The organism is Vibrio sp. 1069, from assembly GCF_033340555.1.
In genome coordinates, this window is the sequence record NZ_JAWOWP010000006.1 from 1 (window position 1) to 50,290 (window position 50,290).

The following is a 50,290-nucleotide window of genomic DNA, read 5'->3' on the forward strand; positions in this document are numbered from 1 at the left end:
TGGTGATTTCTCCAATTGATTTTCCGGTGTAGCGGTTTCCGACGTCTCGGAAAACCAAGTAGTTCTCTCAAAGTTACCTCTATTAACGACACCAAATTCAGAAGCTTTAGAAAAAAGTTTAAAAAAATAACATTGCGAGATTTAGCTAATAAAATTGAAGAAAAGTAAGAAAAAGTGCTCAAGTTTCCACAAATCGAGCCGAGAGGGCTAAACTGTATAGAAAACCAGTAAAAGGAAACAATTAAAGGTAAGTTCGCAGACGATAGACGTGAAGATTAGAAAAGAAAAAGCCCCTTTTCCTTTGAGAGAACTGGGGCTAGGTTGGTCGCCAGAGCCTATGTGGAGATCAAGAGAAATGAACACATTTCCGGCATACCGAGTGCAACTTTACATTGAAAATGATTGGCAGGTGAGAGATGAGAGAGCCGCTCATTCTATTGTAAAGCTGCTTGCCAAAAGCCTGCATTCCCATCCACGTCTGAATGTATTGAGTACAGGCTAAGTAAACTACTGCAATAGTGACATTGCAGAGTTTGGCAACTGTTTCGCTTGAGCAAGAATCGATGTACCTGCTTGTTGCAAAATTTGTGCTTTGGTCATTTGCGTGGTTTCTTTCGCAAAATCTGTATCTTTAATTCGGCTGTTCGATGCGTCAACGTTTTCTTGGATGTTTGCCAAGTTGTTGATGCTGTGACTCAGACGGTTTTGCTTCGCACCTAAGTCTGCACGTTGCGAGTCTACGTATTTCAGTGCCGAATCCAGCACAGAAATCGCGTTTTGAGAACCTTGTACCGTGGTCATATCAATATCTTGTACTGACGTTCTGATAGGTTCATCACTCAGGCCAAGCTCAGATGCTAATCCACCAGAAATAGAAATCTCACCCTGAACGTTTGGATGCGCGACAAAAACTTGCAACTTGCCATCTTCACTTACAGACGCATTAATCATATCAGACTGACCATTAATGTAAGTGGCAAGCTCTTCGATGTCGTCGCCCGCTTTAGCATTAATGTTGATTTCTAGATCATCAACATTGCCGTCTTCGTCTTCACCCATACCTGGTAGCGTAATCTTCAAGTCAGATTTAGCTGGGTCAACGCTCCAGTTTTTATCTTTACCGTTCTCAGATAAGAAGGTCACACCGCCCATGCGAGTATCGTCCGCACGAATGCTGGTGAGTCCCATGATCATGGCTTCACCTGAGCTCGCACCAATCTGGAATGCTGCTTCACCGAATGAGCCGTTCAATAGACGACGACCACCAAATGAAGTGGTTTCTGCAATACGGTTTAGCTCGTCAATCAATGCCATTGACTCTTCGTTGATCGCCTGACGCTCAGCCGGAGAGTTAGTACCGTTCGATGATTGAATCGCAAGGTCACGCATTCGTTGCATGACAGAGGTTGCCTCATTCATCGCACCTTCAGCGGTTTGTGCAATCGAGATACCATCGTTCGCGTTACGCATTGCGACATCTAGGCCACGAGACTGTGCAGTTAAGCGGTTAGAGATCTGTAGACCTGCCGCATCATCTTTTGCACTGTTAATCTTATGTCCTGAAGATAAGCGCTCCATCGACGTGTTTAATTCATCAGTCGCTTTGTTTAGGTAACGCTGCGCGGTCATCGCGGAGACGTTAGTACTAACTGTTACAGCCATTTTGCTCTCCTGTTGAGTTCGCAAGCTTTTGCGAAGCGGCCAGCTTTACTCTCATTTGGATAAGCACTGACCGTAAAAGTTACTTGCTAAATCTGCCTTAAACGCAGGGTTTAGAATCTCTAAATCTGTTCTGATATTTTCAATACAATTTGTGTGCCAACTTGCGTGAATTATTTAACTACTTTTAAAAGAATCAAATAAACAATAAGTTAGCTTTATCATTAAGCTATTTCCGGTTTGTCAGCCTCATCTTAGCCCAAGGGTATTGAACGCTGCCCTGTTGCCGCCCGACTTGCCTCCCGCCTCATTGCCGCTTTGGGTAAAATCGTGCCGCATGACATCTCAGACTCTCAGGTTACGTCGACTTATCGCGCTTAAGGCTTTGCACATAAGGCATCAAAATCAGACAATGTGTATGAGTGTCATACTAGATGTAGTTAAACAACGTTAGATCTTTGGTCTTACCGAATGCTTGTTGCGATGCCTGTAACGCTCGCGAGTTTTCACTGAACTCGATCACGGCTTTAGAGTAATCCAAGTCCTCAAAGTTGCTCTTCGCTTTTGCCAGAGACAAATTAAAGTCTTCATGATTTTGCTCTTGGATATCCAGCGTACTCAATCGAGCACCGGCATCTGTACGCGCTTTATTCAAATGGATAAAAGCAGCGTGGAATTCTTCTGTCATTTGGTGCAATTTGGCGGTCGCTGACGTATCCGAAACCGATTTGTCTGACCATGCCATTGCATCCTTGAAGGTATCGAAAATGCTGAACTCTGCCCGCTTTTCGATCTCAATGCTGTCACCAGGCGTAATTTGGCCTTTTACGTGCACTTTCAGGCCTTTGTATTCAATCCCTTTCTCTGGAGAAAACTCATCGGCATCCACTACTTTGCCGTTACGCTCTAATTGGTAACCAAATTTGCCGTTATTCATATCGACAAATGTCACGCGATACGCCGCATCATCCTTAGCGTCAACGTTAGTAGCTTTGTTTAGCAACAGCTCAGAGCCGTTTTGTAGATCGTAATTCGGCTGATAATCGCCAAATGGGTTTGGTATCTCCATAAACAGCTTGCTGCCAGGATCGTTCATTGGCATCTCAAGCATGCTGGAGACTTTCATTTTGCGCTGATAATCGTCCCCAGCGTATTGAACACTACCGTCTTTATCGCGATAGAATGGTTGGCTTTTTGGCTTAGTACCCGCAAACACGTAGTTACCAGATTCATCTTGCGAGTTCACTAAGTTAAGGAAATTGTTCGCAATCTCTTCTAACTCACGCTTCTTTGCTTGTCGGTCTTCAGCAGAAAAGGCACCGTTAATCATCTCCATCGTTAAGCGCTTCGACTCGTCGGCAAAATTCTCCGCATTGGCGATATTAACTTCGTGGTTTTCTAGACGATTACGCACCAACACTATAGAGCTAAGATATTGTTGTAGCTGTTCTTGTTGCTGACTAATGTTTTGGATGTAATGCGCAGCGAGGGGGTCGTCACTAGGTTTCAGTAACTTTTTCCCTGAAGCAAGTTGCTCTTGGTTGTGGTGAACCTTATTCTCTTGACGACGCAGATCATTTTGTACGGACTGATAGTTATGGAAACTAGAAATTCGGGTTAGCACTTATCTCTTCTCCTTACCTCAGTTGTAAAATGGTATTGAAGGTATCATTCGCCGCTTGCATCACACGTGATGAAGCCATGTACGCTTGTTGAAACTTCATCATGTTGGCCGCTTCTTCATCGAGGTTAACACCAGAAATAGAAGCAACGCGCTCTTGCGCCGCTTCATGCTCTAAACGAGCGACGGAGGCTAAACGGTTTGCTGTAGAAGACTTCAGTCCAACTTCGGTATTGAGGTTATGATAAACATCGATCAAGGTACTGGATTTTCCATCCATCATCTTGTCTGTTTGGATCTTCTGCATTTTTCTCAAGTTGCCGTTACCACCTTCAGAAGGCACCAAGTTTGCGGTGAATTTATCATTCATCAGTGCGCCTTCGCTCAACTCAAACACGGTTGCATCGCCGTTTTTATGCAGCGGATGACTTTTCGGCACTGATATTTCAATCTTCGGGTTATCTTTATCTAACGGGTATGAGTATTTGTCCGATAGTAAATTACCCTTGTTATCCGTGATCTTTAACCACGGCTTATCATGCTTCTCGTCGGCTGGTTGTACGGTAACCTCAAACTCTTTAACATCCCCCGCCTCACGAATTTTAAACTTGGCGTTACCTTGGGCAAAAGTGGTTGAGGCTTCATAACTTTGTGCGGCAATAGCTTTTGCGTCATTGGTTTCCATCTTTATGATGGCTGCACCACTTCTCGTTGGGCGTAGCAATACGCGCTCACCGGCGGCAAGGCCTTCACCAATTTGCACTTTCATACCATCCAGAACAAACGACGAATCCGAACGGTCGATGTTCAACGACATTTGCTCACCTTTAGGTGTTGTCACGCTGTATTGGTCGCCATCATAACGCAGCGAATATTCACCACCTTTGATCGCGGAAATATCCTCGATGTAAACCGCAACATCAGCTTGTGAGTCAGGTGCAGCAAAAACTCGAGATTTTGCCACCAGCTCAGAGTTCACGTCGGTAAATACGTCTTTACCTATCTTGCCGTTGAGATCCAGACCTTGAGATTGCAGCTGATTAATTTTGTAGGAGAAACCCGTCGCTAAACGGCCCATTTCATCTTGCAGTTGTGGGATGTGTTTGTCGCGCATTTCAAGTAAAGCGCCGATTTTGCCATCCATATCATCAGACTTGATCGCTTTAATGCCATTCCCTTCCACCATTGCTAATCGTCTTTGATGAACATCCGGATAGCCATCGATCATTTTGAGCTGGCTTGCTTCCGTGCCAGAAACAAGAGTGTGTCCATTGCCGATATGAACATTAAACCCTTCCGCATTTTTGCGTGGGGTTACGGTAACTTTGGTGTATTCTGACAGCTCAGTAACCAGCTTTTCATGCTGATCCATCAGGTCATTATGTGGACCGGGAGTACGCATCATCAGTCGATGAATATCGCGAATTTCCAACGCAAGTTGATTAACGCGCTCAATGCCCATATCCAATTTTTTATTGGTGACATCAGATTGCAGTCGCACGGTTTCGTGGAAATCATTTAATGTATCAGAGAAGATTTTTGCCTTTTCCAATACCACTTTTCGTGCCCCTAAATCGTTCGGGGTATCTGCCATGGTTTTTACCGCATCGAACCACTCATTCAGGTTCTCGGGAATTTTCTTCGATGCCACAGAGCTCAACATGCTAGAAAGCATATCAAAATTATCTTGGGTATCCGTTTTGTTGGCATTGTTGGTCGACGACAGGTTCAGTTCATTCACGGCAAACTGATCCCACGAGCGGCGAACATTTTCCACATGCACACCCATGCCGTAGGTAGAACCACCGAACATGCGCGGATCATTCGTGCCTTGGATAACAGACTGACGGCTATAACCCTCTGTATTAACATTAGAAATGTTATGACCAGTGGTGTTTAATTGTCTCTGAGCAGTAAGCACACTTTGAGTACCTACATTCAGAAGATCTGACGCCATACATGCCCCCAAAAACGAAATATAAATCGGCAAAACCGATCACCTAGACACATTAAAAGCAAAAGATGTGCCAAGTGATAGAAAGGCGTAGATATTCAGATAAAGTGAAGGCTTGCACTATGGCAAGCCTTCGAGAACGTCATAAATTGGCGCAGAGACATTACATACTTTCGATTTTATCCTTCACCTGCAGGACTTTATCTGCGTAGTTCGGATCGGTCGCGTAACCCGCACTGTGGATACCGCGAATAAACGACTCTGAGTTCCCGCGTTGCTGCAATGCTGTCTCGTAACGTGGGTTGTCATTCAAAAATCGTACAAAGTCATTAAAGCTGTCTTCGTAACTTGAGTAGGAGCGAAACGCTGCCGTCTCTTTCACTGGCGTGTTATCGTGGAACTCTAGAGTTTGAGTCGTCACTTTGTCACCCTGCCAGCTTCGATCTGCTTTGATGTTAAATAAGTTGTTGCTGCTGCCACGCGCGTTCTTCACGACCTTTTGTCCCCACCCCGTTTCCAAAGCGGCTTGCGCAAGTAGCAAAGATGGCTCGACACCTAGGGCTTTCGCAGCTTTCTCCGCGTATGGCTTCATCGAGTTAACAAAGGATTCTGGTGAATCGAATCGAGTGGGTTCATTGCTTGGTCGAGATAGCTGACCAGACTCAATCAAGCGCTGTTCAATCTCGCGCGCTTTTTTCGGGTCAACACGACGATATTCCGCAGCATTGTTTGCCGCATCACGCATAGCCGTTTCTTTTTTGTCGTTCCCTTGCCCAGCCGTTAATTGCTTAACAATCATATCGGCCAGTCCCATTGAACCAGACGAACTCAATTCACTCGCCATCTGTTCATCCAACATTTGTCGGTAGAACTTCTCGTTTTGGCTGTTCATCATGTTGGACTCAAAGCCCTCATTGGCTTCACGCATGGATTTCAACATCATCGAGGTGAAGATCGATTCGAACTGACGAGCAGCCGCATGCAATGCTTCTTGCTCGCCATCTTTTCCCTCTTTCACTGCTTTTTGACGCAGAGTATCCAGAGAACTGATGTCATGGATAAAACCAATGTCGTTAGGATTGTTCATTATACCTACCTCCTAACCATTAAATGATGATCAACTGGCCTTCAATGGCACCAGCTTGTTTCAATGCTTGTAGAATTGCCATCAAGTCCGAAGGCGCAGCTCCGACTTGGTTCACGGCACGGACCAAATCATCCAACGTTAAGCCTGGTTCGAACTTAAACATTTTGCCTTGTTCTTCGCTGACTTCGATATCCGAGTCTGGTACGACAACGGTTTGCCCACCAGAAAAGCCGTTAGGTTGGCTAACATTCAGGTTTTCTTTGATCGCAACCGTCATGCCGCCATGCGTTACTGCTGCAGGTTTAAGACGCACATGCTTACCAACTACGATGGTGCCCGTTCGTGAGTTAACGATGATTTTGGCTGCACCATCTGCTGGGTCGAACTCTAGGTTTTCGATTGCCGATAAGAACGCAACACGCTGGCTGACGTCACGAGGAGCACGCACGCGCACTGATGTCGCGTCAACAGCGCTCGCCATTTGTGGGCCAAGGAAGTTGTTTACAGCATCCGCCATACGTTGAGCCGTTGTGAAGTCTGACTCAAGCAAGTTGAACGTGATGTAATCACCACGACCAAATGGGTTTGGAATTTCGCGCTCTACTGTCGCACCACTAGAGATAAGACCAACGGTTGGATTGTTACCTACGATTTTAGAACCGTCAGCGCCTTCAGCACTGAAGCCGCTCACTACTAAGTTACCTTGAGCAACCGCGTAAACTTGACCGTCGAGACCTTTGAGGAACGTTTGCAGCAAGGTGCCACCACGCAAACTTTTAGCACTTCCGATGGAAGAGACAGTCACGTCCACTTGCTGACCCGGTTTAGAGAAAGGCGGCAATTCGGCCGTAACCATGACTGCGGCAACGTTTTTAATTTTTGGCTTTGTGCCCGGCGGCATCTGAATGCCGAAGTTTTGCAGCATGGCGGCGAAACTTTGCTCTGTAAACGGGTTCGCTTCACCCGTACCAGGTAAGCCTGAAACCAAACCATAACCCACGAGTTGGTTGCTTCGTACACCTGCCACTTGCGCGACGTCTTTGATACGTGCGGCTTGGGCTACGGTAGAAAACAGAGCAACGCTCATCAGTACTAAAAGGAGTTTTTTCATGCTTACTTATCTCTTGCAGTCAAATTGCCGTCAGCACGGCGTGTTATAGCGCTACATTAAAGAATCGTGCCAAGAAGCCTGGCTCTTGCATATCTTGTTGCAAACCAGTGCCAGAGTACTGAATTCTTGCGTTAGAAACACGATTTGATGCAATGGTGTTGTCGAAATTAATATCATCCGGACGAATAGTGCCACTTAAACGTATGTACTCATCACCTGTATTTAGCGTCATCCACTTCTCACCGCGGATCACGAGGTTGCCGTTTGCCAGTACTTCAATCACCTCAACAGTGATGTAACCACTGATGCTGTTGCTCTGCTTTGCAGAAGAGTCACCTGCAAATGAGTTGGAGTTGTTTAAGTCATAAGAGAAATTATATTTTCCGCCAATTTGCAGCTCTTCTCCGCCAACTTGAAGCGGGTCCATTTGCGCTTCATTGGTTTTCGATAAATCGGCATTTGCGCTTTTCGTCGCACTGGTTGTCTCATCCAGTGTTACGGTAATAATGTCGCCAATACCACGTGGTTTAGAATCGTCGTAGAGATCGGTAATGTGCTCGGCGCTAAACAACGAACCTGTTGCAGCAGCATAATGCTCAGGTTTGTTTTTCGGATGAATTGGAGCCCAAGCAGGGTCGCCAGCAACCGGATCGCTTCTACCACGTAAAGTATCTACAATACCGCTGCTCTCTTCTTTCGATTTATCGCCTTCTACTGCGTCGACCACAGTGGTTGCTTGTGTCACTTCATCCGTTTCAATCGGTTCCAACATGGCACAGCCCGACATCGTAGCAATCAAAGCGAGTAGGCAAATACGTTTCATCGTGAGCTCCTCAAATCTTGCTCTTAATCGTTACAATTGCTGGTTAACGAAGCTCATCATTTTATCGACTGACGAGATCACTTTTGAGTTCATTTCGTAAACGCGCTGGGCTTCGATCATGTTGACCAACTCTTCCGTTACATTCACGTTGGACGCTTCCAACATGGATTGACGAATTTCGCCCAAACCGTCCAAACCAGGAACACCCTCTTGTGGATCGCCACTGGCACCCGTTGGTAAGTAAAGGTTCTGACCAATTGGCTCTAGGCCACCCGGGTTAACAAAGTCTGTAATGGTTAGCTGACCAACGACTTGGTTGTCTTGCTGACCTCGGACGCGAACCGACACTTCACCATCCGTACCGACAGTAATAGAAATCGCATCTTCTGGAATCACAATTTCAGGCTCTACAGGGTAGCCAGAACCCGACGTGACTAACGTGCCTTCACCATTTAGCGTGAACTGACCGTTACGGGTATAACCGATGTTGCCGTCCGGCAATGTCACTTGAAAAAAGCCGTCGCCTTCCACCATCATGTCCAGTGCGTTGGTCGTTGTCTGCGCATTGCCGTGCGTGTGCACTTTTTGCGTCGCAACCACTTTAGAACCCGCACCTAGCATCAAGCCACTTGGCAGTTCCGTGTTCTGAGATGACTGGCCGCCAGGCTGGTTGATGTTCTGATAGAACAGATCTTCGAATACTGCACGGCTCTTTTTGTAGCCGACAGTAGAGGCGTTCGCCAAGTTGTTCGAAATCGTGGCAATGTTGGTTTGTTGGGCGTCTAGACCTGTTTTACTTACCCATAGTGCTGGATGCATAGTGAACCTCTAACTCTGTTAACTCATACGAAGCAGTGAATCTGAAGATTTATCCATTTCTTCAGCTGTGCTCATCATCTTGACTTGCATTTCAAACTGACGTTGTAAGTCAATCAATGCGGTCATTTCACCTACGGCATTCACGTTACTGCCTTCTATCGCTCCCGTCTGGAGACTAACAGTCGCGTCTGCTTCGTAAGGTTGGTTTGGAGTTTTATGGCGAAATAAGCCATTGGTGTCTTTAAACAAGCTTTGATCATTAGGCTTAACGAGCTTAATGCGATCAACCGCTTGGAATTCTTCTGCCGGGGCACCTTGAGGAAGTACAGAGATGGTGCCATCCCGACCGATTTCAATTTTGGAGAGAGGGATAGGCAAAGTAATCGGCGCGTCGTTTTCACCCAGCACCAAATGACCACTTGCGTTGGTAAGCATGCCATTTTGATCGACTTTTAGGTTGCCGTTACGGGTCAACCCTTCTTTCCCTGTATGATCGAGTACCGATATCCAACCGCTGCCTTCAATCGTCACATCCAGATCACGCCCTGTTGTAATCACGCTACCTTGAGCAAAGTTATGCCCTGGACGCTCTGTCATGCTGAATACACGTGAAGGATGGCCTTCACCATAAGCCTGCATTGAGCGAGCCTGTGCTAAATCAGCCCGAAATCCGGTCGTGCTTACGTTAGCCAAGTTATTAGCGCGCAATTGTAGTGCCTGCATATTTTGCTTGGCGCCACTCATTGCGAGAAACAGTGCGCGATCCATAAATTACTCCAAAAAATCTCTCTGTACACGGAGTAAAAAGCAATAGTTATGCCAAAACAAAAATAGACTTATTAATCAATACTTTGAATTAAAAATCAACAATGAAAAGAGGTCAATAGAGGCAGAAAACTGTAACGAGAGGCAAGGTTTTGATCCATACGGCGGCAACAGCGGCAAATCGTAGTTCAAAGCATGCTTAGCCTGAGTGAGGTGTATTCAGGCTAAGCATCAGATGAATGTCATGATGAAAATGAACAAAGCGGCAATTACTAAGAAGCAATCACACGCCATTGCTTACTCAAGCAGAGTATCGAATGACCCAGCTAGTGCTCTAGCGGATCTGTAAGATATTCTGTTGTAGTTGGTTGTGTACTTCTAGCGAACGTGAGTTTGCTTGGAAGTTACGCTGAGCAGAGATCAGGTCCACCAACTCCTGCGTCATATCAATGTTTGACTGTTCCAGCATACCGTTATTGATGGTGCCGAAAGAGCCTTTATTTGATTCACCCCAGATCTTGTCACCAGAGAACTGCGTTGAATCCCATTGAGTGCCGCCTTTCTTATCCAGACCTTGCTCGTTTGGAACACGTACGAGAGCAACACGACCCAATGTAACGTTTTCACCGTTTGAGTAAGTTCCCAATACGCTGCCGTTTTCATCGAAGTCAACTTTGGTTAGGAAGCCCGTCGTTGCACCGTCTTCGTCAAACTTAGTCAGTTCGAACGGAGCCGCAAACTGTGTTGCTGAGCCTAAGCCGAAGTTAAGCGTCTGCGCAGGATCGGCACCATTCATATCGACTGGTGTCGTGTTCGTCGCCGGATCGCCCAGAGCCACAGAAGTGATTGGCTGACCATTGTTCAAGCTCGCCAACGTACCATCGTTGTTGAACTTCATGGTATGCCCCACATGACCTGTTGGCGTTTGCGCATCACCAGCCGCAACATTTAAAGGCTTTTCACCTTCTTTATCTGTCACGGTGTAGTAAGTGTTCCATGTATTTGGCTGAGTCTGATCTTTCAAGTAATACGTCGTTAGCTTGTAAGACTGACCCATCGAGTCATAAATTGTCGAAGAGGTTGAACGGTTGTATGTATCTGGGTCTGAAAAATCAAACTGCGTTGGATCTTTCAAATCGCCGTTCGCTGGCAAGTTCACACCCACTTCAATGTTTGCTGTTTGTTTTGGCTTACCAAATTCAGCAGGAATATTGATGGGTTGTGGCTCGTATGAAGAAACCTCACCAGAGCTTGGGTCCACTTGGTAACCTAATAAGAACTCATCGTTCGCGGTCACCATGTAGTTTTCTTTATTTAAGTGAAATGCACCATTACGTGTCAGTTCATTCTGTTGTGGAGTTAGACGCTCTTTCGCTACAGCGAAAAAACCTGTCCCCGAAACACGCAAATCCATTGGGTTGTTGGTGTAAATGCTAGAGCCTTCATGGAACTGCTGTGCCACTTGGCTTGCTTGCGCACCACCACCCGGTGTGGTTTTTGCGTTAGTAAATAAAGAGTTAGAGTAGACATCAGCAAACTCAGCACGGGACTCTTTAAAGCCGTAAGTGTTGGCGTTCGCAATGTTGTTACTGGTGGTGTTCAAATCCAGTTGGGCGGCGGACAAACCGCTTAAAGATACATATGACATTCCAAAATCTCCTAATCTAGCGAGCTATGACTACGCTTTGCCGACTTCCAATACTTCTGCAAGTCGAACTGGCGATTCAAAACCAGCCAGATTGAGTAATACGTTTCCGTCACCTTTGCCAAGCAATACGCTGTTTACGTTGGCGTATGTCGATATTGGGAACTCTTGCGACTCCCCTTCAACTAAGCCAGACGCTTTCACTTTGTATTTGCCAGCTGGCAGTGGATTTCCGCTTTCATCTTTACCGTCCCAAAGCACACGCGTGTCGCCGGCTGGTTTCGCCCCTACCTCAAAGGTACGAACCAGTTGGCCAGCTTCATCCTCTACACGAACAAACAGATTATCGATAGATTGTGAAAGCTTAACCATTGCCGCCATTGGTGCGTCGTCCTGCTTCACACCTGCTGCTCCTGGGACCAATACGTCACGCCCTACCAAAGAGGAAGCTTGTAACGCTTGATTTGATGTCATTGACGAATTCAAACTCTCAAACTGAGTGTTCATCTTGCCAATGCCATCAACGGTCGCAAATGAAGCCATTTGCGCAATCATCTGGTCATTACTTACCGGCTTAAAAGGGTCTTGCTGAGACAGTTGCTTCGTGAGCAATGATAAGAAGTCTTCCTGTTTTAGGTCCTGCTTACCCGTGCTCTCTTCCGCTTTCTTGTTACTCTCTTGTAGACTTTTAAGCTGGTCGATATAGGACAAGCCGCTTTGACCAACGTTGTTAATTCCGGCCATACGCTACCCCCTTATCCTTATTGACCCATCTGCAGCGTACGCAGCAGCATTTGTTTACTAGAATCAGCGACCTGTACATTAGTTTGGTATGCACGAGAAGCTGAAATCATGTTTGCCATTTCTTCCATTACATTGACGTTAGGCTTGTAAATGTAGCCTTCTTCGTTTGCAAGGGGATGGTCTGGGTTGTACTCCGCACTCAGCGGTTTATCACTTTCTACAATACCCATCACTTTCACTGGCACCGTATCACCGCCACGCATGGCGTTACTTAACTCTGCACCAAACACTGCATGACGCGCTTTGTAAGTGTCTTTCGCAGAGCTGCTGACACTGTCGGCGTTCGCCAAGTTGCTTGAGGTAGTATTCAGACGAACGGATTCAGCGCTCATTGCGGAACCTGTCACATTGAAAACGTTAAATAAGCTCATCTAAATTATTCCCCTTTGATTGCTTTGGTTAAGTTCTTGAATTTGCTGCCTAGAAAGTCGAGTGATGCTTGGTGTCTGATTTGGTTTTGCATAAACAAGTTACGCTCTAAATCCAAGTCTACCGTGTTGCCATCTCCCGTATCTGGTTGCGTAGGAAGACGATATAACTTGTCCCCAACCAACGTTGTAGTGGCAGGAATATGCCGACCATCTGTGCGACTAAGACCAATGCTTGCCCCAGATGTTGCCGCTTGCAATTCCTTCGCAAAGTCTAAACCTCTTGCTTTGTAACCAGGCGTGTTTGCTTGTGCGATGTTGGTGGAAATCACCTCTGCATTGCGCTCACGTACGCCCACCGTGTGCTGGTGGATGCCTAGTGCATTGTCAAAAGATATAGCCATGTTTGCCTCTACAATTAAGAACTGACCGTGATTGATAACCAAAAAGCAATTAGCATGCCAAAACCTAAAGCATTACACCAACCTAGTGGTTACCGTGAATTGAAATAGCAATAAGTGAGCCAAAGTAACTGGAATGTCATGTCGTATTACTTTGTTCACTTAATAAAGATACACCGTGTTGAGGGCACAAGGCAAAAACGCGCTTCAACTAATTGAGTGATACATGAAACGCTCGGCGCAGAAAGGTAACAAACAAAAAAGCCTGACACGAAGTCAGGCTTTTCTATCAATGAAGAGATACCGCTATTTAAGCTTGTAAATGATGCCAGGATTACAGCGCACCATTTCAAATTTATCAGTCAGACCAGTTAGCGACTCTGATGCCCCTAACAGCAAGTAGCCACCAGGGTTTAAACTGCTCGCCATTTGGTTAAGCACTTTAGATTTCATTTCTGGAGAAAAGTAAATCAATACGTTACGACAGAAAATGATGTCGAACTTACCCATCAGTGCGTAACTGTCCATCAAGTTTTGTGGACGAAAGTTCACCAAACGCTTGACGTTATCTTTGACTTTCATGCGACCACCGTCCGCATTTTCAAAGAAGGTGCGACGACGTTCTGGTGAAAGCCCGCGACCCAAAGCCAAGTTGTCGTACACCCCTGCACGACACATCTCGAGCATACTTGCCGAAATATCTGTGGCTGTAATGGACACGTTTGGTAACAAGCCCGGCTTGCGCTGTTGCGTTTCCAGGATCGTCATTGCAATAGAATACGGTTCTTGGCCCGATGAACTGGCAGCAGACCAGATCTTAATTGGGCGCTTACTTGCCGCTACTTCTGGCAATAATTTGTCAGCTAAAACCGTGAACGGATAAGTATCTCGAAACCACAAGGTTTCGTTAGTCGTCATCGCATCCACAGCGGCGACTCGTAATTCTCGATTACGCCCTGTAACAACATCACGTAGCAAATCTGATAACGATGCGAGCTTAAACTTCGTCACTAAAGGACTCAGTCGGCTACGCACGAGGTATTGCTTGCTATCACCTAACACGATGCCACATTGCGATTCTAGAAAACGGCTAAAGTCACGATACTCTTGATCACTGATTGTAATAGCAGTCATTAATGTCTCTTTTATTGTGTTAATGCAGATTTAACCGCGTTACCCAACTCATCTGGGTTAAATTTCGCAATGAAGGTGTTGGCACCTACACGCTCAACCATAGCTTGGTTGAATACACCACTTAATGAAGAATGGAGGATAACATAAAGGTCTTTCAAATCGGCATGTCTGCGAATTTCAGCCGTTAAGGTATAGCCGTCCATTTCTGGCATTTCAATATCGGAAATAACCAACGAAATTTGATCGTAGATATTGCCTTCTTGAGCCATTTCAATCAACTTATTGTACGCTTCTTTGCCGTCTTTGACAGATACGACCTCAAAACCGATGGATGTAATCGCACGCTCTACCTGTTTACGCGCGACCGTCGAGTCATCAGCAATCAGTATGCGGCGTACAATAGGCTTTTCTTGCTCTGCTTGTGCGATTTCTTCGCCAATAGCGGAATCCATCGTTTCATCAACTGGCGCAATTTCTGCCAGGATTTTTTCAACGTCAAGGATTTCAACCAGCTCATTGTCAATGTTTGTCACGGCAGTCAAGTAGTGCGCTTTACCTGCGCCGTCTGGCGGTGGCAAAATCGCTTCCCAATGCATATTGATAATACGCTCAACCGATGATACCAAAAATGCTTGGATCGTACGGTTAAATTCTGCAATAACAACAAAACATTTATCTAAATCAGTGGTTGGGCGGCCACCAATTGCCAGGCTCAAATCAATAACGGACACGGTATGGCCGCGGATATGAGCGATACCTTTAACCAGAGGGTGTAGATTTGGCATTGAAGTCAGCTTAGGGCACTGTAGTACTTCTTTCACTTTGAATACGTTAATGCCGTAGCGCTGTCGGCCCATCAGTCGAAAGGTCAATAATTCCAATCGGTTCTGACCGACGAGTTGCGTACGCTGATTCACCGAGTCAAGAATCCCCGTCATATGCTCATCTCCATCTCAAACTTTTTGTTTTTAAATGATACTCTACCACTGGCAAGCACGATACCAGGGAGACAGTATGGCGTATTTCACTTTCACTTCGACACCATTGACTATGACAATATGTAGAGCGCTAATTACAAAGTACGCTAAGTCTATCGGCATTTTGCTCAGTATGTTTAGCTTTTTTGTTCATTCAGCTTCAGATAATCAGATCGAGCAAATAAAAACAGCAGCAGAACAACATATTCTTGCTACGGTTGATCAGCCTGATGGTGGCGAGCTATCTGTTAATGCGGCAGAGATCGACTCGAGAATAAAAGCAACGGATTGCCCTGTTCCGTTAGATACATCTGCCTCTTCCACCAGCAGCACGAGAAGTAACATCAATGTGTTAGTGGAATGCCAACCGGATGACTGGAAAGTCTATGTTCCTGTGAGGATCTCGGTATCAGTACCAATGATCGTCGCGACACGAACACTAGGGAGAGGAGAAATCGTCAGCGCATCGGATGTTACCACTTCCATGATCGAGCTACAGCGCTTTCGTAAAGATGGATTTTCTAGCTACGATCAAGTGGTTGGGGCAAAGCTAAAGCGTAATGTTCGCTTAGGCGATGTCGTAGAGAGAAATGATGTTTGTGTGGTATGCCGAAATGAAAAGGTCATTATCAAAGCGGTGAATTCTGGCATGACGATCACAACGCAAGGCACAGCATTGCAGGATGGTTCAGCTGGCGATCAAGTAAGAGTGAAAAATGATAAGTCACAACGTATAATAGAAGGCATAGTGACTGACATTGCGGAAATCACTGTTAATTTTTAATACCCACTGGTAGCGTGTTTAAACTGATCAATAAAAATGCAAAAAATGACTAAAGTTATTTTTGCGCTGGTCGATAGTCTGGATACCAGTATTACGATACAAGGCAAAGGTTAAACATGGCAGGTATAGATAATATACGTTCAGGGCAAATGATGACGACAACAAGTCGCGCACCTGCACGTAACGATTCCAATGCTACCAGCACGACAGAATCAAAAAAGGCGCCAGCGCAACAAGACGCAGTATCACTCAGCCAGCAAAGTAAAGCCGTCAGTAAACTCCAGAAGGATATGGCAGCTTCTCCGGCATATGACAGCGCCAAAGTTGCAGCAATCAAAGAAGCTATCACAAACGGTTCATACAAAGTCGATCCTGAAAAATTGGCTGACAACATGATTAAGTTTGAAAACGAATTGCAAGGCAAAAGCTAACTGACTTAGGCCGAAGGTAAGTATTTTATGGCAGCATTAGTCGATCTCATTAATTTCCAGCTAGAAAATGCTAAGGCACTTTCCGCTGTTTTACGCCAAGAAACACAAGCAATAACGGCGCGTGTCTCTACCGAGATTGAGAACATTGCCAAACAGAAGATGACGCTCATTGATCAGCTCAGAACAACTGATCAGCGAATCGCCTCTCACCCGCACGTCAATCAACTTACTGAAGATGAGCACCTAAGTCAGGTTGTTGCTCAAATCCAATCGATCGTCCTCGACTGTCAACAAGTTAACCAAGTAAATGGCGAATCGCTTAGTCGCGCACAGCTGAGCTTCAATAAACTCAACAACATGCTCCAGCGAACTCATGGCAAAGTTGGCATGACCTACAATGCGGGCGGAAAAACCCACACCATCTCGACGCTTGGCACCAATATAAAAGCTTAAACGTCACTCCTACCCTCAATTCCCGCGCTCACGTAGATATAAAAAAGCGACTCATTGTTACCAGTCAGCCGCTCAAAAAGATTATCTGTCTAGTGAAATGGTTTAAAACAAAGTTTGCTGACGCTTCTCAGGCACTTGCTGAACTTCTCCATAATCACGTAGCTTATCCATCTTACGGATATCCAGACGCAGCTCAGTCACATAACTGTCTTCAACAAGATAACTACGCACAACTTCTGCACCACGAATTACACCATCGACGGCACCAGTGGTGCTTTCAATACCCAAACGCTGGTCTTGCAGCTCTGCACGTCCACTAACACGCATGCCATAAACTTGCTCTGCTAGCTCACGATAAGCATCAATTTTTGATGCGCGCATTGCTCGTACACGCTTTTCTTCTACTGTGCGGCCTGTTTGCTCACTGACGCTGGCGTAGCCCACCGCCACTAAGATTTCATCTTGACGCATCTGTTGTAATGGCTGACACCCAACCAATATCAGTGTGGCAACAATAAATAATAACTTCTTCATGCTTCTATCCTATGGACGGAGAATCACAGTGTACGGCTGACGAATGGTAGGGTCAGAACGAATCAACACACCATCTTGTGTACGGATGCTATTTAACGTATCTAAGTCACGCCCAATACGGTCAGCCGGAAGGAAACCTTGCGCTGTCGCTACAACTACACGGCTTTGCATGCCAACCACGCGTGCATTGACAAGCACTCCCCCCTCTTGGCGCAGCATCGTTCCGGTCAATACATACTGAATTTGCTGCTCTTGAGCTAAATCTTGCCAATCACGACTTAAAGCAAAATCGCCCTGTTGCGTCACTTGAATAGAGCCCGTAGTTTTGAAATCAACCACTTTAAACCCTCGGCGCTGAAACTGATGGATAAAACCTTCAGAGACCGAGTTACCTAACCAGTTTGTTGCATCCATATTTTGTAGATCAACAAACGAGGTAATCGCAATCGGTGTCCGCGCTGATACTGCCACATTAGAAACCATCAGGTCTTCTGTCATGCTCTCAATGAAAAAGTCCATCGTATGACGCGGACTATCCATCAGCATGAACTGGCTTCCCGAGTAAGGTTCTTTACCATTGTAAATCGGTGAGTACGCGCACGATGTCAGAAGCGTCATCATCGATGCAGCGACAAGCCACTTTTTCATGGTTTGATTCTCCAGATAATCTTAGGTGATACCGTTCTTTATTAATTCCTTTCCAAGAAAGTGAATATTGGAACAGTCTTTGCTTTTCTTTGTTTGCCTAACGAAGAAAAACCCACCAAACTTCACTGAATTTGTTAAAGCAATATTTATACCCGAACGGTTGTAACCAATGAAAAAAATATTAAACAGTCTGTTTTCAATCACTTTAGTGATGCTTGTGCCTTTTAAGGTAATGGCATCTTGGTATGAAGTCACAGGCGTTGCCACCATCGTTTCTTCAGAAGAGACGGCAAGGCTCCATGCGTTGGAAGACGCGCTGTTCAAAGCCGTCAATTTTTCGGGCGCAGATATTGGCAGTATTAGCAACTTGATGCCGCTATTAGAAGAAAGTCGCAACGAATACCAGTTTACCAATCATGAAGTCCGTTACATTTTGGTGGAGTCTGAACGCAAACGTCGCGGTAAAGTCGAGGTAAAAATCCGCGTTGATATTTATCCATCGGCAACGGGTTGCCACACCGATCAATACAAAAAGACAATGCTGGTCGGCAATATTGAGGTCGCATCACCACAACAAGCAGTGATGGGACAAATTTATCAAGTTGGTGACGATTTTAGCCACGTAGTGAACCGTCAACTTGATCAAACCTCACGCAGCTTTGTGTCTGTTGGTACAACGGACTACTCAATAAGCAGCAACTATCCTGCTCGCACTCAAATGATCGCGCAAGACAATGGCGCACAATACATCATTGGAGGGGTCATTACCGATCTCACTGCAACGGTCGAATCTCAACTATTGCAAGATGACATCATCAATCGTCAGTTTGCGTTAGAAATGAAAGTATTTGATGGTAAAACTGGCCATGAAATCTTCAACAAAGCCTACCGTGAGGTCGCGCGTTGGCCATTTGCTAAGACGAGTCAAGTGGACACTCGTAGTGCACGTTTTTGGGCATCGACCTATGGCGAGATGATGCTTCGCGTTAGTCGCAATATTATGTTGGATCTGGAGTCGGAGCTATCTTGCAAAATTACACTGCCAGAGGTTGTGGCAGTCTTCGGTAATACCGTAACGATGGATCTCGGCCGTATGCACGGCGTAAAAGAGGGAGACAAATTGCAGCTTTGGCACACCGCGTCGTTTATCGACCAAAATGGATTGCCAAGAAACAAAGTCTCGCAAAGCGAAATTACATTAACGGTATCACGCATATACGAACACGAAGCGGAACTGACGATTGATCAGCCAAATTTAGCATCTAGCGTTCAAATTGGCGACGTAATGAACAAGATCCTATAAAAGCAAACATTAAGTCTTGAGATATGCTCACTTTTGAATATCATAGGCAGCGCATCTTATTTGATTATACCAATGACCGTAGCGAATCGTTCAACGTGATGCTGATACAGATCTGGTAGATTGCTAGATTTGAACTCAGTAAAACAGTGCAATGAACTGCAACTATTGGTATTACGCCCCCATGGCACAGCTGGATAGCGCAGTCCCCTCCTAAGGGACAGGTCGTAGGTTCGAATCCTACTGGGGGCGCCATATCATAGCCTTAGCTCCCACTTGAGCTAAGGCTTTTTTGTATCTTCAATTTCAAGCCTCGCACTGCTCCCCCTAGTACACCGTGTTAGATAATCTTCCCAGTAATCAATATGATCGGATCGGGTGTTTCGGTTACGGGATAAAGCCTTCTACTGATCTGACTTCTTCCCCTTGAAATCATTTCAACAAGCCCTATTTACAGTTTTGTATTTTATTACTTTAATTATCTATGAGTTTTGCTTACCCTTTTAGCTATTAATAAAATTATTAGTTAGCACTATGTCTAAGAGCAATTTAATAACTAACACTGGACACCGCTTTATTTCTAAAGGCAAGACAGCCTTTAAGATACATATCCATACCCCCGAGGATACGGTACTACACCGCTCGGTAGGATTTGTTCGTATTGGAGAAAAGAAAGGCTTACAAAAAGCCATTAAGCTGAGAAACGAGTTAGGCCGGCAAATGTGGGGCAAATTCTGGCGACGTCTTTTGAAAGACCCTTACCTAATGACTAGGCTTCCACATAGCGTTGAGCCTAAAATCGTTCACAAGCCTAACCCTACTCTTGAAAACCCTGACAACCGAGATACGTGTTACATCGCCAAGTGGCGAGAGTTCAATGATGACGGTGAGTATAAATATAAAACGGTGGTTCGCTCTATTAGTAAGTACGGCAAACTTGCCGCCTACATGCAAACCAAAAAAGCGTTGTTAGAAGCACATAAAGATAACTTGGAGATCCTGACATTTATGGGGCGTTTAAACAGCATTGATCTTAAGTAATACCTGGCCACTTTGAACATTTCAGTCAGTTTTTTGAAGAGAAATAAAAAGCCCCAAAGAGCGAACTCTTTGGGGCTTTCAGCTTCAGTCTTCTATACTACGGTCGAATAGGAGCTTATTGCTGAACTTGGTATTCAAATTCTGGAACAACGACTTCTACGCGACGGTTTTGTTGACGACCTTCACGAGTGTCGTTTGAAGCGATTGGGTTGTTTTCACCTTCGCCACGAGCTTGGATACGTGATGAATCAATACCTTTTTCAACGAGTGCGTTAGCAACAGACTCAGCACGTTTTTCAGAAACTTTTAGGTTGTAAGCTGCTGGACCAGACGTATCTGTGTAACCTACAACTTCAACGTTCGCTTGTGGGTGCTCGTTTAGGAAAGCAACTAGGTTATCAAGTTTTGCAGCGCTCTCTGGTTTTAGAGTTGTGCTGTTTAGATCGAAGCTACCTGTACCAATTGTTTGAGTTTCGAATGTTTTCGTAACTACAACTGGCTCTTCTACCACTTCTTCTACAACCACTTCTTCTACAACAACTGGCTCTTCTACGATTACTGGCTCATCGTTGCCGCCGAATTTGAAAGAAACACCTAGTGTTGCAGTGTTACCTGTCGCACGAGTTACATCGTTGCTGATGTCAGTCAGTGTTTGGTATTCCGCACGAGCTGTTACGTTTTGGCTTAGGTTGAATTCAAGACCAGCCGCGCCTAGGTAAGAGTAATCATCTTTGCCATCAAACATTACGTAAGCGCCACCCACTTTACCGTAAAGTGCGATGTCTTCAGTGATTGGTAGGCTAAATTTAGGAGCAAGAGTGATTGCTTCTACGTGGCCACCGAAAGAAGTTTGGTTAAAATCACCGATGTTGTCGAAACCCGCTTCTACTGCGAAGTATTTATTCATTTCGTAACCAACAAAAGCGCCAAGAGTAGAATCGTCTTTGTCACAAGCCTGGCCCGCTACACACGCGTCTTCCATCCATGACTTACCCATCTTACCACCAACGTATACTTCTGCTTGTGCTGCTGAAGCCATAAGTAGAGACGCTGAAATTACCGCTGCTAATTTTTTCATTATTGATTCCTCTAAAGAAGTTCTTTTGTTAGATGCCGAAATGCGCCGTCTGACTGACGTTATATTTCAATTCTTTTTATTCATTCCTTGAGTGAGATACTTAGTCAGCTTCTTTTTATGCACATGCATTTTTTTTTATGGAAGCAACTTACGTATATTTCCTGTTCAGTGATACATATCGCCATCTCGGTATCGCTGACGGAATGAACTATAACGCTAAGAAATCGCGAGAAAAATCCCAATTCTGTCAATTTATTGTCATCAAAAATCTCGACAACATGTGATCTTAAGCAAAAAAATCCCCACGCAATCACCACGCAAACGTTTGCTTTGTTTTTTGAAACAAAATAGCTAAAGCAAAGGTTTTTCTTAAAAATGAGACAAACAAAATGGAACTTTAAGGAACATGGATAAAAATCAATCAGATATTTGATATATAATCGCTCGTTTTTTATTCATGCCAACGATATTTGGATTAAAAAATCTTATCCATATTGAGGTAAATTACAGGTGAAACCATCTCTTCATTCACCAATATGAGAGAAAGTTTCTCGTTATCTAAATTGAAGATACAAAAAAGCCGCGGTTGCTCACCGCGGCTTTGTGACTATTTATTCAAAAGAACGTTCAGTTCAAAGCAATTATGCGTTTGCTTCACGCTCAGCAATGAACTCAAGCGCCATCTTAATGCGAGCAATACAACGCTCTTTTCCAACCAGCTCCATTACTGCATCGACAGAAGGAGACTGACCCCCGCCTGTTACAGCAACACGTAATGGCATACCGATTTTGCCCATGCCGATTTCCAACTCTTCACATACTGCTGCGATAACGCCATCTTTGATGTTCGCTGTCGTCCACTCAGTTAGTGCTTCCACTTTCGCTAATGCAAGTTCTAGAGGCTCTTTAGCCACGCCACGTAGGTGTTTCTTCGCTGCGCCCGCTTCAAACTCAGAGAAATCTTCATAGAAGTAACGGATTTGCTCAGCTAGCTCAACTAGTGTGTTGCAACGCTCACCCACTAGCTTGATCACGTCAGTGATAGCAGGACCATTCGTTACGTCTAGTTTTTGTTGATCTAGATGCCATTGTAGATGCTCAGCAACGTACGCAGGGTCTGAGTTCTTGATGTAGTGGTTGTTCAACCATTGCAGTTTGTCAGTGTTAAAAGCAGACGCTGACTTAGATACTGCGTTTAGGCTAAATAGATTGATCATCTCTTCTTGAGAGAAGATTTCTTGGTCCCCATGAGACCAACCAAGGCGCACTAGGTAGTTGTTTAGTGCCGCAGGCAGGTAGCCCATATCGCGGTATTGCATGACTGATACAGCGCCGTGACGTTTAGACAGTTTCGCGCCGTCATCACCCAGGATCATTGCACAGTGTGCAAATGTAGGTACTGGCGCACCTAGTGCTTCGTAGATGTTGATTTGACGAGGCGTGTTGTTGATGTGGTCTTCGCCACGAACAACGTGAGTGATACCCATGTCCCAGTCATCCACTACTACACAGAAGTTGTAAGTAGGTGAACCGTCAGTACGACGAATGATTAGGTCATCCATTTGATCGTTGCGGATTTCAATGCGACCACGGATTTGATCATCAAATACTACGCTACCTTCTTTCGGGTTACGGAAACGGATAACACATGGATCGCCATCTTTTGCCGCTTCGTTTGCTGCTTTGATTTTTGGATGGTTAGCATCGTAGCGAGGCATTTCTTTATTTGCTTCTTGCTCTGCACGGATTTCATCTAGCAGCTCTTTGGACGCGTAACATTTGTAAGCTTTGTCTTCAGCAAGAAGCTTATCAACCATTTCGTTGTAACGGTCAAAACGTTGAGTTTGGTAGTAAGGACCTTCATCCCACTCCAAGCCTAGCCATTCCATGCCTTCAAGAATTGCATCAACCGCTTCCTGAGAGTTACGCTCAAGGTCTGTATCTTCGATACGTAGAACGAATTCACCACCTTGGTTTTTAGCGTATAGCCAAGAGTAAAGTGCAGTACGCGCACCACCAACGTGTAGATAGCCAGTTGGGCTAGGAGCAAAACGAGTTTTAACCGTCATTTGAGTTCCTTAGGGGTAATGAGCAACGAGAGATCTCTCGTTGTAATGTCAAGGATAAAAGTGGCGACATTTTACCACCGTAAGTCAATTCTACAATCGGTTTGACACCAGAAATAAAAACAGGGCAGAACCAAAAAGGCACAGCTCTGCTATTTACTGTTAAAGCACGAGACGAAATTACTTCAGGTTACGCATTGCCCATTGCATAAATTCTTGCTGCTCTTCACGGCTCAATTCATTAAACGATGCTTTGATTGTTTTGGTTTCCGCTGGAGAAGACGCAATGCTTGCCTTAGTCGATTCTTTATTCATTGCGTTATTATAGTCGGCAACTTCTCGTTCGTAATCACGAAAACCTTGCAAACCACCTTTACGAAGTTGAACCATAGAGAATGCCACTTCTTTTCCGTTTTTGTCTTTCAATACCACTTTAGGATCGAGTTCGAAGGCTCTCGCCTCTTCAATAGTACGGAATGTTTGATAAGCCAGAGAAAGCTCGGTGTCTTTTTCTGCATCAAACTCTAATACCAGCGGCTGCGAATCGAATTTACGGCGCTTTCCATCTTCAAATACGATTTGTCCAACCGTTACCGCTAATTGGTTTTCCCCATCCTTTAACTCGATGCTGTTGTTCTTGGATATCCACTCAGGGTAGACGAACTCGCCGTTGAGAACGCGAGGAACTAATTCAGATTGCAGAGTGAGTTGAGCAGCAAAAGCTGGCGCCGAAAGCATTGCGCAAAGTCCGAGAAGTGTCGTTGTTTTTTTCATCATGGTTTCTCACTTTATACCAATTTAGATAAGCCTCTAAAATTTACAGGCCAGTCATTTCAAAGGCTTATTTGAATAAGTATCAAGATAAAAAGGGCGTTTCCGCCCTTTTAGCTGCTTCTTTAATTAGAAGTAGTATTCAACACCTACAGAGAACTCGTCGTAGTCAGCAGACTTCCAACGTGCTTCTGTTGGTTTATCTAATTGAGACGCACCGTCGCCAAAGTCTAGAGTACGAGCACGTACGTACAGCACTGCCGATGGGTCTACGAAATACATAACTTGTGCTGATAACACATCGTCCGCTGTATCGTTAATTTTCTTACCATCACGCTCTAGATCAAAGTTAGCGGCGTAAGCCAGTTTGTATTGCCAATCACCCGTGGTGTACATGATAGCGGCAGACATTGCATCTTGCTTTTCACTCACACCATTGCTTGCGTCCGCCTCCATGTATTTGTATTGCGCGAAGAAAGAGATTCCGTTATCAAACCAGCCTTGTGCCCCTACCAAGTACGTGTTGTTTTCCCACGTTTGGCTTTCCATCTTGATATTACGGTTACCTTCATATGCCGCATCTAACTGGATAGGACCAATTTTGTAGTGTGCTGCGATACCACCCCAGTAGTCATCCCCTTCACCTAGACCTGCTTTATCACCTGCACCAGCTGCGATATCTAGGGAGAATTTGTCAGCAAACATTGGAGAGTCCCAGCGGATAGTGTTTGATTGACGGTCTTGGTACTTGGCGCCTCCAATAGCACCACCCCAGTCGTATACATCGCCGAGACCAGGGTTAGATGCTGGCCAGTCAACCAATTCGTACATAGGTGTCAAAACGCGACCCAGACGAATTTGACCCCAAGATGCACTTTCAAAACCGACGAATGTGTCACGTTCACCAAGACCTGCGCCCTCGCCACCAAAGCTAGGGTCTACATAACCGCCTTCGATTTGCCAAATAAAAGTAGGGTCGAAGTTAGCAAATTGTTTTTTACCACGGAAACCAATACGAGATTCGTTGTTTAGCTGCATGCCACCCAAATCATCGTCCGTTGCTTTGCTGCCAGAATCGTAATCGCGGTACGCGGCCTGCATCGCGATGATCCCGTAAACTTCATAAGAAAATGAATCTTTGGTTAGAAACTCTTTTGCTGCGTCACTGTTTGCACCATCAGCAAATGCAACACCACTGAACATCATGCCGGTAATTGCCGTGGCAAGTAGGCTTTTCTTTAGGTAAGACATTATAAACCCCTATATTTTTAGTTTTTTCCATTTTCAAATTCACTAACTAGGACATGGCAGGAACTTGAAACAGTGTTTGGACGGGGCAAATATGACAAACTTTTTTCGCACTAAAAAACTTTCCCTACAGCAATCTGAGCGACTTCAAAATGAGAAGATCAAAAATAAAATAAAATAATAAAAAACAATTACTTAACATCAAATATAAAAAATAAAAAACGTTAAAAGTACGTTTTGACACTGAACAGACATTGAGAGTATCTAAAAAACGTGAGCGACTTCATTCATCTTTTAGGTGTTTTAACGGAACTTTATATTCAAAGAGAAAAAACCTTGAGATCACTCGCAAGTAAAATGACCGTGCACTTGTGGGATTCGAGAGATTTTGACGAAATTGTTGTGAGTAGCAAATGGGTATTGACCTTACCCTTGCAGGAAGGTTTAAGCTCATAGCATCACTACTATTGAGGTGCAGATTATGTATCAGTTAGTTATACCTTTATCAGGGCTCAACTGCATGGGCTGTGCGAGAAAAGTTGAGAATGCTTTACATGCGAATCACGATGTGGAGATCCTCAATTTGTCCCCGACGCAAGTAGAGGTCAAAACCGAGTCTTCTCTTAAAGAGCTCGTCTCGTCGATTGAATCTCTTGGTTACCAAGCAGGAAATCACTACGAACTAAACCTTTCAGGCTTAAGCTGTGGCGGTTGCGTCAGAAAACTTTCATCTTTATTAGAATCTAATCAAGACGTTATTTCTTTTGAGGCTTCAACAACGCACTTAGAGATTCGTACCCTCCTCTCCGAGCAACAAGTGATCGACTTAATAGCAACACTCGGCTATACCGCCAACCTTGATTCTGTTGAAGTAGAGAACGAAAGCTCACCAGAGACCGAACAGGTAGAAAAGCAAAGCAATATTAAAGATACGCAGGTGCCACCAGCGAGTATTCAATTGCAAATGCTGATTCAAGGCATGACGTGTGCGAGTTGCGTCTCTTCAGTAGAGAAAGCACTTACTAACGTAGAAGGCGTTGAGAAAGCACAGGTCAACCTCGCAGAACAAAGCGCACTAGTATTCGCAAGCCAAGACTCTGATGACCTCCTTAACGCAATTGTTGAATCGGTAAAACAAGCCGGTTACCAAGCAGAGATCCTACAAGACGCCGCAACCCAGCAAGAAAAGCAAGCGCAGCAACAACGTCAGCAACAAAAACGCTTTAAACTGGATGCTATTGCTGGCCTTGTCGTCGGTGCCCCCTTAATGATTTGGGGCGTTGCTGGCGGCAATATGATGATTCGCAACACCAACGACCAATTAGCTTGGGGCGCGATCGGTATCGTATGTTTACTCCTTCTTGCCACAGCAGGGAAACACTTCTTCAGTAACGCTTGGTTAGCAGCTACTCACAAGCGCGCCACCATGGACACGTTAGTCGCGCTCGGTACTGGCGCAGCGTGGTTCTATTCGATGCTTGTGGTGATTTTCCCAGACTGGTTCCCTCTTGCTTCACGCCACGTGTACTTTGAAGCGAGTGCAATGATCATCGGCTTAATTTCTCTTGGGCACTATATTGAAGCAAAAGCCAAAGTAAACACAACACGTTCCTTACAAGCTCTGATTAACCTGCAACCTCAGCAAGCTACGGTAATCACGGAACAAGGCGACCAACAAATCGCGGTTGAGCAAATCACGCTAGGCATGAAACTGCGTATCAAACCAGGCGAGAAAGTGCCTGTTGATGGTGTTGTGATTCAAGGTGAATCATACATTGATGAGTCGATGCTCACTGGTGAACCAGTACCAGTATTAAAAGCGCAAGAGGCTCAAGTGTCTGCTGGGACATTAAATACCGATGGTGGATTAGTCATTGAGGCAACGGGCATTGGCGCAAATACCATGCTGGCTCGTATCATCCGCATGGTGCGCACAGCGCAAAGCAGTAAGCCAGCCATCGCGAAACTGGCAGACCAGATTTCATCGGTGTTTGTCCCTGTCGTTGTTGGCATAGCAATACTGGCCGCGCTCGTTTGGTTTGCCGTTGGTCCAGAGCCAAAAGCGAGTTATATGCTGGTGGTCACCACAACCGTCCTGATCATCGCCTGCCCTTGCGCTCTAGGCTTAGCAACCCCACTTTCTGTCACGGTGGGAGTGGGTAAAGCCGCAGAGCTCGGCATTCTGATCAAAGACGCCGACGCCCTTCAATTGGCAAGCAAAGTCGACACGGTTGTATTCGACAAAACTGGCACGCTTACCCAAGGTAAACCTAGCGTTCAGCAAGTGTTTACTCACGCCACCAGCCAAGAAGATCTATTGGCTTTAGCGTATGCGGCAGAGCGTCAGTCTGAGCACCCACTGGCAAAAGCGGTATGTGATTACGCCAAACGACACGACGCAAAGGATGTCTCATTAGACAAGTTTGAGAATGTTCGCGGGCGCGGCATTTGGGCGACGTATCAAGATAAACCGCTGCTCATTGGTTCGCTTCAATTTATGCAAGCAGAGAACGTCGAGACCAGCGCACTAAAACCCGCCATCGATGAATGCGCAAAAAATGCGTGGACTCCGGTAGCTGTGGCATTGAACGGCGAACTGATCGGTCTGATCGCCATTGCCGACCCGATCAAATCAGATGCGAAGCAAGCGCTCTCTGCATTAAAATCGCAAGGCATCAAAACGGTAATGCTGACGGGCGATAACCAACACGTTGCCAATGCTATCGGCCAAGAACTTGGTATTGATGAAGTGATTGCCCAAGTAATGCCAGATGAGAAAGCTCAGCACATTGAGCAACTTCAATCTCAAGGACATGTCGTGGCAATGGTGGGGGATGGCATTAACGACGCCCCTGCTCTCGCGTTATCCAACCTAGGTATTGCCATGGGTAGCGGCAGTGATGTCGCCATTGAAAGTTCGCAAATGACCATCCTGAACACGTCACCAATGGCGGTAGTACATGCGATTGAACTCTCTCGCGCTACACTTAAGAACATGAAGCAAAACCTATTTGGTGCCTTTGTTTACAACTCGTTGGGTATTCCAGTTGCCGCTGGTGTGCTTTACCCAGCGTTTGGATTTTTGCTCAGTCCTGTTGTCGCAGGAGCGGCAATGGCACTGTCTTCAATTACTGTCGTTAGTAATGCAAATCGACTACGACTGTTTTCAGTAAAATAACCACTTCTTTTTGAGGGTATTATGAAGTTGAAACTATTGACCTTTGCAATGCTTGCGACCGTGTCCGCCAACGTATTGGCAGCCGATGTCATTAACCATAAATCGCCATACTGTGGCTGTTGTGGAGAATGGACAAAACACATGGAAGAGAACGGCTTTACGGTCGAAGAAAAATTGCACGATGACATGAACGCCATCAAACGCGATCTAGGCATCAAGAATGAACAGCTTTACTCTTGCCACACGGCAGAGATCAACGGCTATCTGTTTGAAGGTCACATTCCAGCCGAAGACATTAAAGCGTTTTTGAAAAATCCACCACGTAACGCAAAAGGCCTATCAGTACCAGGCATGCCAATGGGCTCCCCTGGTATGGAATATGGCGACAAAAAAGACAGCTACACCGTTTACGCCTTTAACGAAAAAGGCCAAGTGTTCGAATATAGCCACCACGAAGGCAACGACCAATAAAAACAAAGCCCAGCGAGATAAACCGCTGGGCTTTTTCTTAATGGACAGTTAAGACAAATATAAAATTAGAAGCCGTAAGAGGCACCAAATACAAAAGCGTTATTCACTAGGCTGTCACCACTCGCGTTTTCTGCACCGTGTGCTTGACTACGGAACTCAAAGTAAGGTTGAACACCTTTACGAGTCCACGTTGCACGAAGCTCGTGGTCCATGGTTTCCGCTTCAATCATGTAGACGTTGTTGTAGCTTAGCGTCACATCCTCATTCATCACGTAACCGATGCGGTTGTCCATGCGGTAATCTGTATCCGCATCTGCGTCTGTCGCATCAATGTGCGCACGAGTACGGTTACTTAAGGAGATGCCGTTATCGAAGTTGTAACCGATCTTAACCAATGGACGGTACTGTACATTCTCGCCAGCAGAGAACAGGTGTTGGTAACCCGCGGCAACCCATAAATGATCGGTAATATTAAATGACTGCTCACCACCCACAGTGATTGCTGGTGTTGTGTTACCTGCGCCACCGTTTTCTGTTTCCAGTTTACCCAACTGAATACCATCAAATTCGGTGTAAACCGTAAAGCCGCCGAATTGGTTATCAAAAGTATGACCAGCTTCCAGTGTAGACGTAACGTCCGAACCATGAATTCGACCATCATCGTGGAATTGAACATTACCTGTTACGTAAGAAGAACCAGCAAAAGCGCTAGAAGCGAAAGCGAGAGAAAGAGCACTCAGTGCAAAAATGTTTTTCATAATTACTGCCTTTATTTATTCACGTTATGCGATAGTTTTAGAGGGCATCTCTTCCCTTTTATCGCAAACTTTGGAATGTGCCTCCTTGGCGTTCGCAATATTGTTTCAATTAATTCGCGATGAAAAATAAAACATTTTAAAAAGTGATCTTGTTCAAACCGAAGCTCAACAACCCTGATAAAAACATGGGAAATACAGGCACTTATCGTATTTTTATAAAATTATTCAAAAAATAGAAGTGTGATCGTAAACAGATAATTTATTGATATTTAGCAGATTAAGTCGATCCAGTTCACAATAACCTTGACCATTACAACCAAAAACTTATTTATCAATGAAAAATAATTAGACATCGATCACGCTTAATTTCCTCAAAAAATAAAGAAAGCCCCAACATGAGGTTGAGGCTTTGCCAAAAAATTAACTTACAAGAATTGAGTTATTTCACGCTGGTCACTCGACTTGCTTTCTCACCGGTTGCTGACACAGAACGGATAAACACTTCACCTTTCACATTTGGACGAGCATTATCTGCGTAAGTTAGCCAGTTCTTGCCGTCTAGAGAGTATTGAAGCTTCACCCCTGGGAACTGAACGTTCATTGCTAGCTTGCCATCTTCTACTTTCGCACCTGGTACAGGCAGGCGGTAGTCGATACCTGATTTTTCTAGCTTAGCCAGTTCACGTTGGCCAAGTACGTTCGCAAAGCGGTTGTAGTCTTGGTTTAGCGCAGCTTTGTCTACTAGGTTAGAGTTTTGCGAGTATTCAACACCCACTTTGTAGTCGTTTTCCCAATCAGCACGGTGCCATGCACGCTCAGCGGCTGCTAGTACGCGAGGGAATACCATGTACTCGTATTGCTCGTCGTTACGTACTGTCTCAGACCACAGCTGTGCTGATAGACCATAGAAAGGTTTCGCTTCGATTTCACCTTTACCAGTGAAGCCGTTACCATCGCGGTCTACAGAGGTTTCTGCGTTCTGAGGCATGTTCTCTGGTGCAAAACCAAACATCTTACGAGTATCTGTTGCACGCGTCGCCCAGTAGTAACCACGCTCTTTCGGGTCAACTTCGTACGGCATGTCCATGTATACGTAGTCTGGGTTAGAAACGATAACGTCGTAACCTTTCTTAGACCATTCGTACACTGATGATGTGCCACCCCAGTAAAGAACGTCCCAGAAGTTAACACGTGTGTTTTCTGTTGCGAACGCTTTCTCACCTTCACTGTGCTTAAGGCCATCTTGCCAAGCTTGGAAGTTTGGAATGCCTTTCTCTGCCACCATCTTCGACACTTCTTCTGCAAAGTGGCTTGGTAGATGAGCAAAATCGCTTACCGTACCGTCTGCAATTAGCGTCTGACATTGTGGTGACTGTGCGAATGGCTTGTCTTGCTTAGACAAATCAATGTTACCCTTCCAGCTTACTTTGTCTTCTGCGTTGATGTCTTGCAGACCAGCGCCTAGCTTGATGTTCTTCGCTTCGTCACCACCAAAGTGCCATGTTGTTAGCGGCGTGCCCGCTTCTTGGTGCATTGCTGCTACTTCTGAAATCACTTTATCAACAAAGCGAGTTGAAGATTCCATACATGGGTTGATGAAGCTTTGCTTGTTGTAGAACTGAACCGTCGTTACGTTCGATGTATCTTGAGGGTCCATCAGGCGGTACTCGTTCGCTTCGGCTTCTTTGCCTTCTTCCATCAGACGGTCGTAACGTGCTTCCATTGATATCACTGCTGCACGTGCGTGCGCTGGCATATCGATTTCAGGAATCACTTCGATGTTACGCGCTTTCGCGTACTTCAAGATGTCCACGTAGTCTGCTTTGCTGAAGAAGCCAGAGCCAAAGTTGTCTGTCGTTGCGCCTGAGCCAAGCTGAGGCAGTAAACAGCTTTTCTCTTCCAAATCGAAACAACGGTTAGCACCCACTTCAGTCAGCTCAGGCAGACCCGGGATTTCTAAACGCCAGCCTTCATCATCCGTTAGGTGAAGGTGTAGTTTGTTCATCTTGTACGCGGCCATTTGGTCAAGCGTTGCAAGAATTGCGTCTTTAGAGTGGAAGTTACGAGCCACGTCCACCATCACACCACGGTAATCAAAACGCGGCGCATCTTTAATAGACAGTTGTGGTAGAGAATCAGCATTTTGGCTATCTACCAGGCCAAAGATAGATTGTACTGCGTAGAAAGCACCTGCTTGGTCAAACGCTTTAATCGCAATACCGTCGCCTTTGATGCTCATTTCGTAAGCACCAGATTTTGCCAATTCACCGGTGAAGTCTGCAGGAACAACAGTGATGCTTACAGGAAGATCACCACGAACATCCACACCTACCACTTCTGCACGACCTTGAATTGCTGCGTATTGAGCCGCATCGAATGCGTCTTTAGGCAGCGCAATACCCGCCGCGATATCTACCGTACCTTTACCTGCTTCAACAGACATTGGCGTTGGTAGTAACGTGGTTGATACGTCTTGTTTTGCTAGATCTTCGTTCTTCTCGAAACGAGACACAGCGCTCGCAAATACGTTGTTGTCATCTGGCGTACGTTTTAGGTTGTTACCCTCAAGGCCAGTCACGAAAGATGCAACGTCTTCTGTGTTAAGAGAAGCGATCATCTTAGGCTCTGCATTTGGTGCAGCAACGAAAGCGCCTGGCATGAAGTCAGTTTCAAATAGCTGCCAGTATTCAGCAACAAGAGGAAGCACAACCTCTTCACCCGCAGCAAAACCATCAAACTTATCTGTTGGTTCTAGTTTGTGTAGATCACCCGTTACGCGAGAGATTTTAAACTGTTCGTTTTCAACATCCAGAATCAGACGAATGCTATGGAAGTAAATAGCCCAATCTCTTGAGTCAACCGCTTCACCTTGGTTAACCAGCGTCATGTTTACCTTGTTACAAGACGCCCACTCAGCCCCTAAGTCCTGACAAGCAAGACCTTCGTTTGCACCGTGGTTAGTCAACACTTGGTATTGAATATCAAGATTATTAGCCAACGAATTTACAACTTGTTGTTCAGAGCTTTGCAGCGCAGAGCAACCTGCTAATGTAGTGATAACAGAAACAGCAATCAGACTAGGTTTAAACATCTTACTTCCCCAAAAAAGTCAGTGGTTCAAAACGACAATGATAAAAATCTCGGCCCCTCAAATGCGAGGTACCTAACCGTTACATTCAACATACAACCTGTTATTTCTAAGCGTAAAATAAATAGAAATAGGAAGTGATCCAGCTCAAAAAATGACACTCAGCAAAAACAATAAAAACCTAATTTTCATGGAGTTACAATACACGTCAAAATCGAACAACTTGTTTTGACGAGTTTGCTGCGATCTAGGTCACTTATATTCATGAGTTACGACTGATTTTGTAAGATTTGGATCACGCCTAATTATTTTGTGAACCATTAGTAAGCGAATTACCTATTTACCTTTCGTGAAGTGACTCTCATTTATTCGTCGTCAAAACTCGTCAATATTTTTATAAATGACGATTTTGTCGAATACACCACTGGAGAAATTGCACTTAACCTCACGCTATTTTGCGTATAAAGTTTCAAGGTATCTTATCTGAGGACCATTCTATGTTTCGTCTCTTGACGCTCATATCATCTCTACTTGTTACTTTAACGCCTTTTTCATCTTATGCAGAGCCACAGCATTGGTTAGCGAAAAAAGGGGAAACCGAACTTATGATTATTGGCTCGGTACATGTGGGGGATAAAACGATGTACCCACTCCCTAGAACGGTCATCCAGTATTTAAGCCAAAGCGCAGGGTTGATTATTGAAGCAGACGTCAGGAATTCTGAAGGCTTGGTTTACCCACAAACAACCATTCTTTCTAAAGATGTTTTAGACAGAGCTCAACGTCGCCACTTAATTGAAATTGCCCAAGATTTAGGTTTGCCAGAAACTCAACTCCTAAATTCCCCACCTTGGATGGCTGCATTCACCATCCAACTCGCTTTAGTCAACAAACTGGGGTATGTCTCTGATAAAGGGGTCGACATGCACCTAATAGGACTCGCTGATAAAAAGCAAATCCCGGTCATTCCACTAGAGTCAGTGCAATTCCAAATCGATTTAATCGCAGGTCAATCAGAAGGCGGTAAAGAGATACTTCTCTCGTCAATTGAAGAATATGATGGCGGAGAAGAGTTGGTTCAATGCTTGATAGAGAGTTGGAAGAGTGGTGATGGTAGCATGTTGGTCGAAGCCTCTTTGACCGATCATACAACAGAAGAGTTTAACCAAGCCTTTTTATACGAGCGTAATCGAGATTGGGCTAAAAAACTCGACACTGGCAGTGTTCTACCTCAACAATCGGGTCGCTTCACCGTTGTTGTTGGTGGCTTGCATTTAGTAGGTAAAGATAACCTGATTGAACTGCTTAAAAATCGGGGATTTAACATCAAACCACTGGGTAAGACGCGCCAAGCAAATTGTGATATCTAGTGATTGTTTGAAAAATGCCATTTAAATACAATTATTTAAATACAACCATTTAAAAATTCATTCAAACTTTCTTATAAAACACCGTTAAGCTAAGTGGATACAAAACAACTCATATGAAATTTAAATATTTATTCCTATACACGATTGGAATTATGCTCACTTCTTCGCTGTCTTATGCTAAACCGCCATGCAACGTAGAAGCTTTTCAAGCTATTGATATAACTCCGGAAGTAAAAGGCGGTGTTTTAGATAAAGAGAGTGGTCAATTTCTTATTACCGAAAAACCAATGATGCGTTGCGCGAACATCACGTTTTCAACAGCCCACACTCGAAATCGCGTTGCACATATGATAAACCAAGGCTTTGAAGCGGTTTACTATGATGGAAATACAAGCAAATCTCACTCAGTAACGTTTGATGAAGACGATTTAAAAGCGGGTTACGTCAAGATTGGTCCAAATCACCCAAAGACCGCTTATGTCTGCTTCACTACTTCTGAAACTCCTATCAATACTATCTCGTGTGACATCAAGTAATAAATTTACTCACTCTAAAAAATGAAAAGGCCCTACATTTCTGTAGAGCCTTCCTCTCAATACGTGTCGGTGAAGTGCCATATTCGAACATCAGGCGAACCCCAATTTGATTCGATACTATTGAAGTCTAAAATTACTAGCGCTAAAAACGACGAAAGCCTGCTCATTGAGCAGGCTTTCTAAAAGTGGTCGGTGAAGAGGGATTCGAACCCCCGACCCTCTGGTCCCAAACCAGATGCGCTACCAAGCTGCGCTATTCACCGAGATGTTTAACTGAGGAATTGTCCCCGTCAACGAATGCGTATATTACGGATTCTGAACTGTGGCGCAAGTGCTTTTTACAAAAAAACCTTAGGTCTTAATTCGTTTGATGAATAACTGAACACTAGCACGTAAAATGTGACTGATAACTCACAACAAAATACAGTTTATTAACCTTAGCAACATAATTGATCCAGATCAGTGTGCAACAAGACACCGCCATTTAGTTTATTCCTGTCGGGAACATCTTGGAGGAAACGTATGGACTTTTGGCTTGATCTCCTATTTGGTAATGCAGTGGGTCTATCGTCAATGATAGTAATTTTTGGGGCAATTGGTCTGATGTTATTTTACGGCGGTTTCTTCATATACAAGATCATGAACGACAAATCTCCTCACTAGATCTCGCTTAGCTCTAGAAACGCTTTGCACCGGAGTCGGTTACTTGCCTACTCCGGTTTTTTATTTGATCTCAATGCACCACTCATTGATATAATCCTATTATTCTTCCCTGTTCTTAATGAGATTACTGCTATGTCTCACGACGACGATTTTGATCTATTTCAACAGATGATGGGCGATGTAAAGCCAATCACTCAAGACACCACCGAACACAAAAAAGTACACCAAGTAACAGAAGCACAGCTCGCAAAACGCGAAGCAGCAATCTGGTTAACGGAAGATGACCCAGAATACCTATCACTTGATCACGCTGAAATGCTCAAGCCAGAGGACTTTGTTGAGTTCAAACGTGATGGTGTACAGGACGGGGTTTACCGCAAACTTCGCCTTGGTAAGTATCCAATCCAAGCTCGCTTGGATTTGCACCGTAAAACATTGAAAGAAGCACGTGATGAAGTCGTGACGTTTTTAAAGCAATGCCTATCAATGGACATTAGAACGGTCGTTATCGTCCATGGTCGAGGAGAACGCTCAAATCCACCTGCAATGATGAAAAGCTTTGTTAGCAGTTGGCTACGACAAATAAAGGAAGTCCAATGCGTCCATAGTGCGCAACGCTTTCACGGTGGAACTGGAGCCGTTTACGTCCTACTTAGAAAAAGTGCGGAAAAGAAATTAGAAACCCGCGAACGTCACCAAAAACGGTTAGGCTAAATTTCACCCTAATGCTAGAATGCCCGCCCTTATTCTTCCTTCCCCTTAAAGGAAGGGAGCTTCATTCGCCGTTGTGAAACGTTAGGAGACAAAAATGTCACAAGACAACGCTAAACGATTAAATAAATTCATCAGTGAAACGGGGTTTTGCTCACGCCGTGAAGCAGACAGACTGATTGAGCAAGGCCGTGTCACCATTAATGGCAACAAACCTGAAATGGGGACAAAAGTGCTACCTGGTGATGATGTTTGTGTGGATGGTAAGCCAGTGGCAGCAAAAGAGAAGCCGATTTATATCGCTCTCAATAAACCAACAGGCATCACCTGTACAACTGAGAGAGACGTCCCTGGAAACATCGTTGATTTCATCGGCCACCAAAAACGTATCTTTCCGATCGGCCGCTTAGACAAACCCTCTGATGGTCTGATCTTTTTGACCAACGATGGCGACATCGTGAACAAAATCCTTCGCGCAGGCAACAGCCACGAAAAAGAGTACGTCGTACGCGTGGACAAGCCAATTACAGGCGAGTTTCTCAAACAGATGTCGAGTGGCGTTAAGATTCTCGACACAGTCACCCTACCTTGTAAGGTAACGAAAGAAACTAAATTCTCTTTCCGTATTGTGCTCACTCAAGGACTTAACCGTCAGATCCGTCGCATGTGTGAAGCGCTGGGCTATGAAGTATTCAAGCTGCGTCGCGTACGCATCATGAATATCTCTCTTGATGGTATTCCCAATGGGAAATGGCGTTATCTAAGTGACGAAGAAGTGGCAGAGATCCTAGCAATGTGTGAAGGCTCGGTAGGTACAGAAGAAGCATCAAAAACAGACTCTAGAGGTCGCAACATTCGTAAAGCGACCGACGCGAAGCTGTTTGATAGCCGTGAAGAAAACCAAGATTCTACTGCTCGTCGTAACCAGAAGACACGAACTTTCCGCGGTAACAATGCTGATGAATTCCGTCATGCACCAAACTCGAAAAAAGGTCAACAAAAGCGTCGTCAGCGTGATGATGAAGGCGGACGTCCAGCTAAAGAACATTACAAAGCGAAATCACAAGGTGAACGCAGCAGACCGCAAGGCGAGCATGGTAAATCGCACCGTAAACCAGATGCATCGAGCAATACGCATTCAGCAAACAAGCCTCAATCACTGAGTAAGCCTAAGCAGCATTACATGAACCCAAATGCCGCGAAACCAAGCAAACCAGCTAAACGCACTGGTGGTACATTGAGTCTGAAGAAGTAACGCTTCACTGACAGGCAAGATCAAAAAAGGACGCTCATGAGCGTCCTTTTTATTTGTCATGAGTTTACAAACAAAGAGGTGCAAACTGACCACGAGTTAAGCTCAGCAAATCTCTCGGGGCTAACTCAATTTCTAAACCACGTTTACCAGCACTCACACAGATTTTGTCTTGCTCTGCTGCGCTTTCGTGCAAAAAAGTAGGTAAGGCTTTCTTCTGCCCTAGTGGGCTAATTCCACCAACGACATAACCTGTGGTCTTTTGGGCGATTTCCGGATCAGCCATATCGGCCTTTTTGCCCTTCGCTGCTTTCGCCGCCAGTTTTAGGTTCAGCTTTTGGTCAACAGGGATAATCGCAACCGCAAGGTTCTTTGGCTCCCCGTTCAAGCAGAACAGCAAGGTTTTAAATACTGTTTTCGGATCCTGCCCCAGTACTTCAGCAGCCTCCAAGCCATAACTATCGGCTCTAGGGTCATGCTCATACTGATGAATCGTGTGTGGAATTTTTTTCTTTTTCGCAAGATTAATGGCCGGAGTCATCAAGATTCTCCTCATAAAAACAAAAAGCGCAGATTGAATTGGATCTGCGCTTTTAGTTAATGATATCAGCGAGTTTGAGTCAATCGCTTTTTCTCTGTTGGGTTACTGATCAATCGCCGTATCAACTAAATACGTGATTTCACCTGAAGGGGCATACTCATTAACATCAATAGGGCTATGTGTTTCTAAATAATCCTTCAAAACCTCAGCATCGGTAAAACCTGTATTTACATACCCTGGATGATCGTCGATTTTAGGGTAACCATCTCCACCAGCAGCATTATAGCTTGGTACGGTAAAGCGGTAATTACCATCTAAGCGAAGTTGCTTATTACCAATGAACACATTGGTTACCTCACCATTATTGATACTCATCGCAATGCCGGCAAACTGCGCGTAAGCTCCAGAGTCGACAGGTTTAGTTGCAACGACATTTAGGTAATCCAATACTTCTTTGCCCGTCATATCAACGTAAGAGACCATATTGCCAAATGGCTGAACAGTCAGCACATCTTTGTAGGTAATCTCACCTGCTGCAATCGAATCGCGAACGCCGCCAGAATTCATTACGGCGAAATCTGCTTTCGCACGTTCCATGTGAGCCGTTGCAATTAATCGACCTAAGTTTGTTTGCTGGTAACGAACCACATTGCGGTCACCCTCAAGCTTACCGTTAGATTCTGCAATCTTCACGTTTAGTTTGCCCTGACCTTTTTCTTGATAAGGACGAAGAAACTCAAGCATCATTTCGTCTTGTTTAATCTCATCTTGGATCAAGACTCGTTGCGACTGACCATCAACTTTAACTTTCTTTTTCAAGTTTACAGGGATTAGATCGTAGCTCACCATCGAGAGTTCGCCATTACGAAACTCGTAATCGGCGCGTCCCACATATTTCCCCCACTCATGTGCCTGAACAATAAAGGTACCATTTTGTTTATCGGGCTGACATTCATCACCTGGTTTAAAGTTCTTTTTGATAACGTTTGGACCTTCCATGCACACAGGTTCTTGTGAGTGTCCTCCAACGATCATGTCGAGATCGCCGTCATTCAAATAACGAGCTAACGCCACATCGCCAGAAGCATTGATGCCTCTATTACCATTTTCATAGTGTCCCATATGCGTGACAGCAAAAATCAGATCTGGATACTCTGTTTCTTTCAGTTCTGCAATCAGCTTCTTGGCTTCTTCTTTTGGGTCACGGAAGTCAATTTGTTCAATGAATTCAGGGTTGCCAAGTTTCGCTGTGTCTTCGGTTGTAAGGCCAATGACCGCAATTTTAATGCCCTGCTTTTTAAACATCGCATATGGTTGGAATAAACGCTTGCCAGTATTTTTATCGTAAATATTGGCAGACAACATCGGAAAGTTTGCCCACTCTTGCTGCTTGAATAGCACGTCCAATGAATTATCAAACTCATGATTACCTAGAGCCATCGCATCGTAACCAATTTTGCTCATGCCTTTAAAATCCGGCTCGGCATCTTGTAAATCAGACTCAGGTACTCCTGTGTTGATGTCACCACCAGAAAGCAGTAACACGCTGCCCCCCTCAGCCTGTATTTCTTCGCGCAAATCATCGATTAACGTTTTACGCGCCGCCATGCCATATTCACCGTATCGATTTTGCCAAAAGCGACCATGATGATCGTTAGTGTGCAACACGGTCAATTTATAGGTTGTATCGGCATTCCATTCTGGTGCAGGTTGCGTAGCACACCCAGCTAACGAGGCCAAGATAGCGGCACTCAAAACAGTTTTGATCATCAGACGCTGATTCATTTATTTACCTTTTTCTTATTGGGATTACTGAAGCACATTTTAAGCATTCGATCTATTTGAAAACCACGTGCACCCTAACACATTGATTTAATAATTATGATGCATTGTTTAGCAATAACAAATTCATCAGTAACAAGTTTGAGAATTCACGGCTTTTCAGATAAAAAAATAGCCAACACTCGGTTGGCTATAGTATTTGTTACCACCAGTCATCTGGCGTTTACTTGATATCTATATCTGCAAAGCTCTTGATCAGATCATCAAGCGATTTCATTTGTGCTAAGAATGGCTCTAACTTGTCTAGAGGCAGTGCAGATGGGCCATCACAACGCGCTTGGTCTGGGTTTGGGTGCGCTTCGATAAATAGACCTGCGATGCCTGTCGCTAGACCCGCTTTTGCAAGCTCAACTGTCTGCTCACGACGGCCGCCAGATGCTGCGCCTGATGGGTCACGCATTTGTAGTGAGTGCGTTACGTCAAAGATGATTGGGCTACCTTTCGAAGCATTTTTCATCACACCAAAACCAAGCATGTCTACAACTAGGTTATCGTAACCGTGGCAAGAACCGCGCTCACATAGGATGATCTTGTCGTTACCGCACTCTGCGAACTTCTCAACGATGTTTCCCACTTGACCAGGGCTCATAAATTGAGGTTTCTTCACGTTGATAACCGCACCTGTTTTGGCCATAGCTTCAACAAGGTCAGTTTGGCGAGCTAGGAATGCAGGAAGCTGAATAACGTCTACCACGTCAGCGACAGGTTGAGCTTGCGCTTCAGTGTGAACGTCCGTGATGATCTTTACACCAAAAGTGTCTTTCAGCTCCTGAAAGATTTTCATACCTTCTTCCAGACCTGGACCGCGGTATGAATGAACAGAACTGCGGTTTGCTTTGTCAAACGACGCCTTAAATACGTAATGAATACCAAGTTTTTCCGTTACTTTTACGTAGTGCTCACAGATCTGCATCGCAAGATCACGAGACTCAAGAACGTTCATACCTGCAAATAGGGTGAATGGCTTGTCGTTAGCAACCTGAATGTCGCCGATATTAACGATTTTCTGTTCCATTTTGATTCTCTTTTTCTGTCCACGATACGCCACCGTTCGGCACATCGATAAAATTAGTGAAGTGTGACGTGCGTTTCACTCATCACATTAACTTGTGATTTTAGTAGCTCGGAAGCCGGATCGTCAGGGCATTGGTCAATAAAGTACTGAAAATCTGATACCGCTACTTGAGGGCACTCTAGCTGTTGGAAAATAAAACCACGGTCACGAATTTCGTATGGGTCATCTGGCACAAATGTTAGAGCAAGATTTGTACAACGTAATGCCAGCGTATAATGCTCTTCACGCAACATCGCACTTTTAATCAACGCCAACCAGCGACCAATAATTGTTGGGTTGTCAGCTTCCTCAAAATGTTCAGGCTTTAGCTGAGCTAGCGGTCCTTCTTGGCCAATAAGCCAAGCTTGAAGAATCCTTTCACCTACATACTCACCATTAAATGGGTTGATGTAGTCTGGCTTCTTATGCATCCAGTCGACTTTTAACAGGAACTGAGTAGGGAAAGTAACTCCCTTCAACGGGAACCCCAGCTTTTTGCCTAGGTATAACAAAATCGAACCTAAGCTCACAGGAATACCTTTTCTGCGCTCCAACACTTTATCGATGAAGCTGTTGTCCGAAATAAAGTATTCCTGCTCGTCGCCTTTAAACCCCCACTCGTGGAAAAACAGTCGTAGGAATGCATCAAATCGTTGCTCTTCATCGGTTTCATGAACAAGCGTGGCTTCTGCATCTTTGTAAAGACGCTCTAACTCTTGTTTCGCCCAATGTACTTTGGTTTCTGGGTTAATCGCTTTGTTTAGCTCAAGCGCACCCTCCACCAACGGTATATTGTCAAAATCTTCGTCAAAAAACTCTAACATGACGTCTATCCAAATAACGTAGGGCTCTTAGACACAGCAATGTTTGCAGCCATGACCAACCAACCTAATGCGCCGAAAAAGCCAAATATCTTCAGTAGGTTGTTTTTCGCAAGTTTCAATGAGAAGAATCCAAGCGCAATGTACGCCAGTACGCAGGTGATTTTGTTTGTTAACCACGGTGCGGCATCGGTAAACGGGATGAAACCCGTAATGAAAATAAGCGCGATACCTGACACTAGCAATGCAGTATCAACGATGTGGGGAAACACTTTCAAAAAGCGATTATTTCGCTTCGGTGAGTTCATCATCATTAACACGAATCGGATCGATAGTAGCGTCGCGCTGAGAGCGATCGTCACTAAGTGTATGTGTTTTAGAGCTACGTACATTTTTCTTCTCTTTTTAGTTAGTGTTTGCTGACTTCCATGATTAACTGGCCAGACAACCAAGCGTTACTCGATCGTTACCGCCATAATCTTTTTCCGTAGCGACCTGTTGGTAACCAAAGCCACGCATTATCTCACGCACCGCCTCACCTTGATCATAACCATGTTCAAATGCCAGCCAACCGCCCACTTCAAGATACTGACGAGCAAGATCCGAGATATGACGAATATCAGCTAAGCCATTCTCTTTAGCAACTAATGCAGATTTTGGCTCAAAGCGCACATCACCTTGGGATAAATGTGGATCTTTTTCATCAATATACGGCGGATTGGAGACAATTAAAGCAAACTTCGTACCTTCTGTAATAGGCTCAAACCAACTGCCTTGAGCAAAGGTCACATTTTTGATGTTTAGCTGCTCAGCATTGTACTCTGCAAGTGTTTTCGCTTCTTGTTTGAGATCTACGCCCATCACTTGACGTTTTGGCATTTCAGATGCGAGTGCGATAGCAATTGCCCCCGTCCCCGTTCCAAGATCTAAAATAGGCCCAGTTTGCTCGTAGGTCTTATCGAGTGCAACCTCGACCAAACGTTCTGTATCCGGTCTTGGGATCAAGGTAGAGGGAGAAACTTTGAACGGTAAAGACCAAAACTCTCGCTCACCAATAATATAAGCGACGGGTTCACCAGTTAAACGTCGTTCAAGTAGAGCGTCGAATTTTGCTTGTTGCTCTGCTTCTAATGCTTTTTCTGGCCAGGTCAGTAGATAAGTTCGTGGTTTGCCAAGGACATGGCAAAGGAGTACAGCTGCATCGAGAGAAGGCGACTCTTTGCCGCCTTCTGCCAGTTTCGCCGTCGCACTTTTCAGTGCTTGCTCAATCGATTGAACTTGGCTCATCGATTAGCCGTTCTCTGCGAGCGCCGCAAGTTGGTCTGCTTGGTGCTCTTGAATCACAGGATCAATCAAGCTCTGCAGGTCACCTTCCATCACTTCGTTCAAACGATAGATGGTCAGGTTGATACGGTGATCAGACACACGACCTTGTGGGTAGTTGTATGTACGAATACGGTCACTACGGTCACCAGAACCTAGAAGGTTACGACGTGTATCAGACACTTCTGCGGCACGACGCTCTTCTTCCGCTTGAACGATACGAGCAGCAAGAACCGCCATTGCTTTCGCTTTGTTCTTGTGCTGTGAACGCTCATCCTGACACTCTACTACCGTACCCGTTGGTAAGTGGGTAATACGGATTGCAGAATCCGTGGTGTTAACGTGCTGACCACCCGCGCCAGATGCACGGAACGTATCGATTTTCAGGTCTGCTGCTTTGATTTCTGGCAGATCCGCTTCAGGGATTTCCGCCATTACTGCTACTGTACAAGCAGAAGTATGCACACGACCTTGAGACTCTGTTGCTGGAACACGCTGTACACGGTGACCGCCTGACTCAAATTTCAACACGCCGTACGCACCGTCGCCGCTTACTTTCGCGATCATCTCTTTGTAACCACCGTGCTCTGCCTCGTTTGAAGACATGACTTCGATGCGCCAGCCACGCTTTTCTGCGTACTTGCTGTACATACGGAATAGATCACCCGCGAAGATACCCGCTTCGTCGCCACCCGCACCTGCACGAATTTCTAGGAAACAGTTACGATCATCGTTCGGATCTTTTGGCAGAAGAAGAATCTGTAACTCATCAGTAAGACGCTCAATCGTCGCTTTCGCTTCTTTGATTTCTTCTTGCGCCATTTCACGCATTTCTTCGTCGTCTTCGTTTGCCATCTCTTCAGCGGCGACAAGATCTTCTTGTGCTTGTTGATAAGCTTGGAAGCACTTGGTTACTTCTTCTAGCTGAGAGTACTCTCTTGATAGAGCACGGAATTTGTCCTGATTTCCAATTACATCAGGATCACCAAGAAGATGTTGAACTTCTTCGTAACGTTCTACTAGCGTTTCTAGCTTAGTCAGAATAGAGGCTTTCATAGTGTCGTTTTCTTAATAAAAAGCGTGAGTTATAGATCATCCAAGCCAAGTGTTTGGCGGATAATCGTTAATTTTGCTGGTTCGCCTTGCTCTGCTGCACTTTGCAATGCGCGAGTTGGAGCGTGAATCAGTTTGTTGGTGAGTTTATTACTTAGCTCGCGCAGCACTTTCTCCGGATCTGCGCCTGCCGCTAAAGATTGCAAACTTTTGCTCAGTAACTCTTCACGAATTTCGTTGGCTGATTTGCGATAGTCGCGAATACTATCGACGGCTTGCAGTGAACGCAACCATGTCATAAATGCAGCGCTTTCTTCACTAACAATCGCTTCAGCTTGAATCGCTTCGACTTTACGCTGCTCAATGTTGCTGTCGATGATAGATTGCAAGTCATCAACAGAATACAGATATGCGTCGTTCAGTTCACCGACTTCCGACTCTACATCTCGCGGCACCGCAATATCTACTAACAAGATAGGTTGATGTCGGCGCTGCTTTAGAGCCGTTTCGACCATACCTTTGCCAATAATAGGCAATGGGCTCGCCGTTGAGCTAATCACAATGTCCGCTTTCGCCAAATGTTCAGGAATTTCGTTCAAACTGATCACTTCTGCGCCAAATTGGTCCGCTAAGCCTTGCGCGCGCTCTTTAGTGCGGTTCGCGACAATCATTTTTGTGCAACCGTTGGACGCTAAATGCTTCGCGACCAATTCAATCGTCTCGCCCGCACCAACTAAAAGCACGGTTGAATCTGATAACGACTCAAAAATATGTTTTGCCAGTGTACATGCCGCATAAGCCACGGACACGGCATTACCACCAATATCTGTCTCTGTTCTTACCCGTTTGGCGACTGAGAACGTCTTTTGAAACAGTTTATCAATCGAGGCATCGACAGCTTGATGATCTCGCGAGTCAGAAAATGCTTGCTTTACCTGCCCCAAAATTTGAGGCTCACCCAACACCAGAGAGTCAAGACCGCACGATACGCGCATCAAATGCTTTATTGCAGCTTGTTCTTCATGAACATACAAACTCGGCATTAAATCTTCGCGGCTCACTTGATGAAATTGAGCAAGCCAATCGATCAACTTGTTTCGCGCTCCTTGCTTAACATCGCAGTACAACTCAGTTCGGTTACAGGTTGAAACAATCACACTGCCGTTAACCGCTTCGTGCTCTCTAAGTTGCTCGAGTGCAGGGCCGAGTTTATCCGGACCAAACGCCACCTTCTCTCGCAAGTCGACAGACGCTGTATTGTGATTAATTCCAATAGCAAGCAAGGACATCTAACGTGGTATCTCTGGGATAGGTTATAAAATAGGTCCAGAATTTTACTGTAAGCACGCATTTATTGAAAGGGTAAGCCGGATTTGTTTTCCTAAGTGCGACTTTTCAATGCTATAGTTGTGAGCGATTCCCGATGAAACTGATTAATAAGCCATCAAACATGACGTTACGCTCCTTTATTCTTTTTTTCTTGTCGAGCTTACTGCTCGCTGGTTGTTCGTCCGTTCCTGAAAGTGTTACCAGCGTTGAATGGCAAGCTCATGAGCAGCGACTCGAAACCATCCAAGATTTTCAAGCAACGGGGAAACTTGGTTATATTGGCCCAGACCAAAGACAAAATTTAAACTTCTACTGGAAACATTCTTCAGCACTAAGCCAGTTGCGTTTAACAACGATTCTCGGACAAACGGCATTAAAGCTCACCATCACCCCACAAGGCGCCACAGTAGAAACTTACGATGATCAGGTCCTTTCTTCTCGCAGTGCTAATCAGCTGATTTACCGTCTTACAGGGTTGATGATGCCCGTCGATCACATGCCTGACTGGCTATTAGGTCTACCGACCGATGCCGACAAATTCCAACTGTCTCCAACCAATACACTGCAAGCGTTAAACAAACAAATTGGTTTAAATGATTGGAGTATTGCTTATCAACGATATGGCGACGTTCAATGGCATGAACAGTCTCTCCCTCTGCCAAATAAGCTGAAACTCACCACAGCTGATGTCAAAATAAATCTAGTGATCACAAAATGGAACATCACCCAATGATTGAACTTTCAACACGCTGGCCATCACCAGCGAAATTGAATCTCTTTCTATATATCAACGGCCGTACAGAGAATGGCTACCACGAGTTACAAACCTTATTCCAATTCGTCGATCACGGCGATGAGCTCACCATTCAAGCGAACCATTCTGGTGATATTACGATTTCTCCAGACATAGAAGGTGTGCCCCTTCAAGACAATTTAATTTGGAAAGCAGCAACCGCGCTTCAAACTTACTCAAACTGCCCTTTTGGCGCGCATATTGAGCTACAGAAAGTGCTGCCTATGGGTGGAGGCATTGGTGGGGGCTCATCGAATGCAGCTACAGCATTAGTGGCACTGAATTACTTATGGCAACTGAATCTAACTGACGACGAACTGGCTGAAATAGGTTTAAAACTAGGCGCAGACGTGCCCGTATTTGTGCGCGGATTTGCAGCTTTTGCTGAAGGTGTTGGTGAAAAACTCTCTCCTGCTTATCCCGAAGAAAAGTGGTATTTAGTCGTCAGACCGAATGTATCTATTGCAACCGTCGACGTTTTTTGTCATCCAGATCTGACGCGAAACACCCCAAAACGAGATCTAGAAACACTTTTAAATACGCCAAGCGTAAACGATTGCGAAAAAATTGTACGAATGCTCTACCCAGAGGTTGATAAGCAACTTTCTTGGCTGCTACAATACGCGCCGTCAAGATTGACGGGGACAGGATCTTGCGTTTTTGCTGAATTTTCGAGCAAATCTGAAGCAGAAACTATCCTTGCACAACTCTCTGATAAAGTCTCGGCATTTATCGCTCAAGGGCGCAATATTTCGCCATTAAAAGAGACTTTGGCTGAATACCAATCAGCCTCACACCGACCTATTTAAACTGGACGCAAACCCGAGGTTTCCACCGTGCCTGATATGAAGCTATTTGCTGGTAACGCAACACCTGAACTAGCCCAACGTATTGCTGATCGTCTTTACATCTCTCTTGGTGATGCATCTGTTTCTCGCTTTTCTGATGGCGAAGTTGCAGTTCAAATCAATGAGAATGTTCGTGGTAGCGATGTTTTCATCATTCAATCCACTTGTGCACCGACTAACGACAACCTAATGGAATTGGTTGTTATGATTGATGCAATGCGCCGTGCTTCAGCAGGCCGTATCACTGCAGTTATCCCTTACTTCGGCTACGCTCGCCAAGACCGTCGTGTACGTTCTGCGCGTGTGCCAATTACTGCAAAAGTTGTTGCTGATTTCCTATCTAACGTTGGTGTTGACCGCGTTCTAACTATCGACCTACACGCAGAGCAAATTCAAGGCTTCTTCGATGTACCTGTAGACAACATCTTCGGCACGCCAGTGCTACTTGAAGATATGCAGGCTCGCGGTCTAGATAACCCTGTAGTGGTATCTCCTGACCTAGGTGGCGTTGTTCGTGCTCGTGCAACAGCAAAAGCACTAGGCGACATCGACATCGCAATCGTAGATAAGCGTCGTCCACGTGCAAACGTTTCTGAAGTAATGAACCTAATCGGTGATGTTGAAGGTCGTGACTGTGTGATCGTTGATGACATGATCGACACAGGTGGCACACTATGTAAAGCAGCTGAAGCACTAAAAGAGCGCGGTGCTAAGCGTGTATTCGCTTACGCTACTCACGCAGTATTCTCAGGCAACGCTGCGGATAACATCAAGAACTCAGTTCTTGACCAAGTTATCGTGACTGACTCTATCTCTCTGTCTAAAGAGATGGCTGCAACAGGTAAAGTGACAACACTAAGCCTATCTCGCATGCTAGCTGAAGCGATTCGTCGTATCAGCAACGAAGAGTCAATCTCTGCAATGTTCAACTAATACGAACATTTCAGTTAAACTGATTTCAAAAGCACCCCTCTTTGGGGTGTTTTTTTATTTGTACTGATAACTAGAAAATCCCTTGGTCGCCCACCGCGAGTTTTCTGTGCTATCATACTGCGCTTTTTGAGATTCCAGAGAGATCCTAACCTTGAGTCAACCAATCAAACTTCTTGTTGGTCTTGCTAATCCAGGACCAGAATACGCCAGAACTCGTCACAATGCGGGCGCTTGGGTTGTAGAAGAATTAGCACGCGTTCACAACGTTACACTGAAGAACGAACCAAAGTTTTTTGGTCTAACAGGGCGCATTATGGTCAATGGCCAGGATCTCCGTTTGCTTATCCCAACCACCTTCATGAATCTATCAGGTAAATCGATCGCAGCGCTTGCGAAATTTTATCAAATTAAACCTGAAGAGATCATGGTTGCTCATGACGAGCTAGACTTACCGCCAGGTGTCGCTAAGTTTAAAAAAGGTGGGGGGCACGGTGGACACAACGGTCTGCGTGACACCATTAGCAAACTGGGCAATAACAAAGATTTTTATCGTCTTCGTATTGGCATTGGTCATCCGGGACACAAAGATAAAGTGGCGGGTTTTGTATTAGGTAAAGCGCCAGCTAAAGAGCAAGAGCTTTTAGATGCAGCAGCTGATGAGGCTGTTCGTTGTCTAGATATCCTGATTAAGGATGGCCTATCTAAAGCACAAAATCGCCTCCACACGTTCAAAGCTGAATAAGGTTACTATCATGGGTTTTAAATGTGGCATCGTTGGTCTACCTAACGTAGGTAAATCAACTCTGTTCAACGCACTAACTAAAGCGGGTATCGAAGCAGCAAACTTCCCGTTCTGTACCATTGAACCAAACACTGGTGTGGTTCCTGTGCCAGATCTACGTCTAGACGCACTAGCTAAGATCGTTAACCCACAGAGAGTTCTTCCAACGACGATGGAGTTCGTGGACATCGCTGGTCTTGTTGCTGGTGCATCACGTGGTGAAGGTTTAGGTAACAAATTCCTAGCTAACATCCGTGAAACAGACGCGATTGGCCACGTTGTACGTTGTTTTGAAAACGAAAACATTGTTCATGTTTCAGGTAAAGTTTCACCTATCGAAGATATCGAAGTGATCAACCTCGAACTTGCAATGGCTGACCTAGATTCTTGTGAGCGAGCGATTCAACGTAACGCGAAGAAGGCAAAAGGCGGCGATAAAGACGCAAAATTTGAACTAACCGTACTAGAAAAACTGTTACCAGTACTAACTGAAGGCGGCATGGCACGCACAGTTGAGCTATCTAAAGAAGAGTTAGCAGCAATCGGCTATCTAAACTTCCTAACACTGAAGCCAACTATGTACATTGCAAACGTAAACGAAGATGGCTTCGAAAATAATCCATATCTAGATGCGGTTCGTGAGTTCGCAGAAAAAGAAAACAATGTCGTTGTACCTGTATGTGCAGCTATCGAATCTGAACTATCTGAACTAGAAGATGAAGATCGCGAAGAATTCCTAGCAGATATGGGGATCGAAGAGCCGGGTCTGAACCGTGTAATTCGCTCTGGTTACGAACTACTGACTCTACACACCTACTTCACAGCAGGTGTTAAAGAAGTACGTGCTTGGACAATCCCTGTTGGTGCAACTGCGCCTCAGGCGGCAGGTAAGATCCACACTGACTTCGAGAAAGGCTTTATTCGTGCAGAAGTAGTCGGTTACGACGATTTCATCCAATTCAATGGTGAAAATGGCGCAAAAGACGCAGGTAAATGGCGTCTAGAAGGTAAAGACTACATCGTAAAAGATGGTGATGTTGTACACTTCCGCTTCAATGTTTAATTAAATGAATGAATTCTAAACACTTCATTTACACTAAAAGCCAGCTGTTAAGCTGGCTTTTTTAATACCTTAAGTAAATGAGCAAAAATAAATTACCTAACTGCAAGCTAATTTATTTCCAGTTTTAGATCATAAACACGCCTCTTTGTTTAAAAAGGAAGCGAACGAGGTTTTTTCCGAAATTTATTAAAAAAAACTGTTGACGGATCTCACTCAACTTCGCATAATGCGCGCCGTTCCCAACGACAAGGCAACGAAGCGTTGAGAACAAAAAATATGGTTTTGGCTACGTAGCTCAGCTGGTTAGAGCACATCACTCATAATGATGGGGTCACAGGTTCGAATCCCGTCGTAGCCACC

47 protein-coding genes and 3 tRNA genes are annotated in these 50,290 nt (G+C 44.9%); 19 read left to right on the forward strand and 31 right to left on the reverse strand.

All coding sequences use genetic code 11. The features are described 5' to 3' along the window. Positions 1-507 precede the first annotated feature (507 nt). The 14 genes from R7040_RS11495 to R7040_RS11560 all read right to left on the reverse strand — a co-directional run bounded on the left by R7040_RS11495 (position 508) and on the right by R7040_RS11560 (position 15,129). Positions 508-1,662 carry a flagellin gene (locus R7040_RS11495; RefSeq protein WP_005382038.1) on the reverse strand — a complete coding sequence of 385 codons (1,155 nt, stop codon included), beginning with the start codon at positions 1,660-1,662 and terminating at the stop codon, positions 508-510. Between the two features lie 427 nt (positions 1,663-2,089). After that, positions 2,090-3,283, reverse strand: a complete 1,194-nt coding sequence (gene flgL, locus R7040_RS11500) for a flagellar hook-associated protein FlgL (RefSeq protein ID WP_005382037.1) — start codon at positions 3,281-3,283, stop codon at positions 2,090-2,092. Positions 3,284-3,296: 13 nt separating this feature from the next. Beyond that, positions 3,297-5,237 (reverse strand): flagellar hook-associated protein FlgK, encoded by a 1,941-nt coding sequence (flgK, locus tag R7040_RS11505; RefSeq protein WP_318081579.1) that lies wholly within the window; start codon positions 5,235-5,237, stop codon positions 3,297-3,299. 160 nt (positions 5,238-5,397) lie between these two features. Then, entirely contained in the window at positions 5,398-6,324 is a 927-nt protein-coding gene (gene flgJ / locus R7040_RS11510) for a flagellar assembly peptidoglycan hydrolase FlgJ (RefSeq protein WP_031779079.1), read from the reverse strand. Positions 6,325-6,340: 16 nt separating this feature from the next. Continuing rightward, a complete protein-coding gene (locus R7040_RS11515) occupies positions 6,341-7,432 on the reverse strand; it encodes a flagellar basal body P-ring protein FlgI (RefSeq protein WP_005393118.1) in 1,092 nt (363 codons plus the stop codon). Positions 7,433-7,475: 43 nt separating this feature from the next. Beyond that, the gene (flgH, locus tag R7040_RS11520) at positions 7,476-8,255 is read right to left on the reverse strand and encodes a flagellar basal body L-ring protein FlgH (RefSeq protein ID WP_005382033.1); all 780 of its coding nucleotides are present in this window, start codon (positions 8,253-8,255) and stop codon (positions 7,476-7,478) included. A gap of 30 nt (positions 8,256-8,285) precedes the next feature. Next, positions 8,286-9,074: a flagellar basal-body rod protein FlgG gene (gene flgG, locus R7040_RS11525; protein WP_005382032.1), complete on the reverse strand. Its 789-nt coding sequence runs from the start codon at positions 9,072-9,074 to the stop codon at positions 8,286-8,288. Positions 9,075-9,092: 18 nt separating this feature from the next. Next, entirely contained in the window at positions 9,093-9,842 is a 750-nt protein-coding gene (gene flgF, locus R7040_RS11530) for a flagellar basal-body rod protein FlgF (protein ID WP_005382031.1), read from the reverse strand. Positions 9,843-10,173: 331 nt separating this feature from the next. Further along, entirely contained in the window at positions 10,174-11,487 is a 1,314-nt protein-coding gene (gene flgE, locus R7040_RS11535) for a flagellar hook protein FlgE (protein WP_005382030.1), read from the reverse strand. 30 nt (positions 11,488-11,517) lie between these two features. After that, positions 11,518-12,228, reverse strand: coding sequence for a flagellar hook assembly protein FlgD (flgD, locus tag R7040_RS11540; RefSeq protein ID WP_318096872.1), 711 nt, complete (start codon positions 12,226-12,228; stop codon positions 11,518-11,520). 17 nt (positions 12,229-12,245) lie between these two features. Next, positions 12,246-12,659, reverse strand: a complete 414-nt coding sequence (flgC, locus tag R7040_RS11545; protein ID WP_005393132.1) for a flagellar basal body rod protein FlgC — start codon at positions 12,657-12,659, stop codon at positions 12,246-12,248. Positions 12,660-12,664: 5 nt separating this feature from the next. Next, the gene (gene flgB / locus R7040_RS11550; protein WP_005382026.1) at positions 12,665-13,060 is read right to left on the reverse strand and encodes a flagellar basal body rod protein FlgB; all 396 of its coding nucleotides are present in this window, start codon (positions 13,058-13,060) and stop codon (positions 12,665-12,667) included. A gap of 303 nt (positions 13,061-13,363) precedes the next feature. After that, positions 13,364-14,191, reverse strand: coding sequence for a CheR family methyltransferase (locus R7040_RS11555; RefSeq protein WP_005382024.1), 828 nt, complete (start codon positions 14,189-14,191; stop codon positions 13,364-13,366). 11 nt (positions 14,192-14,202) lie between these two features. Next, on the reverse strand, positions 14,203-15,129 hold the full coding sequence (locus tag R7040_RS11560; protein ID WP_005382022.1) for a chemotaxis protein CheV: 927 nt from the start codon (positions 15,127-15,129) through the stop codon (positions 14,203-14,205). Between the two features lie 76 nt (positions 15,130-15,205). Here R7040_RS11560 and flgA point away from each other — a divergent pair, with 76 nt between their 5' ends. The 3 genes from flgA (at position 15,206) to R7040_RS11575 (ending at position 16,836) form a co-directional block, all read left to right on the forward strand. Continuing rightward, entirely contained in the window at positions 15,206-15,952 is a 747-nt protein-coding gene (gene flgA, locus R7040_RS11565; RefSeq protein ID WP_005382020.1) for a flagellar basal body P-ring formation chaperone FlgA, read from the forward strand. A 116-nt stretch (positions 15,953-16,068) separates the two neighbouring features. Beyond that, positions 16,069-16,383: a flagellar biosynthesis anti-sigma factor FlgM gene (gene flgM / locus R7040_RS11570; RefSeq protein WP_005382018.1), complete on the forward strand. Its 315-nt coding sequence runs from the start codon at positions 16,069-16,071 to the stop codon at positions 16,381-16,383. 27 nt (positions 16,384-16,410) lie between these two features. Next, complete coding sequence (locus R7040_RS11575; RefSeq protein ID WP_213967738.1) at positions 16,411-16,836, forward strand: flagella synthesis protein FlgN; 426 nt, start codon at positions 16,411-16,413, stop codon at positions 16,834-16,836. 102 nt (positions 16,837-16,938) lie between these two features. Here R7040_RS11575 and flgP read toward each other — a convergent pair whose 3' ends face one another. Both flgP and R7040_RS11585 read right to left on the reverse strand, forming a co-directional pair. Next, positions 16,939-17,370, reverse strand: coding sequence for a flagellar assembly lipoprotein FlgP (gene flgP / locus R7040_RS11580; protein WP_005382014.1), 432 nt, complete (start codon positions 17,368-17,370; stop codon positions 16,939-16,941). A gap of 9 nt (positions 17,371-17,379) precedes the next feature. After that, positions 17,380-18,018, reverse strand: a complete 639-nt coding sequence (locus R7040_RS11585) for a FlgO family outer membrane protein (RefSeq protein WP_005382013.1) — start codon at positions 18,016-18,018, stop codon at positions 17,380-17,382. A gap of 169 nt (positions 18,019-18,187) precedes the next feature. On the opposite strand from R7040_RS11585, the gene R7040_RS11590 reads away from it, so the two are divergent. The 3 genes from R7040_RS11590 (at position 18,188) to R7040_RS11600 (ending at position 20,359) form a co-directional block, all read left to right on the forward strand. Further along, positions 18,188-19,321 (forward strand): flagellar assembly protein FlgT, encoded by a 1,134-nt coding sequence (locus R7040_RS11590; RefSeq protein WP_005382012.1) that lies wholly within the window; start codon positions 18,188-18,190, stop codon positions 19,319-19,321. Between the two features lie 175 nt (positions 19,322-19,496). After that, positions 19,497-19,573 (forward strand) — tRNA-Arg (locus tag R7040_RS11595). A gap of 279 nt (positions 19,574-19,852) precedes the next feature. Continuing rightward, positions 19,853-20,359 carry a hypothetical protein gene (locus tag R7040_RS11600; protein ID WP_005382011.1) on the forward strand — a complete coding sequence of 169 codons (507 nt, stop codon included), beginning with the start codon at positions 19,853-19,855 and terminating at the stop codon, positions 20,357-20,359. Positions 20,360-20,474: 115 nt separating this feature from the next. On the opposite strand, the gene R7040_RS11605 is transcribed toward R7040_RS11600, so the two are convergent. The 4 genes from R7040_RS11605 to chiP all read right to left on the reverse strand — a co-directional run bounded on the left by R7040_RS11605 (position 20,475) and on the right by chiP (position 25,525). Further along, on the reverse strand, positions 20,475-21,437 hold the full coding sequence (locus R7040_RS11605; protein ID WP_005382010.1) for an OmpA family protein: 963 nt from the start codon (positions 21,435-21,437) through the stop codon (positions 20,475-20,477). Between the two features lie 641 nt (positions 21,438-22,078). Beyond that, a complete protein-coding gene (gene gltX / locus R7040_RS11610) occupies positions 22,079-23,506 on the reverse strand; it encodes a glutamate--tRNA ligase (RefSeq protein WP_005384075.1) in 1,428 nt (475 codons plus the stop codon). A 177-nt stretch (positions 23,507-23,683) separates the two neighbouring features. After that, positions 23,684-24,280, reverse strand: a complete 597-nt coding sequence (locus R7040_RS11615) for a DUF2057 domain-containing protein (RefSeq protein WP_031780870.1) — start codon at positions 24,278-24,280, stop codon at positions 23,684-23,686. Positions 24,281-24,403: 123 nt separating this feature from the next. Beyond that, positions 24,404-25,525, reverse strand: coding sequence for a chitoporin (chiP, locus tag R7040_RS11620; protein ID WP_017819978.1), 1,122 nt, complete (start codon positions 25,523-25,525; stop codon positions 24,404-24,406). Between the two features lie 478 nt (positions 25,526-26,003). On the opposite strand from chiP, the gene R7040_RS11625 reads away from it, so the two are divergent. Both R7040_RS11625 and R7040_RS11630 read left to right on the forward strand, forming a co-directional pair. Next, the gene (locus R7040_RS11625) at positions 26,004-28,700 is read left to right on the forward strand and encodes a heavy metal translocating P-type ATPase (RefSeq protein ID WP_318081578.1); all 2,697 of its coding nucleotides are present in this window, start codon (positions 26,004-26,006) and stop codon (positions 28,698-28,700) included. A gap of 21 nt (positions 28,701-28,721) precedes the next feature. Further along, entirely contained in the window at positions 28,722-29,171 is a 450-nt protein-coding gene (locus R7040_RS11630) for a DUF411 domain-containing protein (protein ID WP_005382005.1), read from the forward strand. 65 nt (positions 29,172-29,236) lie between these two features. Here the strand turns inward: R7040_RS11630 and R7040_RS11635 are convergent, their stop codons facing one another. Next, positions 29,237-29,929 carry an oligogalacturonate-specific porin KdgM family protein gene (locus R7040_RS11635; RefSeq protein ID WP_005382004.1) on the reverse strand — a complete coding sequence of 231 codons (693 nt, stop codon included), beginning with the start codon at positions 29,927-29,929 and terminating at the stop codon, positions 29,237-29,239. Between the two features lie 439 nt (positions 29,930-30,368). Beyond that, positions 30,369-33,020, reverse strand: a complete 2,652-nt coding sequence (locus R7040_RS11640; RefSeq protein WP_318081577.1) for a beta-N-acetylhexosaminidase — start codon at positions 33,018-33,020, stop codon at positions 30,369-30,371. Positions 33,021-33,514: 494 nt separating this feature from the next. Between R7040_RS11640 and R7040_RS11645 the strand changes: the two genes are divergently transcribed. Continuing rightward, positions 33,515-34,387: a TraB/GumN family protein gene (locus R7040_RS11645; RefSeq protein ID WP_064353689.1), complete on the forward strand. Its 873-nt coding sequence runs from the start codon at positions 33,515-33,517 to the stop codon at positions 34,385-34,387. Positions 34,388-34,539: 152 nt separating this feature from the next. Next, positions 34,540-34,923 carry a hypothetical protein gene (locus R7040_RS11650; protein ID WP_375792880.1) on the forward strand — a complete coding sequence of 128 codons (384 nt, stop codon included), beginning with the start codon at positions 34,540-34,542 and terminating at the stop codon, positions 34,921-34,923. A gap of 186 nt (positions 34,924-35,109) precedes the next feature. On the opposite strand, the gene R7040_RS11655 is transcribed toward R7040_RS11650, so the two are convergent. Then, positions 35,110-35,186, reverse strand: a tRNA-Pro gene (locus R7040_RS11655). A gap of 259 nt (positions 35,187-35,445) precedes the next feature. Here R7040_RS11655 and R7040_RS11660 point away from each other — a divergent pair. The 3 genes from R7040_RS11660 to rluF all read left to right on the forward strand — a co-directional run bounded on the left by R7040_RS11660 (position 35,446) and on the right by rluF (position 37,552). Next, on the forward strand, positions 35,446-35,586 hold the full coding sequence (locus tag R7040_RS11660; protein ID WP_005382236.1) for a DUF3149 domain-containing protein: 141 nt from the start codon (positions 35,446-35,448) through the stop codon (positions 35,584-35,586). Positions 35,587-35,718: 132 nt separating this feature from the next. Then, positions 35,719-36,300: a DNA endonuclease SmrA gene (smrA, locus tag R7040_RS11665; protein WP_005382233.1), complete on the forward strand. Its 582-nt coding sequence runs from the start codon at positions 35,719-35,721 to the stop codon at positions 36,298-36,300. A 94-nt stretch (positions 36,301-36,394) separates the two neighbouring features. Beyond that, positions 36,395-37,552 carry a 23S rRNA pseudouridine(2604) synthase RluF gene (gene rluF, locus R7040_RS11670; protein WP_017634839.1) on the forward strand — a complete coding sequence of 386 codons (1,158 nt, stop codon included), beginning with the start codon at positions 36,395-36,397 and terminating at the stop codon, positions 37,550-37,552. A gap of 64 nt (positions 37,553-37,616) precedes the next feature. On the opposite strand, the gene ybaK is transcribed toward rluF, so the two are convergent. From ybaK to hemA, 8 genes are all read right to left on the reverse strand, one after another. Continuing rightward, positions 37,617-38,090 carry a Cys-tRNA(Pro) deacylase gene (gene ybaK, locus R7040_RS11675; RefSeq protein WP_005384092.1) on the reverse strand — a complete coding sequence of 158 codons (474 nt, stop codon included), beginning with the start codon at positions 38,088-38,090 and terminating at the stop codon, positions 37,617-37,619. Between the two features lie 102 nt (positions 38,091-38,192). After that, positions 38,193-39,875 carry a bifunctional UDP-sugar hydrolase/5'-nucleotidase UshA gene (gene ushA / locus R7040_RS11680; protein WP_318096873.1) on the reverse strand — a complete coding sequence of 561 codons (1,683 nt, stop codon included), beginning with the start codon at positions 39,873-39,875 and terminating at the stop codon, positions 38,193-38,195. 220 nt (positions 39,876-40,095) lie between these two features. Then, entirely contained in the window at positions 40,096-40,947 is an 852-nt protein-coding gene (gene kdsA / locus R7040_RS11685) for a 3-deoxy-8-phosphooctulonate synthase (RefSeq protein ID WP_064353687.1), read from the reverse strand. 53 nt (positions 40,948-41,000) lie between these two features. Beyond that, a complete protein-coding gene (locus R7040_RS11690) occupies positions 41,001-41,810 on the reverse strand; it encodes a SirB1 family protein (protein ID WP_005384098.1) in 810 nt (269 codons plus the stop codon). Between the two features lie 5 nt (positions 41,811-41,815). Continuing rightward, positions 41,816-42,199 carry a SirB2 family protein gene (locus R7040_RS11695; protein WP_005382225.1) on the reverse strand — a complete coding sequence of 128 codons (384 nt, stop codon included), beginning with the start codon at positions 42,197-42,199 and terminating at the stop codon, positions 41,816-41,818. Positions 42,200-42,239: 40 nt separating this feature from the next. Then, positions 42,240-43,094 carry a peptide chain release factor N(5)-glutamine methyltransferase gene (prmC, locus tag R7040_RS11700; protein WP_064353686.1) on the reverse strand — a complete coding sequence of 285 codons (855 nt, stop codon included), beginning with the start codon at positions 43,092-43,094 and terminating at the stop codon, positions 42,240-42,242. A gap of 3 nt (positions 43,095-43,097) precedes the next feature. Next, positions 43,098-44,186 carry a peptide chain release factor 1 gene (gene prfA, locus R7040_RS11705; RefSeq protein ID WP_005382222.1) on the reverse strand — a complete coding sequence of 363 codons (1,089 nt, stop codon included), beginning with the start codon at positions 44,184-44,186 and terminating at the stop codon, positions 43,098-43,100. A 29-nt stretch (positions 44,187-44,215) separates the two neighbouring features. Next, positions 44,216-45,472 carry a glutamyl-tRNA reductase gene (gene hemA, locus R7040_RS11710; protein WP_005384104.1) on the reverse strand — a complete coding sequence of 419 codons (1,257 nt, stop codon included), beginning with the start codon at positions 45,470-45,472 and terminating at the stop codon, positions 44,216-44,218. Positions 45,473-45,606: 134 nt separating this feature from the next. On the opposite strand from hemA, the gene lolB reads away from it, so the two are divergent. From lolB to R7040_RS11740, 6 genes are all read left to right on the forward strand, one after another. After that, positions 45,607-46,245, forward strand: a complete 639-nt coding sequence (gene lolB / locus R7040_RS11715) for a lipoprotein insertase outer membrane protein LolB (RefSeq protein WP_017634843.1) — start codon at positions 45,607-45,609, stop codon at positions 46,243-46,245. Beyond that, positions 46,242-47,114 (forward strand): 4-(cytidine 5'-diphospho)-2-C-methyl-D-erythritol kinase, encoded by an 873-nt coding sequence (gene ispE / locus R7040_RS11720; protein ID WP_064369040.1) that lies wholly within the window; start codon positions 46,242-46,244, stop codon positions 47,112-47,114. The genes lolB and ispE overlap by 4 nt, the downstream gene beginning before the upstream one ends. A 27-nt stretch (positions 47,115-47,141) precedes the next feature. Then, a complete protein-coding gene (locus R7040_RS11725; protein ID WP_005393176.1) occupies positions 47,142-48,086 on the forward strand; it encodes a ribose-phosphate pyrophosphokinase in 945 nt (314 codons plus the stop codon). Between the two features lie 151 nt (positions 48,087-48,237). Further along, positions 48,238-48,828 (forward strand): aminoacyl-tRNA hydrolase, encoded by a 591-nt coding sequence (gene pth / locus R7040_RS11730; protein WP_086046564.1) that lies wholly within the window; start codon positions 48,238-48,240, stop codon positions 48,826-48,828. Positions 48,829-48,838: 10 nt separating this feature from the next. After that, entirely contained in the window at positions 48,839-49,930 is a 1,092-nt protein-coding gene (gene ychF, locus R7040_RS11735; RefSeq protein WP_005393178.1) for a redox-regulated ATPase YchF, read from the forward strand. Positions 49,931-50,214: 284 nt separating this feature from the next. Then, a tRNA-Met gene (locus R7040_RS11740) sits at positions 50,215-50,288 on the forward strand. The last annotated feature ends 2 nt before the right edge of the window (positions 50,289-50,290 follow it).

What these genes read in the sequence shown, in the direction of transcription:
- R7040_RS11575 (WP_213967738.1), top strand. Translation starts at nt 16,411, where the DNA reads ATGGCAGCATTAGTCGATCTCATTAATTTCCAGCTAGAAAATGCTAAG.
- rluF (WP_017634839.1), top strand. Translation starts at nt 36,395, where the DNA reads ATGTCACAAGACAACGCTAAACGATTAAATAAATTCATCAGTGAAACG.
- flgB (WP_005382026.1), bottom strand. Translation starts at nt 13,060, where the DNA reads ATGGCTATATCTTTTGACAATGCACTAGGCATCCACCAGCACACGGTG.
- flgK (WP_318081579.1), bottom strand. Translation starts at nt 5,237, where the DNA reads ATGGCGTCAGATCTTCTGAATGTAGGTACTCAAAGTGTGCTTACTGCT.
- R7040_RS11600 (WP_005382011.1), top strand. Translation starts at nt 19,853, where the DNA reads ATGTCTAAGAGCAATTTAATAACTAACACTGGACACCGCTTTATTTCT.
- flgH (WP_005382033.1), bottom strand. Translation starts at nt 8,255, where the DNA reads ATGAAACGTATTTGCCTACTCGCTTTGATTGCTACGATGTCGGGCTGT.
- R7040_RS11590 (WP_005382012.1), top strand. Translation starts at nt 18,188, where the DNA reads ATGAAAAAAATATTAAACAGTCTGTTTTCAATCACTTTAGTGATGCTT.
- hemA (WP_005384104.1), bottom strand. Translation starts at nt 45,472, where the DNA reads ATGTCCTTGCTTGCTATTGGAATTAATCACAATACAGCGTCTGTCGAC.
- R7040_RS11605 (WP_005382010.1), bottom strand. Translation starts at nt 21,437, where the DNA reads ATGAAAAAATTAGCAGCGGTAATTTCAGCGTCTCTACTTATGGCTTCA.
- R7040_RS11495 (WP_005382038.1), bottom strand. Translation starts at nt 1,662, where the DNA reads ATGGCTGTAACAGTTAGTACTAACGTCTCCGCGATGACCGCGCAGCGT.
- R7040_RS11640 (WP_318081577.1), bottom strand. Translation starts at nt 33,020, where the DNA reads ATGTTTAAACCTAGTCTGATTGCTGTTTCTGTTATCACTACATTAGCA.
- smrA (WP_005382233.1), top strand. Translation starts at nt 35,719, where the DNA reads ATGTCTCACGACGACGATTTTGATCTATTTCAACAGATGATGGGCGAT.
- R7040_RS11690 (WP_005384098.1), bottom strand. Translation starts at nt 41,810, where the DNA reads ATGTTAGAGTTTTTTGACGAAGATTTTGACAATATACCGTTGGTGGAG.
- prmC (WP_064353686.1), bottom strand. Translation starts at nt 43,094, where the DNA reads ATGAGCCAAGTTCAATCGATTGAGCAAGCACTGAAAAGTGCGACGGCG.
- R7040_RS11635 (WP_005382004.1), bottom strand. Translation starts at nt 29,929, where the DNA reads ATGAAAAACATTTTTGCACTGAGTGCTCTTTCTCTCGCTTTCGCTTCT.
- flgG (WP_005382032.1), bottom strand. Translation starts at nt 9,074, where the DNA reads ATGCATCCAGCACTATGGGTAAGTAAAACAGGTCTAGACGCCCAACAA.
- R7040_RS11650 (WP_375792880.1), top strand. Translation starts at nt 34,540, where the DNA reads ATGCTCACTTCTTCGCTGTCTTATGCTAAACCGCCATGCAACGTAGAA.
- R7040_RS11645 (WP_064353689.1), top strand. Translation starts at nt 33,515, where the DNA reads ATGTTTCGTCTCTTGACGCTCATATCATCTCTACTTGTTACTTTAACG.
- ispE (WP_064369040.1), top strand. Translation starts at nt 46,242, where the DNA reads ATGATTGAACTTTCAACACGCTGGCCATCACCAGCGAAATTGAATCTC.
- gltX (WP_005384075.1), bottom strand. Translation starts at nt 23,506, where the DNA reads ATGACGGTTAAAACTCGTTTTGCTCCTAGCCCAACTGGCTATCTACAC.
- flgP (WP_005382014.1), bottom strand. Translation starts at nt 17,370, where the DNA reads ATGAAGAAGTTATTATTTATTGTTGCCACACTGATATTGGTTGGGTGT.
- R7040_RS11585 (WP_005382013.1), bottom strand. Translation starts at nt 18,018, where the DNA reads ATGAAAAAGTGGCTTGTCGCTGCATCGATGATGACGCTTCTGACATCG.
- ybaK (WP_005384092.1), bottom strand. Translation starts at nt 38,090, where the DNA reads ATGACTCCGGCCATTAATCTTGCGAAAAAGAAAAAAATTCCACACACG.
- R7040_RS11630 (WP_005382005.1), top strand. Translation starts at nt 28,722, where the DNA reads ATGAAGTTGAAACTATTGACCTTTGCAATGCTTGCGACCGTGTCCGCC.
- flgA (WP_005382020.1), top strand. Translation starts at nt 15,206, where the DNA reads ATGGCGTATTTCACTTTCACTTCGACACCATTGACTATGACAATATGT.
- R7040_RS11695 (WP_005382225.1), bottom strand. Translation starts at nt 42,199, where the DNA reads ATGTACGTAGCTCTAAAACACATACACTTAGTGACGATCGCTCTCAGC.
- R7040_RS11555 (WP_005382024.1), bottom strand. Translation starts at nt 14,191, where the DNA reads ATGACTGCTATTACAATCAGTGATCAAGAGTATCGTGACTTTAGCCGT.
- flgE (WP_005382030.1), bottom strand. Translation starts at nt 11,487, where the DNA reads ATGTCATATGTATCTTTAAGCGGTTTGTCCGCCGCCCAACTGGATTTG.
- R7040_RS11615 (WP_031780870.1), bottom strand. Translation starts at nt 24,280, where the DNA reads ATGATGAAAAAAACAACGACACTTCTCGGACTTTGCGCAATGCTTTCG.
- flgF (WP_005382031.1), bottom strand. Translation starts at nt 9,842, where the DNA reads ATGGATCGCGCACTGTTTCTCGCAATGAGTGGCGCCAAGCAAAATATG.
- R7040_RS11660 (WP_005382236.1), top strand. Translation starts at nt 35,446, where the DNA reads ATGGACTTTTGGCTTGATCTCCTATTTGGTAATGCAGTGGGTCTATCG.
- ychF (WP_005393178.1), top strand. Translation starts at nt 48,839, where the DNA reads ATGGGTTTTAAATGTGGCATCGTTGGTCTACCTAACGTAGGTAAATCA.
- kdsA (WP_064353687.1), bottom strand. Translation starts at nt 40,947, where the DNA reads ATGGAACAGAAAATCGTTAATATCGGCGACATTCAGGTTGCTAACGAC.
- lolB (WP_017634843.1), top strand. Translation starts at nt 45,607, where the DNA reads ATGAAACTGATTAATAAGCCATCAAACATGACGTTACGCTCCTTTATT.
- R7040_RS11515 (WP_005393118.1), bottom strand. Translation starts at nt 7,432, where the DNA reads ATGAAAAAACTCCTTTTAGTACTGATGAGCGTTGCTCTGTTTTCTACC.
- ushA (WP_318096873.1), bottom strand. Translation starts at nt 39,875, where the DNA reads ATGAATCAGCGTCTGATGATCAAAACTGTTTTGAGTGCCGCTATCTTG.
- flgC (WP_005393132.1), bottom strand. Translation starts at nt 12,659, where the DNA reads ATGAGCTTATTTAACGTTTTCAATGTGACAGGTTCCGCAATGAGCGCT.
- R7040_RS11560 (WP_005382022.1), bottom strand. Translation starts at nt 15,129, where the DNA reads ATGACGGGGATTCTTGACTCGGTGAATCAGCGTACGCAACTCGTCGGT.
- flgM (WP_005382018.1), top strand. Translation starts at nt 16,069, where the DNA reads ATGGCAGGTATAGATAATATACGTTCAGGGCAAATGATGACGACAACA.
- chiP (WP_017819978.1), bottom strand. Translation starts at nt 25,525, where the DNA reads ATGTCTTACCTAAAGAAAAGCCTACTTGCCACGGCAATTACCGGCATG.
- R7040_RS11625 (WP_318081578.1), top strand. Translation starts at nt 26,004, where the DNA reads ATGTATCAGTTAGTTATACCTTTATCAGGGCTCAACTGCATGGGCTGT.
- prfA (WP_005382222.1), bottom strand. Translation starts at nt 44,186, where the DNA reads ATGAAAGCCTCTATTCTGACTAAGCTAGAAACGCTAGTAGAACGTTAC.
- flgD (WP_318096872.1), bottom strand. Translation starts at nt 12,228, where the DNA reads ATGGCCGGAATTAACAACGTTGGTCAAAGCGGCTTGTCCTATATCGAC.